This is a genomic window from Sphingomonas benefaciens, assembly GCF_052907485.1.
Map to the genome: position 1 here is coordinate 1,683,577 of NZ_JBREIC010000001.1, position 40,868 is coordinate 1,724,444.

The window sequence follows — 40,868 nt, forward strand, 5'->3', positions numbered from 1 at the left end:
CTGGCGGAGGGGACGGAAAGCTACCGGATCTTCATCCGCTCGCTGCTGTCGATCACCGACAATATCGTCGAAGGGCGCGTCGTCCATCCAGACGGCGTGCGCATCCTCGACGGCGAGGATCCCTATTTCGTCGTCGCCGCCGACAAGGGCACGGCAACGTTCAGCGACGTCGCCAATGCGCTGGCGCTGGAACGCGACTTCTGGTTGGGCGACGCCTTCGCCAGCGGCGGCAGCGTCGGTTACGACCACAAGGCGATGGGCATCACCGCCAAGGGCGCCTGGGTCTCCGTGCAGCGCCATTTCGCGGAACGCGGCGTCGACGTGCAGACCGACAGCATCCGCGTCGTCGGCTGCGGCGACATGTCGGGCGACGTGTTCGGCAACGGCATGCTGTTGTCCAAGGCGATCAAGCTGGTCGCCGCCTTCGACCACCGCCACATCTTCATCGATCCCGATCCCGATCCGGCGACGAGCTGGGACGAGCGCGCGCGCATGTTCGCGCTGCCACGGTCGAGCTGGGCGGATTACGACGCCACGCTGATCAGCAAGGGCGGCGGCGTCTGGGCGCGCAGCGAGAAGAGCATCAGGCTGTCCGACGCGGCGCGCGATGCGCTTGGCCTGACGCAGAGCGAGATGGACCCGGCCAGCCTGATCTCCGCGATCCTCAAGGCGCCGGCCGATCTGCTCTGGTTCGGCGGCATCGGCACCTATGTGAAGGCGGCGGCCGAGAATAACGCCGCGGTCGGCGATCCCGCCAACGACCGCCTGCGCGTCAATGCCGAGGATCTGCGCGTCATCGCGGTCGGCGAAGGCGCGAATCTGGGCGTCACCCAGGCGGCGCGCATCGCGTTCAGCCAGCGGGGCGGCCGGATCAACACCGACTTCATCGACAATTCGGCCGGCGTCGATTGTTCGGACAATGAGGTCAACATCAAGATCGCGCTCAACCGCGAGATGATCGAGGGCCGCCTCTCGTTCGAGGACCGCAACACGCTGCTCGCCAGCATGACCGACGACGTCGCGCATCTGGTGCTGGAGGACAATCGCCTGCAGACGCTGGCGCTGTCGATCGCGGAGGCGGACGGCGCCGCGGCGATCCCCTCCTATGTCCGCCTGATCGAGATCTTCGAGAATGCGGGCCGACTCGACCGTGCGGTCGAGGGTCTGGCGGGGAACGAGGATCTGTTGCGCCGCGGGCTGGAGGGCCAGGGACTGACCCGGCCGGAGCTCGCCGTGCTGCTCGCCACGGCGAAGCTGTCGCTGCAGGACGGCATCGAGCGCGCGCCGCTGGCACTCGCGCCCGAACTCGCGCCCGATCTGCACGCCGCCTTTCCGCCGGCGATGCGGCAGCGGTTCGCCAAGGCGATCGACGAGCATCGTCTGCGTGGCGAGATCGTCGCGACCAAGCTCGCCAATCGCATCGTCAACCGGCTGGGTGTCCTCTATCCCTTCGAGCTGGCCGAGGAGGAAGGCGCCAGCGTCGCCGACATCGCCGCGATGTTCGTCGTCGCGGAACGGCTGTTCGACCTCGACGGGCTGTGGGCGCAGATCGAGGCGGCGCCGATCGCCGAGAATGCGCGCATCGCCCTGTTCAACGAGGTGGCGGTGGCGACACGCTCGCATATCGCCGACCTGTTGCGTGCGGTGGCGCCGGGCACCCTGCCCGCCGCCGTGCTCGACCGGATCGGCAAGCGGGTCGGCCAGCTGGAGGCGCAGACATCGTCGCTGCTGCTCGAGGAAGCGAGCGCGCAGAGCGCGCGCATCGCCGCCGAGCTGGAGGCGGCAGGCGCGCCGGCGGAGCTGGCGCAGCGCGTCGTCCGCCTGTTCGAGCTCGACGGCGTCATCGGCCTCGCCGCGCTCGGCGAATGCCAGGGCATCGACGAGATCGAGCTGACCCGTGCCTTCACGCATCTGGGGCAGGCGCTCGGCCTCGACTGGGCGCAGGGTGTCGCGGCGCGGATCGTGTCGAGCGATCCGTGGGAGCGGTTGCTGCTCGCCGGTCTGGCGCGCGACTTCCAGCAGCTGCGGCTCGAGTTCCTGTCGCGCGCCGGCACCAGCCCGCGCGCGGCGGCGGACGACTGGCTGGCGCGCAATGCGGCGCGGGTCGGCCAGTTCAAGGCGGTGATCGACCGCGCCCGTCATGCGGCGCAGCCGAGCGCGGCGATGCTGGCGCAGATCGCGGGTCAGGCGCGGGTGCTGCTCGGTCGGTAGACGCGTCGCTCTCGCATGACGCGTACCATCGCTTCACCCCTCCCCTTCAGGGGAGGGGACGGGAGTGGGGCCTCGCCACGGGCGCTCCGCGAACGGATACGCCCCCCCGATCCCTCAGGGCTCCGTGGCCGTTAACCCCGCGCCAGGCCTCGCTTCGCCCGCTGCTTCGCGGCCAGTTCCGCCTTCCACCCCCGCGCACGCCACCACATGATCACACCGGTGACGGCGAGCAGCGCGGGCAGCAGGCCGCCGAGGAAGATGATCGTCTGCCACACCGGCCCCATGCCGGTGCCGTCGTGGATGCGGCGCATCAGCCGGGCGATGCCGCCCTGCCCGCGCGCCGGCGCGGCGACCGCGACGCCGCTGTCGTCGGCGACCTTGACGCTGCTGCCCGCCGCGCCGTCGCCGGCGAAGGCGACGGTCCAGTCGGCGGACGTTTCCGTCGGCCAGCTGATCGAGCGCAGCTCGCCGCGCGCCACCGACCCGGCCCGCGCGATCACCGCTTCCGGCGTCAGCGCGGGCGCCGCGATCGGCGCGGCGCGGGCGGCGGCACGCGGATCGGGACCGCGTTGCGCCGATTGCCCCGACAGCGCGCCGAAGAAGGCGGGGAAGCTGATCCAGGCGCCGGTCAGCGACAGCACGAACAGCGGCAATGCCACCCAGAAGCCGGCGAGATAATGAAGGTTGGTGTCGGTGTTGCGATGCCGCCGCCAGCGCAGGCCACGCAGCCAGGCGCCGACGGTCGGCCACCACAGCCACAGGCCGGTGAAGCTGGAGATCATCATCGCCACGCCGATCCAGCCGACGATGGTGCGGCCGACGCCGGGCAGCTGCAGGCTGCCGTGCAGCCCGTGCAGGAAGCGGACGAGGCCGGCGTTACGGTCGGCGACGACCAGCACCTTGCCGGTTGGCGGGTCGAGATAGACCATGGTCCGCGACGGCGGCCCGCCGCGCCCCTTGCCGGCCGCCTTGCCCGCGGCGGCGGGGGCCGCGGCGACGACCACCGGCCCGTGGCCGTCGGGCAGGGTCACCTGCGCGATCCGGTCGCCGGGCTTGAGCGCGGCACGCGCCGCCGCGACATAGGCGGAGGGCGCCAGCAGCCGGTCGCCGCTGACCGCATAGCGCGCCGGATTGGCGAGCCGGTCGAGCGGCTCGTCCCACACCAGCGCCGCGCCCGACAGGCACAGCGGTACGATCAGGATCGCCAGGATCAGCCCGATCCATTTGTGCACCTGGAACCAGGTCCGCCGCCACGCCAGCTTGTTCATCATCGTCTCCACGCCGAGCCGCCGCGCGTCGCATGGCCGCCATAACCGGTCAATCGCATCAGCTGTCCGCCCAGCGGCGCAGCAGATTGTGGTAGACGCCGGTCAGCCGCACCACCGCCGCATCACCCTGGCCCAGCGCCGCCGCGGTCGCCTGCACCCCCTGGTCGAGCTCGAACAGCAGCCGCCGGGCACCGTCGTCGCGCACCATCGATTCGATCCAGAAGAAGGATGCGGTGCGCACCCCGCGCGTCACCGGCGTGACGCGGTGCAGGCTGGATGCCGGATACAGCACCATATGGCCGGCCGGCAGCTTCACCGTCTGCGGCCCAAACTGGTCTTCGATGACCAATTCGCCGCCATCATATGTGGCCGGATCGTCGAGGAACAGCGTCGCCGACAGATCGGCCCGGAGGCGGAAGTCGGTGCCGCGCCGCATCCGGATCGCATTGTCGACGTGCAGCCCGAAATCCTCGCCGCCGGCATAACGATTGAACAGGGGTGGGAAGACCTTCCGCGGCAGCGCCGCCGCCACGAACAGCGGCGATCGACCGAGCGCGTCGAGCACCAGGCCGCCCGCCTGCCGCGCCGCGGCATCGTCCTCCGACAATTGGCGGTTGCGCTTGGCGAGCGCCGCCTGCGGCCCCGACGTCGCATTGCCGTCGACCCAATCCGCCGCGTCGATCAGCCCGCGCACCCGCGCCAACGCCGCCGCATCCAGCACTTCGGCAATCGCGATCAGCATCGGCTCTCCTCGTCTCCTGCCCGCCCGTGCCCGGGGATGGTTGGGCGGGCAGGAGTGGCATGTCCTCAGAAACTATAGAAGAGGCTGAGCACGGCCTGCCGCCGGTCGCCCGGCATCGCCCAGCCGCCCGTCACCACGCCATTTGCATTGAGATTGTTGCGGACGTTGGTGAGATACTTTTCGTCGGTCAGGTTCTGCACGTTGAGCTGCGCGGTCAGCCCACCGCCGAAGGTATAGGCCAGATAGGCGCGGTGGATCAGATAGTCGGGCGCACGCAGCGGCGTGCCGCTGACGAGGTTCGGCACATAGGTGGTGAAGCTGCCCTGATAAGTGAGTCCATAGCCGACCTCGAGCCCGAACGGCAGCTTGTAGGTGGTGAACAGGCTGCCCGAATGTTCGGGCGTCTGCACCAGTGGCGCGCCGGCTTGCGGATCGGGCACCGCGACGCTGTTGCCGCAGCCCGCCGCACCGGGCCGCGCCAGGCAGAAGTTCGACACGGACTGCAGCACCTTGCCGTCGAGATAGGTGTAATTGGCGAAGATCGTCCAATCGCGCGTGATATTGCCCGATGCGCCGAGCGCGATCCCGTCGACGCGGCTGCGCCCGTCCAGCACCTGCACCGTCGGCAGCGCCGGATCGTTGGACGGGATGCGGTAATTGGTCCGTTCGTTGCGGAACACCGCCGCGGTCAGTTCCAGCTTGCGTCGGAACAGGCCCGCCTTGACCCCGGCTTCGTAATTGCGCGCGGTTTCCGGCGCGACGTTGCACGTATTGGTCACCACCGTGCCTGATACGCTGACGCAGCCGGCGCGCACGCTCGCCGACGAGGGCGTCTTGGCGGTGCCATAGCCGGCATAGATGCTGACGTCGCGCACCGGGTGGAAGACCGCGCCAGCTCGCCAGGAGAACAGGCGCTCGCGGTTGATCTGCGGCGTCAGCTGCGCCGCCAGCGGCTGCGTCACGCCTGGCGCGGCATCGGGGATCGGCAGCGCGCGGAAATTGGCCTTTTGATATTCCCAGCGCAGCCCGCCGTTGAGTTCGAAGAACCGGCCGAGTTCCAACGTGTCGAACGCATAGACCGCGACGTTCTGCGTGGTCGATTTGGACTGCGCCGTCGTGACGTAATGCGTCGACCCGCGCCACACGCTGTCCGGATGGCTGATCGCAAGCAGCGGCAGCGCGGCCAGCGCCGAGCCATCGGCATTGCGCAGCAGCGAACCGGTGGTGATCCGATAATCCTCGACCATCGCGATGGCGCCGATGTCGGCGACGTTGCGCACGCCGCCGCGGACGCCATGCTCCAGCCGCAGGTCGACCTGATCGGCGAGCAGCTGATTCTCCTGATCGCGCACCAGACCGCGCGGCCCCGACGGCAGCCACTGGCCGGCGGGAATGGTGAAGGCCACACCGGCGACATTGGTCGTGCACGACAGGCCGGTCGGATCGCTGGCACTGGTCGCGACCGGCTGGCGGCCGGTGCCGGCGAGGCAGAAGGTGCCCTGCGGCGCGCTGGTGATGCTGTACTGGCCGACCCGCTGCCAGCGCGCGAGGTTGCGGACGGAGACATGGTCGTCGACGCTGTGGCGGAAGGTCGCGGTCAACCGGTCGACCGTCACCCGCTGGGTGTCGAGATTGCTGTAGCCGTAATAGTCGCTGCGGTCGGCGCCGGTGATGAGACCGCCGACCAGCGCGTTGTTGAAATAGGGCACGCCATAGAGCGGCGTGTTGCGATCCTCCTGATGGACATAGGCGAGGGTCAGGCTGGTCGGCCCGCCCATGCCGATCGTCACCGCCGGCGCGACGCCCCAGCGCTCGTACTTCTCGACGTCGCGGCCCGGCACGTCATTGTGGTGATAGACCGCGTTCAGCCGTGCGGCGACCGTGTCGCTGACCCGCACGTTCGAATCCACCGCGGCACGATAGTAATTGTCGGTGCCGACCGAGCCTTGCGCGATCGTCAGATCCTCGGGCCGTGGCTCTTTGGTGACGAGGTTGATCGTGCCGCCGACGCTGCCCGATCCATTGAACACCGAATTGGCGCCGTTGTAGACCTCGATCTGCTGCAGATTGAACGGATCGGTGCGGCTGTATTGCGCGGTATCGCGGATACCGTCGATGGTGATGTCGGTGTTGGCCGAATAGCCGCGCAGATTGATGCTGTCGCCATAGCCGCCACCGCCCTCGCCCGCGCCGAAGGTGATGCCCGGAATGGTCTGCAGCGCGTCGCGCAGCGTCTGCAGGTTCTGCTTGCGCAGGACCTGGTCCGAAATCACCGTGATCGTCTGCGGCGTGTCGAGGATCGAGGCCGTCGCCTTCGGGCTTTCGACCGTATTGGGCGCCTTCTCCGCTTTGTCGGTGACGACGATGTCGTCGCGCTGGATCTTGCGGCGCCCGTCCTGATCATCGGCGGCATGCACGCGATCGGCCGGCGCCGCCGCGGCGGGCGCCGTGGCGATGAAACCGACGCACGACAAGGCCAGGAAAGAAGCGGAAGAACGCGACATGAAACCCCCCAATCATTCTCTTGGGCGGGCTGCTATTGCGAATCTGTCGCACAGTCAACGCTAATGCGAGCTACTCTCAACTTTACCGGCTTCCGCGAACAGCCAGCAGCGCAGCGCGCTGCCCAGATTGGCCGGCATATCCTCGGCGATCCGCAACACGTCGATCTGCGCGACCAGCGCCGACAGCGGTAATCGGCGCGCCGCGGCGGCCCGCTCCAGGGCCTGCCAGAAGATCGGCTCCAGGCTGATCGACGTCTGATGCCCGGCGATGGTGATCGATCGCTTGACCGGGCCGTGGAAGCCGCCGGGAGGTGGTGCGAGAGACATGACGATGGCCATAGCCGGCCATGGCCGCGGCGACAAAGCATCCGCCGGGTCGCGAACCGCTGCCGGCCGCCTGACCCGCGACGGCACGAGCGACGCCGCGCCCGTTTCGGCACCAACACCGCGCCGTCGCGTTACACCCTCGCAACGAAACGGGGGACTTACGTGACGATCGAACGCCGGCACGTCGAAAACGGCGGCCTCATTCTGTTCCTGGTGCTGATCACCGCCGCGCTGGGCCTCGTGGTCTCCGGCTTCGTCGTCGCCCTGCTCTGGGCGGCGCTGGCGGCGCTGCTGTTCCAGCCGCTGTTCCGGCGATTGCTCGCGCGCTGGCCGGGTCGGCGCAACCTCGCGGCGGCGGTGACGCTGCTGATCCTGACCGTCGCCGTGGTCATTCCGGCGCTGATCATCGCCAGCCTCGTCGTCGATCAGGCGGCGGGCGTCTATGCGCAGATCCGCGGCGGCCAGATCAATTTCGCCGCCTATTTCGAACAGGTCCACAACGCTTTGCCCGACCGTATCCGGCAATGGCTCGACGGCGCCGGCTTCGGCAGCTTCGAACGCGCGCAGTCGCGCCTGTCGCAGGCGGTGGGCAGCAGCGCCAGCCAGCTCGCGCGCCGCGCCTTTTCGATCGGCGCCAATGCCGCCGCCTTCCTGCTCGCCTTCGGCGTTGGCCTGTACGTCACCTTCTTTCTGCTGCGCGACGGATCGCGGATCGGCCCGGCGATCGTCCGCGCCCTGCCCCTCGAACGGCCGATCGCCGAACGGCTGGCCGACAAGTTCGTCGCGGTGGTGCGGGCGACGATCAAGGGATCGGGCGTCGTCGCGCTGGTCCAGGGCGCGCTCGGCGCGATCACCTTCTGGATCGTCGGCGTTCCCGCCGCCCTGCTCTGGGGCGTGCTGATGGCGATCGCCGCGCTGCTGCCGGCGATCGGCCCGGCGATCATCTGGGCGCCCGTCGCCATCTATCTGCTCGCCACCGGCGCGATCTGGCAGGCGGTGGTGGTGGTGCTGTCGGGCGTGCTGGTCATCGGCCTTGCCGACAACATCCTGCGCCCGATCTTGGTCGGCCGCGATGCCGGCCTGCCCGACTGGCTGGTGCTGGTGACCACCTTGGGCGGCATCGACGTGCTCGGCTTGAGCGGCATCGTCCTCGGCCCGCTGGTGGCGGCGCTGTTCCTGACCGGCTGGGCGGTGCTGACGGAGCAGCGGCTGGGCGAACCGGCGGGCACGGAGGAGGCGCCGTCCGGCTGATCAGCGCTGCACCTTGAGATAAGCGATGACGTCGGCGCGATCGAGCGGATCGGCAAGTCCGGGAAAGCCCATCGACGTGCCCGGCGCGAACCGCTGCGGATCGGTGAGCCAGGCATCCATCCGCGCCGGGGTCCACCGGCCGCCGACCCGCTGCAACGCCGCGGTATAGCCGAAGCGCGCGCTGTTCTGCGCGATGCGCTGCCCCATCACGCCGTGCAGGTTCGGCCCGTTGCGATCCGGCGCGCCCGCGCGGACCGGATGGCAGGCGGCACAGCGCGCGAACAGAGCCTGCCCGGCAGATGCGCTGGCGACCGCGGCCAGCGCTGCCGGCGACGGCGACGGTCCCGCCGCACGCCGCCGCGCCTCTTTGTCGTCGCGTGAACAGGCCGCGGCAAGGATAAGGATCGGCAGGACGATCGGGGCGCGGTTGAAGGTCACGATCCCCGCCGCGCTCAATCCGTGTCGAACAAGGCCGCCAGTTGCTCGATGATCGTGCCGCCGAGCTGTTCGGCATCCATGATCGTCACCGCGCGGCTATAGTATCGGGTGACGTCGTGACCTATGCCGATCGCGATCAGCTCGACCGGCGACCGGCTCTCGATCCAGCCGATCACCTGGCGCAGATGGCGTTCCAGATAGCTGCCCGAATTGACCGACAGCGTCGAATCGTCGACCGGCGCACCGTCGCTGATCACCATCAGGATGCGCCGTTCCTCGGGCCGCGCGATCAGCCGCGCATGCGCCCAGAGCAAAGCCTCGCCGTCGATATTCTCCTTGAGCAGTCCCTCGCGCATCATCAGGCCGAGGTTGGCGCGAGCCCGCCGCCACGGCTCGTCCGCCTGCTTGTAGACGATGTGGCGCAAGTCGTTGAGCCGCCCTGGCTGCGGCGGCCGACCCGCCGCCAGCCAGGTCTCGCGCGCCTGCCCGCCCTTCCACGCGCGCGTGGTGAAGCCCAGGATCTCGGTCTTCACGCCGCAGCGCTCCAGCGTCCGGGCGAGGATGTCGGCACTGATGGCGGCGATGCCGATCGGCCGCCCGCGCATCGACCCCGAATTGTCGATCAGCAGCGTCACCACCGTGTCGCGGAATTCGGTGTCGCGCTCGATCTTGTAGCTCAGCGACTGGGTCGGATTGACGACAACGCGTGCCAGCCGCGCCGCGTCGAGCAGCCCTTCGTCCTGGTCGAAATCCCACGACCGCGACTGCTGCGCCATCAGTCGCCGCTGCAGGCGGTTGGCCAGCTTCGACACCGCCGATTGCAGATGCGCGAGCTGCTGGTCGAGATAGCCGCGCAGCCGCGCCAGTTCCTCGGCGTCGCACAGGTCGGTCGCGCCGACCACCTCGTCGAACTGCGTCGTCCACGGCTTATAGTCGAACTGCGGCGCGAAATCACTGGTCGGACGGTTGGGGCGCGTCGGCTGTGCGCCGTCGTCGCCGTCGTCGCCGGGCTGGCCGTCGAGTTCGGCGGGGCTGTCCTCGCCCGATTCCTCACCCTCGCCCTCCTCGCTGTCGGCATCCTGCTGCTCGCCGCGCGCCTCGACCTCGCCTTCGCCCTGGCCGGACTGTTCGTCCTCATTCTCGTCGCCCTGGTCGTCGGCCTGGTCCTCGGTACCCTCGTCGTCGTTGCCGCCCTCGTCGGCATCGTCCGGGGTGACCTCGCCCTCGACCAGCTCGAGTTCCTCGAGCATCTTCCTCGCCAGGCCCTGGAAGGCGCGCTGATCGTCGAGCGCCAGCGCCAGCGCGTTGAGATCGGTGCGCTCCTCGATCCATTCGCGCACCAGCGCCAGGCCGCCCGCCGCCGCCTCCGGCGTCTCGCGCCCGGTCAGTGCCTCGCGCACCAACAGACCGAGCGCGGTCGACAGCGGCACCTCGTCGCGGGTCCGCGCACGGGCGATCGGGTCGCTGCGCAGCCTGACGTCCAGCGCATGGCCCAGATTGTCGGCGATGCCGGCATAGCCGCGGCTGCCCAGCGCCTCGACGCGCGCATTCTCGACCGCATCGAACACCGACCGGGCCACCGCCTCGTCCGGCGCGCCCTTCAGGTGCAAGGCGCTGTCATGATGCTTCAGCCGCAGCGCGAAACCGTCCGCGAAGCCGCGCGCTTCCGCCACCTGCTCCGCCGGTAACGCGCGCGCCGGCATCGGCACTTTGATATGCTTACCCGACTGCGCCGGCGCGTCGGCGGTGAAGGCGAGATCGACCTCCGGCTCCTCCGCGATCGCGCGCGCGGTGCCGGTCAGGACCGCCTTGAACCGGTCGAGGGGGGTTTCGTTGGCCATCAGTCTTCCAACGCGCGTTGAGCCGCGTCGCGCAACGGCGGAATGTCGCTGCGCGCCGTATCGAAGATGATGTTGGGGTCTATCCGAGCGTATTCATGACGCAGCCGGTTGCCCAGACTCCGAACATCACTGAACGGCACCGGAAGATTCAGTGTCGCGACGGCTTCTGCGCCGATCTGCACGATCGCTTCCGCGATTCTCTCCAGGCACCGTTCAACGGCGTCCCGCGTCATCGCATCGGCCCGAAAGCTGGCGGCGTCGTGGGGTGCGATGTAGATCGCGATCCGATCACCGTTTTGCACGATGTGTCGCAACCTGATCCGGATCCGATCAGAAGACATGCACGCGATCCCGTTCGATCTGCGCCTGCAGGATCGGCTCGTCGTTCGCTTCGGTCATGAAGTCGACCGGCGCGCCAATCATTTCCGCAATCCGCCCTTCGATTCCGAAGAAGCCGAAAGGGCCGAGCCGTCGGACGGCATCGTAATCAATGGTCGCAACTAAATCGACGTCTGAATCCTGCCGCGCCTCGTCGCGCGCCGTAGAGCCAAACAGCGATAAATGCACGATCCCCAACGCGCGCAACTCCTGCTCGCGGGCGCGCAATCGCTGCAGAGCTTCGGCGCGCGTCATGGTTCAGGCCCGCCCCACCACGCTTTCCGGCAGGTCCTTGCCGAACACGCGCTGATAATATTCCGCCACCAGCGGCCGCTCGTTCTCGTCGCACTTGTTGAGGAAGCTCAACCGGAAGGCGAAACCGACGTCGCCGAAGATCAGCGTGTTCTGCGCCCAGGTGATCACCGTACGCGGGCTCATCACGGTCGAAATGTCGCCGTTGACGAACCCCTTGCGGGTCAGGTCGGCGACGCGGACCATATTCTCGACCTGCTTCTTGCCGTCGGGCTTGTCATATTCGCCGGACTTGGCGAGCACGATCTGCGCCTCGGTCGCGGCGGGCAGATAGTTGAGGGTGACGACGATGTTCCAGCGGTCCATCTGTCCCTGGTTGATCTGTTGCGTGCCGTGATACAGCCCGCTGGTGTCGCCCAGCCCGACCGTGTTGGCGGTCGCAAACAGGCGGAACCAGGGGTTGGGCCGGATCACCCGGTTCTGGTCGAGCAACGTCAGCTTGCCCTCGGTCTCCAGCACGCGCTGAATGACGAACATCACGTCGGGACGCCCGGCGTCATATTCGTCGAACACCAAAGCGGTCGGCGTCTGCAGCGCCCAAGGCAGCAGCCCTTCGCGGAATTCGGTGATCTGCTGACCGTCCTTCAGCACGATCGCGTCGCGGCCGATGAGGTCGATGCGGCTGATATGCGCGTCCAGGTTGATGCGGATGCACGGCCAGTTCAGCCGCGCCGCCACCTGTTCGATATGGCTCGACTTGCCGGTGCCGTGATAGCCCTGCACCATCACCCGCCGGTTGTGGGCGAAGCCCGCCAGCACCGCCATCGTTGTGTCGGGATCGAAGACATAGGCGGGGTCGAGGTCCGGCACCCGCTCGTCCGCCTCGGAGAAGGCAGGGACCTGCATGTCGTTGTCGATGCCGAACACGTCGCGCACCGACACCATCCTGTCGGGCGCGTCGAGGATGGTGGTGTCGCGGCTGTCGGGCTGAGTATTGGGGATATCGGTCATCGTCTTTCGGGCACACCGTCCGGGCAGGGCCATCCCCAACGCACGATGCGCGGGGAAAGGCGCACGCTCTTCCAGTGGAAAGCTATCGCCGCTCCGTCAACCCGGGAAGCGCCGCATCGGCGACCGACGCCTCGCCCACTTTGCGCGGCAGCGCGAACAGCGCCGCGAAGCGGAGGGCGGCGGCGCGGTTGCCCGTGACGCGCAACGTCCCCTCCGCCTCCGCCGCCGCCATCGGCCGCTTGGCGTAGATCCAGATCGCCAGGGTCGTCGGATCGGTGTCGATCAGCACGTCGACGTCGACGGGATCGGCCCGCGCGATCGTCAACGCCCCCTCCGCCAGCGTCGCACGAAACCGGTCTTCGCCAAGGCGGAAGCCGAGCGTCATCGCCATGTCCGCCGCCTTGACCCGGTCGATCATGGTGCGCAGCGACAGCATCGCCGACGCGGGCGAGAACGGCAGCGTCGGATCATGGAGCGGCGAGCGCGTCGCCCACCGTCCCATCGCCTGCATCACCGCCTCGGTCTCATAGCCCCATTCGGTCAATTCATAGACCTGCACCGAGGCGGGCGGCGGCAGCTTGCGGCGCGCCACCAGCCCCGCCGATTCCAGCCCGGCCAGCCGCTGCGTCAGCACATTGGCGCTGATCCCGGTCAGCTCCGCGCGCAACTCGCCGAAGCGCCGCGGCCCGAACATCAGTTCGCGCAGCACCAGCAGCGACCAGCGCTCGCCAAGCAGTTCCAGCGCCAACGCGGTACCGCAGGCATCGTCGTACCACCGCCGGCGCTCGTCGCCACTTGTTACTTTTTCTGACTTCATCGTTGCTTTAGATAACTACGGCGCGCATGCTTCGCCAGTAGCGAATCGAAAACCAGGAGAGATGCCCGTGGCCAAGATGATCTTCGTCAATCTGCCCGTCGCCGACGTGACCCGCGCCACCGCCTTCTACGAATCCCTCGGCTTCACCAAGAACGAGCAATTTTCCAATGCCCAGGCCGCGTCGATGCAATGGACCGACACGATCGCGGTGATGCTGCTCGACAAGGCCCTGTTCGGCACCTTTACGCAGAAGAAGATCGCCGATGCCTTCAGCGAGACGACCGCGATCTTCGCGCTGGGTTTCGACGACCGCGCAGAGGTCGACGGAATCGTCGAGGCCGCGCTCGCCTCGGGCGGCCGCGAGCTGCACGAGCCTGAGGACCACGGCTTCATGTACAGCCGCGCCTTCGAGGATCTCGACGGCCACGGCTGGGGCCCCTTCTGGATGGACGTCGATGCGCATGCCCAGGCGATGGCGGACGGCGGAGCGCACCAGGGCGGCGACCACTGAACCCGCGTGGCCCCCGGTCAGCCGGGAGAGGGCCGGTGGTGCACCCGAACGGCGATGGCGGCGCGGAATTGACGTGCGGCTGGTGCACCGACCGCTGGGGCTATGCGTGGCAGATCATGCCGCGCGTGCTGATGCAGGTGCTGTCGGCGGGCGACGCAGCGGGTGAGCCGCCTTTGCCGCGCTGATGACCAGGCGCAACATCGACATCGCGCGGATCGAGGCCGCGCTGCGGGGAGAGGAATGATGAGCGAAGCACCCTTCGAACTGTCGATCACGCGGCTGATCGATGCCCCCGTCGCCGCGGTGTGGCGGGCCTGGAACGGGGACACCGGGGCATGGTTCTGTCCCAAGCCGTGGCGCGCCGAATTCGTGGTGCAGGAGTTGCACGCGGGCGGCCGCTCGGTGATCGTGATGCACGGCCCCGCCGGCGAGGAGAACCGGCTGGAGGGCCTTTATCTGGAGGTGGTGCCGGAACGACGGATCGTCTCCACCGACGCCTTCACCGCCGGCTGGATGCCGTCGGGGCCGTTCATGGTCCGCATCGACGAATTCGCCGAGGAAGGCGGTGGAACGCGCTACACCGCCACCGCTCGGCACTGGACCGCCGCCGCGCGCGACAGCCACGCCGCGATGGGGTTCGAAGCCGGCTGGAATGCGTCCGCGGATCAGCTGGAGGCGATTGCTCTCGATCTTGCCCGGCGCCCCCCGCCCGATTGACCGGGCGGCGACTGGTTAGGCGAATGCCGGTGCCTGGCGAAGCTGCTGATAGGCCGCGATCACCTTCTGCAGCATCGCCTCGTGGCTGCGGTCGCCGCCGTTGCGGTCCGGGTGGTAGCGCCGCACCAGTTCCGAGTAGCGCTGGCGCAGTGCGCCGCGATCCGCATCCGCCGCGAGGCCGAGCACCTTCAGGCTGGCACGGTCCTGCCCGCTCAGCGGCTTGCCGTCGTTGCGCTCGGGTGCCGGCTCGCGCCGGAAGCGCGCGGCGATCGCGTCGAGCGGGTCGTTGAAGTCCGCCCAGCGCGGCCCCTGGTCGCCGCTGCCGGCGCGCGCGAAGGCCCGGGTCTCGCGTTCCCAGCCGGCGAGCGGCCGCTGCGCATGATGGATCTCGTCGGCGGTCATGCCGTCGAAATAATTGTAGCGGTTGTTGAACGCGCGAACGTGCTCGAGGCACATCCAACGATAGGCCCCCGGCCCCTCGCCGTCGCCCGATCCCGCCGCCGGCGGCGCGCGGAATTCGCCCGGCTGGTCGCAGCCGAGTTCCGCGCACAGGCGTCCGTTCGATTCCATCCGGCCGTGAAACCGCGTGTGCGGCCGGTCCTTACTGTCACTTCCGCGCGCCACGGATGCTCCCTCTTCAGCGCAAACGGGGTATATAGGGACGATGAACGACCTCGCCACCGCTCCACATCCCCTTCCCCTGACCAACGTCATCACGGCCCGCCTGACGGAGGCGCTCGCCCCGACGGCGCTACAGGTCGTCAACGACAGCCACCATCACGCCGGCCACATGGGCGACAACGGCACCGGCGAAACGCACTTCACCGTGGTCGTCGAAAGCGAACGCTTCGCCGGCCTGTCGCGGGTCGCGCGGCAACGGCTGGTGAACCAGGCGCTCGCCGATCTGTTGTCGACGCGGATCCATGCGCTCGCCATCCGGGCGCGCGCACCCGGGGACGCCTGAATGACCTACCACCTCTGGTATTGGCCCGACATCCAGGGACGGGGCGAGTTCGTCCGCCTCGCGCTGGAAGGCGGCGGCATCGCCTATCGCGACTGCGCCCGGCTGCGCGGTGCGGAGGCGCTGATGCACGATTTGGAGGCGCGGGGCGGCAGCGGCTACGGCCCGTTCGCCCCGCCCTATCTCGACACCGGCGATGCGGTCATCGCGCAGGTCGCCAATATCCTGCTGTTCCTCGGCGAACGCCACGACCTCGCCCCCGCGTCCGACCGGCTCTGGCTGCACCAGCTGCAGCTGACGGTCGCCGATTGCGTCGCGGAGGTGCACAACGTCCACCATCCGGTCGGCACCGGCGACTATTACGAGGACCAGAAGCCGGAGGCCGCCCGCGCCGCCGGCCAGTTCCGCGACGAGCGCATGCCCAAGTTCCTCGACCATTTCGAGGATGCGGCACGCCAGGCGGGCGGTCCGTTCGTGCTCGGCGATCGCTGGACCTATGCCGACACCTCGCTGTTCCAGCTGATCGAGGGGCTGCGCTACATGTTCCCGCAGCGCATGCACACGCTGGCCGACGAATATCCCGGCCTGATCGGACTGCGCGACGCGGTCGCCGCGCTGCCGCGGATCGCCGGCTATCTTGCCAGCGAACGGCGGATCGCGTTCAACACCGACGGCATCTTCCGCCACTATCCCGAACTCGATGCCGCCTGACGCCGCCCCCGCAACGCCGCCGCGCGTACCGCGCCCGGCCGCGCGCATCCTGTTGACCGACGCCGCGGGCCGCGTGCTGCTGATGCGCTTCACCCCCGGCGACCGGCCGCCGCTGTGGTGCACGCCGGGCGGCGCGGTCGATCCCGGCGAAAGCTATTCGCAAGCCGCGCGCCGCGAATTGTGGGAAGAGGTCGGCCTCGACCTCGATTGCGGGCCGGAGGTCGCGCGCCGGGTCGTCGACTTCCTGACCTTCGAAGGGGTGGAGGTCACCGCCGACGAACGCTATTTCCGCGTGTGCGTCGATGCCTGCGAGGTCAAGGCGGGCGCGCTCACCCCATTGGAGCAACGCGTGCTCACCGGCTGGCGCTGGTTCGCGCCTGCGGAACTGGCCGACTGGCCCGAAGCCATCTTCCCCGAGGACCTCGCCGAGCTCCTCGTCGCCACGGAGCCTGCCCATGCATGAGTCCAGCATCCTCGACGATCTCGTCGAGCGGGTGATCACGCCCGTCACCCACGACCTCGGCGGCTTCAAGGTGCACCGCACCCTGCCCAGCAAGGAGCGGACGATGGTCGGCCCGTTCCTGTTCTTCGACCAGATGGGGCCAGCACATCTGCCGACCGGCGGCGGCATCGACGTGCGGCCGCATCCGCACATCAACCTCGCCACCGTCACCTATCTGTTCGAGGGCGCGATCGACCATCGCGATTCGCTCGGCACCTGCGCGCGGATCGAGCCCGGCGCGGTCAATCTGATGACCGCCGGCCACGGCATCGTCCATTCGGAACGTTCGCCCGGCGACGAGCGCGCGCACGGCCCCGCCCTGTCGGGTATCCAGACGTGGCTGGCGCTGCCCGAAGCCCGAGAGGAGATGGACCCGGCGTTCGAACACGTCGGCAAGGCGCAGCTGCCGACGGTCGAGGCGCATGGCGCCCGTGCCCGCGTCATCATGGGCGAGCTGTGGGGCGCCGCGGCGCCGACCACCACCTATGCCGGCACGATCTACGCCGACATCGCGCTCGACGCCGGCGCCAGCGTGCCGGTCGACGCCGCAGCGGAGGAACGCGCGGTCTATCTGGCGATGGGAGAGGCGAGCCTGGAGGGGGTGACGCTCGAACCGCAGCGGCTCTACATCCTGAAGCCCGGCATCGCCGCGACGCTGCGCTCGAACGGCGGCGGGCGCGTCATGCTGTGCGGCGGCGACGCCTTCGCCACCCCACGCCACGTCTGGTGGAACTTCGTCTCGTCGAGCCGCGACCGGATCAACGAGGCCAAGCGGGCATGGAAGGCCGGCGAGTTTCCGCGCGTACCGGGCGACGAGAAGGAATGGATCCCGATCCCCGAGGTGCCGAAGACGGTGAGCTATCCGTAACCCGCGCCCCCGAACCCCGCCCAGGCGGGGATTCGGACATGCGGCGCCTCGCAGGCATCGACGGTACACTTACCCGCAACCACATGCCGTCATCCCCGCGCAGGCGGGGATCCAGAGACGCTGGCTGTCCGGCTCTTGCGAGACAGTGCGTGTCTGGATCTCCGCCTGCGCGGAGATGACGGAGAATAAGCTTACCCGACTTCTCCCCGCTGCTTGCGGGAGGGCTACTTGTCCCCTCCCGCTTGCGAGAGGGGCCGGGGGCGGGCATGATCCCCATGCTGCGGCCGGGGCAAACGCCCTCCCTGACCCCTCCGCAAGCGGGAGGGGAATCGATGACGTTACGCCGCCTCACCCTGTCGACCGGCGTCGAACTCGACGTCCAGATCGCGGGCGACCCCGCCGCCCCGCCCGTCATCCTGCTCCACGGCTTTCCCGAATCGCACCGCACGTGGCGCGGCATCGTGCCCGATCTGGCGCGCGACCATCATGTCGTCGCGCCCGACCAGCGCGGCTATGCCCGCTCGTCCAAGCCCGAAGGGGTCGCGGCCTATGCCGCCGATCAGATCGTCGCCGACCTGATGGCGCTGGCGGACGCGCTCGGCATCGGCCGCTTCACGCTCGTCGGCCACGACTGGGGTGGCGCGGTCGCATGGATGGCGGCGCTGACCCGGCCCGACCGCGTCGCGCGGCTGGTCATCGTCAACGCGCCGCATCCCTATCTCTTCCAGCGCGCGCTGTTCGACGACCCCGCTCAGCGTCAGGCGAGCCAGTACATCACCCGCTTCCGCGACACGGGGCTGGACCAGGGACTGGTCGGGGCCGGGCTGGAGCGGTTCTTCGGATCGACCTTCGTCCACCATGTCGCGCACGCCGTCGCCGGTGAGGACAAGGCGGCCTATCTCGACGAATGGTCGCAACCGGGGGCGATGACCGCGATGCTCAACTGGTATCGCGCCTCGGGCGTGATCGTGCCGGCGCCGGGCGAGGATGCGCCCCGCCCCGCGTTCCTCGACCGGCCCTTCCCGCCGGTGACGCAGGACACGCTGGTGATCTGGGGCACGCGCGACACGGCGCTGTTGCCGCTGCTGGTCGACGACCTGCCGCCGTTCGTGCCGCAACTGACCGTCGAGAAGATCGACGCCGGGCATTTCGTCACCTGGGAAAAGCCCGAGGCTGTCGTTGCCGCGATGCGCCGTTGGGGAATCTGAGCCTATTTACCGTTCACGTCGGGCAGCGGTGCGGGTGACGGCTCGGGAGCTGACGGCAGCTTCCAGAGGACGCCTGGCACATCATAGGTGCCGTTCACCGGTCGGCCCTTGCGATCCGTCGCCGGCGCGAACAGGGCGCGGCGTCTGGCGAGGACGCAGGTCGCATTGTCGAGCCGTGGAAAACCACTGCTGCGCTGGACGACGCAATCGGTCACAGAACCTTGCTTGTCGATGCTCAGGCGGACGAACACGCGGCCCTCCTCGCCCGCGCGAACCGAGGCCGGCGGATAGGTGTCCGGCGGGAACCATCGAGCCGGACTGCCCAACGGCGCAGGCGGCGCGCTACGGTCGCGCGCCGATGCCATCTGCGTGCCACCGCTCGCCAGGATCATCGCGCCGATTGCAGTAGCGAACCTCATGCCCGTCTAGCCCTTCGAAAGCCGGCGTTCCGGCAAGCTAGGTTGGCAGCCTTACACGGTCCTTACGCACGCCGCGTCGATCGGGCTTCGCATTGCTGGCGCGCCTTGCCGATCGTATCCCTCCTCTCAGGGCAGCGGTAATCGGCGGCCGGCTCACCGGCCCGTTCGATGTCGTCACCCGCGGAATGCATGACGGGCTTCACGTCACCGGCATCACCCAGGCGCCGTGCGCATGGCTCTCCGCGACCGCGCGCCACCCATCGCCCGGCCAGTCCCTCACCCGCACCAGCATCTGCGCGGTGCGGCGGTCGGGCTCCATCTGCACCCAGGCGAGCGGCCGGGTCGCGTCGGCGCGGGTCGCCGCCGCGGTCATCGCCGCCTCGATCCGCGTCGCGCTCGTCGCCGGCAGATATTGCCACACCACCGAGTGCAGCAGCACGCGCGTCACCCCCGCCGCCTGCGGCTCGGCGAGCCGCGCCTCGACCCAATCGGCGGCATCCGCCCGGTCGAGCGCGACGCCGCGGTCGCGCAGCATCGCGATGGCGGCTTGCAGCCGCGCCTGCCGCTCGGCCGCCTCCGCCCAGACATAGGCCGACAGGCGTGCCGCCACCGCCGGATCGGTCGCGTCGAGCGGCTGGATGTCGCAGCCGCGCACCGACTCGATGATCACCGGCACCGGATCGGGCGCCGGGCCACGCCAATCCGGGCGGATCGTCAGCGGCGCGTCCGCCGGACCGACCATCGTCCCGCCGAGGTCGAAGCGATAGCGGTCGATCAGCAGATTCAGCCCCGCGCTCGATCCGATCTCGATCAGCTCCAGCCGCGGCCCATGCCGCGCCGCCACCGCGAGCAGACCGGTCATCAGCGCCGCCGACCGGCCCGGCTCGTTGGTCTGCGGCGGCCCATCGAGCCAGGGCAGCAGCGCCGCGTCATGGTCGACCAGCGTCCGCGCCACGATCGCGGCAATCGCCGCCTCGTCGGTCACCGTGCCGGCGAAGACGCGGGCCAGGTCGTCGTCCCGCCCCGCCTGCACCAGCGCGTGCAACCCGCCGACCAGCCGCAGCGGCAGCGCGTCACGCGTCGGCTCGCCGGTCCAACCGAGCACCCGCCGCCCGGTCTCGCTCTCGCCGCTCAGCCGATCCGCGATCACCCCGCACAAATGGGCATAGATCGGCGCATCCATGTGGGCGCAATAGCCGCGCTGGATGCGGAACGACTCGCGATTGGCCGCCTCGGTCATGGCCGTGCTCCTTCCTGGCGCTGTCCTACACGATCGCACTGCGTTAGGCTCGCGCCATGCACCGCCTATCCACCCTCCCGTTCTGCCGGCGTGATGGGCGGGGATGCGCGCGGCACGCGACATGGCCCGTTCAGGCGTCAATTCTGTCAAGACACGTCCGCGCGCCGCTCTGTTGCTCCCGCCACCCCGCGCTCGTAAGGCGCGTCGCGTGACCCAACCGATCATCATCGCCGTGCCCAAGGGCCGCATCCTGGCAGAGGCCGTGCCGCTGCTCGCGGCGGCGGGCATCGTCCCCGAACCCGCCTTTTCCGACGAGGACAGCCGGGCCTTGCGCTTTGCCACCGATCGGCCGGGCATCGAGCTGATCCGCGTCCGCGCCTTCGACGTCGCGACCTTCGTCGCGCATGGCGCCGCCCAGCTCGGCATCGTCGGTTCGGACGTGATCGCCGAATTCGGCTATTCGGAACTCTACGCCCCCGTCGACCTCGGCATCGGCCATTGCCGCATCTCGGTCGCCGAACCGGCCGACTTGGCGGTCAGCGACGACCCGCGCGGCTGGAGCCATGTCCGTGTCGCGACCAAATATCCGCACATCACCGCCGCCCATTTCGCGCGTCGCGGCGTGCAGGCGGAGTGCGTCAAGCTCAACGGTGCGATGGAGCTCGCCCCGACGCTCGGCCTCGCGCCGCGCATCGTCGATCTCGTCTCCTCGGGCCGCACGCTCAAGGAGAACGGGCTGGTCGAGGTGGAGGTGATCGCCGAGGTGACCAGCCGCCTCGTCGTCAACCGCGCCGCGATGAAGACGCGCAGCGAGGTCGTGCCGCTGGTCGAGGCGTTCCGCCGCGCGGTCGGCGCGACGACGGGGATCGCCGCATGATCCGCCTCGACGCGCGCGATGCCGGCTTTGCCCAGGCCTTCGCCGATCTCGTCGACGCCCGTCGCGAATCGTCCACCGACGTCGCGCGCGACGTCGCCGCCATCCTGCGCACCGTGCGGGACGAGGGCGAAGCGGCGGTCGCCGCGTTCACCAGGAAGTTCGATCGTCACGATCTGGCCGAGACCGGCTGGCGGATCGAGCCCGCCACCTGCGCCACCGCCTATGACGCGCTGGAGCCGGAGTTGCGCGCCGCACTCGATCTCGCGGCGCAGCGCATCCGCACCTATCACGAGAAGCAGCGGCCGGTGGACAGTGACTGGCGTGACGAGGCCGGGGTGCGGCTCGGCGCGCGCTGGCGGGCCGTCGATGCCGCCGGCCTCTACGTCCCCGGCGGTCGCGCGGCCTATCCCTCGTCGCTGCTGATGAACGCCATCCCCGCCAAGGTCGCGGGCGTCGAACGGCTGGTGATGGTGACGCCGACCCCGGATGGGCAGATCAATCCGCTCGTCCTCGCCGCCGCGCATCTGGCCGGGGTCGACGAGGTCTGGCGAATCGGCGGCGCGCAGGCGATCGGCGCCCTCGCTTATGGCGCGGGGCGGATCGCCCCGGTCGACGTGGTCACCGGCCCCGGCAACGCCTGGGTCGCCGAGGCGAAGCGGCAGGTCTATGGCGTGGTCGGCATCGACATGGTGGCGGGGCCGAGCGAGATCGTGGTCGTCGCCGACGGCCGCAACGACCCGCGCATCACCGCCGCGGACCTGCTGAGCCAGGCCGAGCACGACACCGTCACGCAATCGATCCTGTTCACCGACAACGCCGCCTTCGCCGAGGCGGTCGCGGCGCAGGTCGAATCGGAACTCGGCCAACTCGCCACCCAGGCGGTCGCGCGTGCTGCATGGGACGCCAACGGCGCCATCATCGTCGTCGAGCGGCTGGAGGATGCCTGCGCGCTGGTCGATCGGCTCGCTCCCGAGCATCTGCAGCTTTCGGTCGACGATCCCCAGGCGCTGTTCGACCGCGTCCGCCACGCGGGCAGCGTCTTTCTCGGCAAACACACGCCGGAAGCGATCGGCGATTATGTCGCCGGGCCCAACCACGTCCTGCCGACCGGGCGACGCGCGCGCTTCTCCTCGGGCCTGTCGGTGCTCGACTTCATGAAGCGGACCAGCTTCCTCGGCCTCGATCAAAGCGCGCTCGCCGAGCTTGGCCCGGCAACCGTCGCGCTTGCCCATGCGGAGGGGCTGCCGGCCCACGCCCGCTCGGTGGCACTGCGATTGCGTCTCAACGACCAATAACAAAATCAACGGCGTACCGGGCAGACTTAAGCATTTATTAGGGGGGCTAGTCGAAAACGGACCGATCAAGCATCCGAGTCCGGCAGAAGCGTGGGCTGACTTGGGAGAGTCCGAATGCCCGAAGAACGTCGTCGCAAGATCAATGGCCGTGCCCATCAGCGCTTTCCGACCTCCTTCGAAGCCTGGATCGGGCGGCACGGGCTGTATCTTCCCGCCCAGGTGGCGGACGTTTCCGTACGCGGCGCCAGAATTATATTGTTGCACCAGGCCATCACGCTGGCGATCGGCGAGCAGGTGACGCTGCGGGCCCATGGCTGCGAATTGGACGCGACGGTGGTGCGCCGCAGCCCCGATGGCTACGGCCTCCACTTCCTGTCCGACATCGCCCCGCTGCAGCTGGTCCGCGAAAACTATGCGCCACTGTCGCGACTGAAGCACCGTCGACCGACCGCGGGCACGCCGTCGGGACCCGGGGAAACGTCTCTCTCCGCCTGCAAGGGGTGACGGCGCGGCGCCACGCGCCTACATGCGCCCGATGTCCCGTACCCAAGATCGCACCAAGGCGCGCGCCGCCGCCCGTCTCGCCGCCGTCCAGGCGCTCTACCAGCATGAGATGGAGGGGACGGCGATCCCCGCGCTGCTTCATGAATTCCACCAGCACCGGATCGGCGCGACGATCGAGGATGTCGAATATGCCGACGCGGATGTCGATTTCTTCGACGATCTGGTCACCGGCGCCCATGCCCGCGCCGGCGAGATCGACCTCGCGATCGAGAAGAAGCTGGCCAGCGGCTGGACGCTCGCCCGCCTCGACAAGCCGATGAAGGCGCTGCTGCGCGCCGGCACCTACGAACTGATGGCGCGCAAGGACGTACCGGTCGGCGCGACGATCAGCGAATATGTCGACGTCGCCCACGCCTTCTACGAACGGCGCGAGACCGGCTTCGTCAACGGCCTCCTCGACGGCATCGCCAAGGACGTGCGGGCGGACGCGCGCAGCTGACCGAGGCGGACTTCCTCGCGGCGCTACGCACCCTGCCGATCCATCCGGCGGCGCGGGGGCTGCGCGACGATGCCGCCCGGCTAATACTGGCGCCGCTGGTGGTATCGACCGATACGCTGGTCGAGGGCGTCCACTTTCTGCCCGACGATCCACCGCGGGACGTCGCCTGGAAGCTCGTCGCCACCAATCTGTCCGACATCGCCGGCAAGGGCGCCCGGCCGGAAGGCATCTTGCTCAACTACCCGCTGTCCGACGACGGCTGGGATCGCGCCTTTCTGGAAGGCCTGGGCGAGGTGCTGTCCGCCTGTGGCACTGGCTTGCTGGGTGGCGATACGGTGACCTTGCCGTCCAGAGCGCCGCGGATCCTGACCGTCACCGCCTTCGGTGGCGATACGCCGGCGCCACCGCGCGGCGGTGCCGGCGAGAATGACGCCTTATGGGTGACGGGGACGATCGGCGACGCCGGGGCCGGCCTCGCCATCGCGCAAGGCACCCCTGGCCCCTCGGCGCTCCTCGCGCGCTATCGCCGCCCGGTACCGCGCCTCGCCGAGGGGCGCGTGCTGTCGCGCGTGGCGCATGCGATGATGGACGTGTCCGATGGACTGTTGATCGACGCCGCGCGCATGGCCGAGGCGAGCGGCCTGGCGGTCGAGATCGACCTCGCCGCAGTGCCGCTGTCGGCCGAGTATCGCCGCCATTCGGGTGACGATCGCACGGCGCGTCTGCAGGCGGCGACCGCCGGGGACGATTACGAACTGCTGTTCGCGATGCCGGCCAACGTCCGGCCCGCGGTCGCCGCGACCCGCCTGGGTCGCTTTCGCCGCGGTACGGGCCTGGACCTGCACGAAGACGGTGTGGCGGTCCCGCTTCCCGCCCGTCTCGGCTATCTCCACCGGCTTGACTGAGGTGCTTGCGCTCGCTTCCACCGCGCCATAGCCTCCCTTCACCGCGCGAGACCGGGGGCACATCGGCCGCGCGCCCACAGGAGAAGGACTTGCGCGAATGACCACGGTCACCCTCGCCATCCTCTGCGGCCTCGTCGCCGTGGTCTATGGCTTCGTCACCAGCCAACAGGTGCTGCGCGCCTCTCCGGGCGACGCCCGGATGCAGGACATCGCCGCCGCCATCCAGGAAGGCGCCAAGGCCTATCTGGGTCGCCAATATACCACCATCGCGATCGTCGGCGTCGTTGTCGCGGTGATCCTGTTCGCCACCCTGGGAAGCCTGTCGACGATCGGCTTCCTGATCGGCGCGGTGCTGTCCGGCGTCGCCGGCTTCGTCGGCATGACCATCTCGGTGCGCGCCAACGTCCGCACCGCGGAGGCGGCGCGGACCAGCCTGCAGGGCGGCCTGACCATGGCCTTCCGCTCCGGCGCGGTGACCGGCATGCTGGTTGCGGGGCTCGGCCTGCTCGCGATCGCGACCTTCTTCTGGTATCTCACCGGGCCCGGCGGCCACGCGCCCGGCGACCGGATCATTGTCGAGGCGCTCACCGCGCTGGCCTTCGGCGCCTCGTTGATCTCGATCTTCGCGCGGCTCGGCGGCGGCATCTTCACCAAGGCCGCCGACGTCGGCGCCGACCTGGTCGGCAAGGTCGAGGCGGGGATTCCGGAGGACGACCCCCGCAACCCCGCGGTCATCGCCGACAACGTCGGCGACAATGTCGGCGACTGCGCCGGCATGGCCGCCGACCTGTTCGAAACCTATGTCGTGACGCTCGGCGTGACGATGGTGTCGATCGCCCTGCTCGTCAAAGCCGATGCCGCCGAACTGATGCGGCTGATGAGCCTGCCCCTGCTCGTCGGCGGGGTGTGCATCGTCACCTCGATCATCGGCACCTATATGGTGCGGCTAGGCCGCGGCACGATCATGGGCGCGCTGTACAAGGGATTCTGGACCAGCGCATTGCTGTCGATCCCGGCGATCTATCTCGCCACCCGCTACGTGCTCGGCGACCTGCACCGTACACTGGGCGGCGCGGGCTTCCTCGATGCGGTCACCGACGATCTGACCAGCGGCTATGACGCCCCGGCGGGCGCCACGGCGGCGCAGGTCGGCGCCAGCTTCACCGGCATGGACCTGTTCTGGTGCATGGTGATCGGCCTTGCCGTCACCGGCCTGATCGTCTGGATCACCGAATATTATACAGGCACCGCCTATCGCCCGGTCAAGTCGATCGCCAAGGCGAGTGTCACCGGCCACGGCACCAACGTCATCCAGGGGCTGGCGATCAGCCTGGAAGCGACCGCACTGCCGACCCTGGTCATCGTCGTCGCCGTCATCGCCACCTACCAGCTCGCCGGCGTCATCGGCATCGCCTTCGCCGCGACCGCGATGCTCGCGCTCGCCGGCATGGTGGTGGCCCTCGATGCTTATGGCCCGGTCACCGACAATGCCGGCGGCATCGCCGAAATGGCCGGCCTGCCCGACGAGGTGCGGCACAAGACCGACGCACTCGACGCGGTCGGCAATACCACCAAGGCGGTGACCAAGGGCTATGCGATCGGCTCCGCCGGCCTTGCCGCTCTGGTCCTGTTCGGCGCCTACACCACCGACCTGTCAACCTATTTCCCGGACGTCAGCGTCGATTTCAGCCTGTCCAACCCCTATGTCATCGTCGGCCTACTGCTCGGTGCGCTGCTGCCCTATCTGTTCGGCGCCTTCGGCATGACCGCGGTCGGCCGCGCCGCCGGTGCGGTGGTGGAAGAGGTCCGCGGCCAGTTCCGCGACAATCCGGGGATCATGGAAGGCACCAGCCGGCCCAATTACGGCCGCACCGTCGACCTCGTCACCCGTGCCGCGATCCGCGAGATGATCGTCCCCAGCCTGCTGCCCGTGCTGTCGCCGATCGCGGTCTACTTCATCGTCCGCGCCGTTGCCGGCCAAGCCAACGGCTTCGCGGCGCTGGGCGCGATGCTGCTCGGCGTGATCGTCTCCGGCCTGTTCGTCGCGCTGTCGATGACCAGCGGCGGCGGCGCCTGGGACAATGCCAAGAAATATATCGAGGACGGCAATTTCGGTGGCAAGGGATCGGAGGCCCACAAGGCCGCGGTCACCGGCGACACCGTCGGCGACCCCTACAAGGATACCGCCGGACCGGCGGTCAATCCGATGATCAAGATCACCAATATCGTCGCCCTGCTGCTGCTCGCGGCGCTGGCGGGAGGTTGAGGCCAAGGGTTCGCAACGGTCTGCAGGCGGGACCTTGCGAACCCACCTTCGCCGCGGCAGAGTTGCCCGGGGTCGCATCCGACCTAACCGGGGGGTTATCGTGACGAACACATCTTTGCACCTTCGTCGTGCTTCGGCATTGCTGGTGCTCGCCGTCGTTGCGCCGGTTTCGGCGCAAACCAATGTGTCAGGTGAGCAGGCCGCGAGACTGTTCGGGAGTCGGGAGCGCATCATCGACGCCAGCCTGTCTCCCGATGGCAGCAAAGTCGCGATCGTGGCGCCGGGCCCGCAACAATCGGCGGTCGTGCAGATCATCGACGTCAAGACGGGCGAAGCAAAGCCGATCAATTACGCCAATGGCGCGCCGATGACGCTGACCGGCTGCGGCTGGGCCAGCGTTACCCGCCTCGTCTGTACGCTCTACGGCGTGTCCAACGTCCAGGGCGGCTGGGAAAGCTATTCACGGTTGATCGGCATGGATGCCGACGGCAGCAATCTGCTGCCGCTCGGCGTCACGCAGCGCGTGCAGGATTACGTCAGCTATGCGGACGGCCACGTCATCGACTGGCGCGACGGCAAGACCGATCAGGTGTTGATCGCGCGCAACTACGTGCCACTCAAAGCGAACGTGATCACCATCGGCAGCAAGGCACAGGGGCTTGGCGTCGATCTGCTCGACACCCGCACCGGCAACGTCAGCCACGTCGAAAGCGCCGACCCCATCGTCACCCGCTATTTCGCCGATGGTCAGGGTCATATCCGGATCAAGGCGCAGCTGGACTCGCTACGCCAGGGCTATACCTTCGACGGTCGGGTCAATTACTATTATCGCGTCAACGACAGTCGCGAATGGAAGCCCTTTTCCACCTTCTCGCAAATGGAGGACAAGGGGATGACGCCGCTCGCCGTCGATGGTGCGGCGAACGTCGCCTATGCCCTGGACCGCGCCAATGGCAGGCAGGTACTGTACCGGGTCGCGCTCGACGGCACGCTGGCCAAGACGGTGGCACTTGCCGATGACGCGGTCGACATCGACGGCGTCACCACCGTCGGCCGCCATGGCCGCGTCATCGGCGCCGTGATGAGCAAGGAACGTCGCGAAGCGCGCTATTTTGATCACGACTATGAAACACTGGTGACCAAACTGGGTCGCGCCCTGTCCAGCACCCCGATCATCAGCATCATCGATTCCAGCGCCGACGAGAAGACCCACCTGATCTACGCGGCCAGCGACACCAACGCCGGCGAATATTACGTCTATGATTCGGCCGGCAAGAAGCTGGTCCCGATCGGCGCCGTGCGACCCGATCTGTCTGGTCTTGCTTTGGGCAAGATGCAGGCGATCACCTACAAGGCTTCGGACGGCACCACCATTCCTGCCTATCTGACGCTGCCCGCCGGCAACACGGACAAGGGCTTGCCCGCGATCGTCATGCCGCATGGCGGCCCGGCATCGCGCGACGAATGGGGCTTCGACTGGCTCGTCCAGTTCTTTGCCAACCGCGGTTATGCAGTGATCCAGCCGAATTACCGCGGTTCGACCGGCTATGGGCAGGAATGGTTCCAGCAAAACGGTTTCAAATCGTGGAAGGTGGCGATCGGCGACGTCGCGGACGCCGGTCGCTGGCTGGTGAAGGAGGGGATCGCCGACCCCAAAAAGCTGGCGATCGTCGGCTGGTCCTATGGCGGCTATGCCGCGTTGCAGAGCCAGGTGCTCGCGCCCGACCTGTTCAAGGCCGCGGTGGCGATCGCCCCCGTCACCGACCTTGGCGCGTTACGCGCCGAACGGGGTGGTTTCGACAAGGTCGGCCGCGACTTCATCGGTGAGGGGCCGCAGCTCGACGAGGGCTCGCCGGCCCGCCACGCCGACGCCTTCCGCGCGCCCGTCCTGATGTTCCACGGCAGCAAGGACATCAACGTCAGCGTCAACGAATCCAAACTGATGGACCGGCAATTGCACAAGGCGGGCAAACGCAGCGAACTAATCGTCTATCCGGCGATCGACCATCAATTGCGCGACTCCGCGGTGCGGGTCGACATGCTGACGCGAACCGACGCCTTCCTAACCCAGGCGCTCAAATGACGGTGCTTCGGCAAATCTTCGCCGTCGCCTAACCCAATCTAGGGCGGGCATGGGGTCGCGGCGGGCAGGGCACATGATGCCCTGTCCGCCCGATCGTTACGGAACATTGCTGGCGCGGGCGGGTAGAGCCGGACGTTATCGAGAAGGTGCCGCATGACCCATTCCCGCCATCCCGCCCGGTGGCCCCACCTCCTCGCCGTCGTCATCGGCACCGTCGGCGCGCTCAACCTGATCGGCGGCGGCTGGCTGGCGGCGCTCGGCGGCAGCTGGTTCTATGCGGCCGCGGGACTGGCGATGCTCGCCACGGCGACGCTGCTGTGGCGGCGACAGGCGGCGGCGCTGCACGTCTTTGCGGCCCTGGTGATCGGCACGGTGATCTGGGCCTGGGCGGAGATCGGTGCGGACTGGTGGCCGCTGGTGCCGCGCGGCGACCTGATCTTCATCTTCGGCGCACTGCTCGCATTGCCGTGGACGGTGAAGCGACTCGTCCCCCGAACCCGATGGATCGGCGCTGCCGGGCCGCTCGCCGCGGCGCTCGCCGTCGCGGCGGTGTTCGGCGTGGTGTCGCTGACCCGCGACGTCCATAATCTCGATGGCACGCTGCCGGGACCGCGCAACGCGCTCGCCGCCAATCTGCACGGTGTCCCCGACGACGACTGGCAGGCCTATGCGCGCAGCTGGGCCGGCGACAAATTCTCGCCGCTCGCGCAGATCACGCCCGCCAATGTCGGGCGGCTGCAGGTCGCATGGCAGCTGCAGACCGGCGACCGCAAGCGCGAGGGCGATCCCGGCGAGACGACCTATGAGGTGACGCCGATCAAGATCGGCGACACCGTCTATCTCTGTACGCCGCACAATTGGGTGATCGCGGTGGATGCAGAAACGGGCCGGGAACGCTGGCGCTTCGATCCGAAGATCGCGGTCTCGGGCAAGAACATGCAGCATCTGACTTGTCGCGGCGTGTCCTATTGGGACGGCACCCGCGGCGGCGCGGCGGCGGTCACTTTGGGTGACTGCCCGCAGCGGATCTTCCTCGCCACCAACGACAGCCGGCTGATCGCGCTCAACCCGCGCACCGGCGCGCCCTGTGCGAGCTTCGGTCGCAACGGCACGATCAGCCTGCTGCCCGGCCAGCCGCATTACAATCAGGGCTGGTATCAGGTCACCTCCGCGCCGCTGGTCGCACGCGGGCTGGTGATCACCGGCGGCGCCGTGTTCGACAATATCGCCACCCGCGTGCCGTCGGGAGTGATCCGTGGCTATGACGCGCGGACCGGCCGGCTGGTGTGGAACTTCGATCCGGGCAATCCCAACGACACCGCCCCGCTCGGCGCCGGCAAGCGCTACACGCCGTCCTCGCCGAACAGCTGGAGCACGCCGGCGGCGGACGAGGCGCTCGGCCTCGTCTATCTGCCGATGGGCATGGGCGCGGTCGACCAATGGGGCGGCAACCGCCCGGCGACGACCGAGCGGTTCGCCACCTCGGTACTGGCGCTCGACATCGCCACCGGCCGGCCGCGCTGGGTCTATCAGACCGTCCACCACGATCTGTGGGACATGGACGTGCCCGCGCAGCCCGCGCTGGTCGATCTCGACCTGCCGGGCCGTGGACGGGTGCCGGCGCTGATCCAGTCGACCAAGACGGGCAATCTGTTCGTTCTCGACCGCCGCACCGGCACGCCCGTCTATCCCGCGCCGGAACGGCCGGTGCCGGCCGGTGCCGCGCCGGGCGACCATACGTCGCCGACCCAGCCCTTCTCCAGCATCTCGCTGATGCCGGCGCCCGCGCATGAGAAGGACATGTGGGGGGCGACGATGATCGACCAACTGTGGTGCCGCATCCGCTTCCGCCGCCTGGATTACAAGGGCGCGTTCACGCCGCCGTCGACGCGTGGCTCGCTCGTCTTCCCGGGCAATTTCGGCGTGATGGACTGGGGCGGTATCGCGATCGACCCGGTCCGCCAGGTGCTGTTCGCCCATCCCAATTACGTCGCCTTCGTCGATCGGCTGGTGCCGCGTCGCGACGACACCGGCGGTCCGAACGAACGCGGCCCGGCGGGCGGATCGGACCGCCACGGCTCGGACGAGAAGGGCTACAATCCCAACACCGGCGCGCCCTTTGCCGTCGACATGAACCCCTTCCTGTCGTTCGCCGGCCTGCCCTGCCAGCAGCCGCCCTGGGGCTATGTCGCGGGCATTGACCTGACCACCGGCAAGAAGGTGTGGGAACACAAGAACGGCACGATCCGCGACGAGACGATCCTGCCGCTGCCGTTCAAGCTTGGCGTACCGTCGCTCGGCGGCCCGATCACCACCGCCGGCGGCGTCGCCTTCATGGCCGCCGCAATCGACAATTACGTGCGCGCCTACGACACGCGCACCGGCAAGGTGCTGTGGCGGGCGCGGTTGCCCGCCGGCGGCCAGGCGACGCCGATGTCCTACCGGTCGCCAGCGAGCGGCCGCCAATTCGTCGTCGTCGTCGCCGGAGGCCACGGCTCGCTCGGCACCAAGCTCGGCGACAGCGTCATCGCCTACGCCCTGCCGAAGACGTAAGGCGGCCCGCCACCGCGCTCAGCGCGCGGTGAACAGCGTCGCCGCCGCCTCGTAGCGGGCCTGTTCCGGGAAGGGCGCGCTGCGGGTGTCGACGTCGATCACCTGGCGGCGGATCGCGGCCGGGTCGGCCGCGGCACGCGGCCAGCGCGGCAGGCCGGCGCCATTGGGGTCACCGGTCTTGACGAAATTGGCCCAATAGCCGCTCATCGTCCGCGACACCTGCCGATCGGCGTCGGTCCAGACGTAGAGCGGGTTGGCGTCAAGATTGCCCAGGGCATATTCGATTTCCGCACTGTGCACCGCGCCCCAGGGCAGCGGCCGGCCCGACGTATCGCTGACCATGCGCGGCCGCACATGGGCAAAGAGGTACCAATAGGTCGGCGCCCCTGCCCGGCGGCTGAGATCGAACCAGCGCCAGGTCTGCGCGGCGAGGAAGTCGTCGCTGGCCACCGCCGTCGCCGCCGCGATCACGTCCGCGTCGCTGGCGGCCGGATAGAGGGCGAAGGCAGCGTCGGCCCTGGCGCCAAACATCCGGGCAAGGCCCGCGCGATAATTGGCGACGGTGGGCGGCAGATCGCCGAGCACCGCCGATGCCGCCCCCTCCTGCGTATTGGTGCCGACCAACAGCGGCACATGCGCGGCGCGCCCGTCGGCGAAGCTCGTCGCCGGCGCTTCGGTGAGGAAATAGCCGTCGATGACCGGACGGAACGCCACCCCCGGCTGGCGGCTCTGTGCGGCAAGCAGCGTCTCGGCGGGCAGCGCGCGCAGCGCCGCCGCGGTGGTCGCGCCCTGTGCCGCGGCGAAGGCGGTGCCGTCGCGCTCCGCCGCCGCCAGCGGCGCAGGCGTCAGCGTCTGCATCACCGCGCCGCTTTCGCCGATCGCCCCGGCGATCGCGTCGCGCGACAGTGGCGAGGTCATCAATGCGCTGACCGCCAAGGATCCGGCCGATTCGCCGCCGATCGTGATCCGCTTCGGATCGCCGCCGAAGGCCGCGATATTGCGCCGAACCCAGGCGAGCGCCGCGGCCTGATCGAGCATGCCGTAATTGCCCGAGCTATGCTCGCGCGATTCGGCGGTCAGCGCCGGATGGGCGAGGAAGCCGAACACGCCCAGCCGATAGTTGATCGTCACCACGACGATGCCCCGCCGTGCCATCACCGCGCCGTCGTAGCGCTTCTCCGACCCGTCACCCGCCGCAAAGCCGCCGCCATGCAGGTAGAAGAGCACCGGCAGGCCGCGCGCCTTGCCGGCGCCGGCCGGCATCCAGACGTTGAGGTACAGGCAATCCTCGCTCGGAGCGGGCGAGCGGAACATCATGTCGGAGAACAGCGGCTGCTGCATGCAGCGCGGCCCGAACGTGTCCGCCGCCCGGATGCCCGACCAATGCGCCGCCGGCCGCGGCGCCTGCCAGCGCAGTGCGCCGACCGGCGCCGCCGCATAGGGAATGCCGCGGAAGATGCGGACCTGCGGATCGGCGGCCTCGACCACGCCCTGCAGCGCCCCGCCCTCCACCGATACGGTCGGTCGCTGCTGCGCCGATGCCGCGGTCGCCAGGACCAAAGCCAAAGCCCCGGCCGCTATCCGTGCCATCCGCCGCATCCTTGCTCTCCTCCGTGTCTTGCGTCATCCCTATTGACCTGCCGAAAGTGCTGTCAATGCAGCCTGATACCGGCGCTTCTGCTAGGACCGATCCTGGCCTAAGGAGACGGAGATGGCAGATTCGGACGAACAGCGCCGCGGCTCCGGCCGCCCGACCGGGGTGCAGACGCTCGAGCGTGGCCTCGACCTGCTGGAGCGGGTCGTCGACCGGCGACGGCGGCTCGGCGAGCTGGCCGCCGAATCCGGCCTCACCAAATCGACCGCCTGGCGCCTGACCAATGCCCTGATCGAGCGCGGCTATCTGGCCATGTCGCCGACCGGCGAGATGCGCGGCGGCCCCAAGCTGTTGCAGCTGCGCGCGCGGATGGACGATGCCGGCGAGATGCTCGCCGCGGCGACGCCGGTACTGGAAGCGCTGGCGGAGCAGACCGGCATCTCCGCCTTCCTCGGCCGGCGGGATCACGATCATTCGGTTCATCTTTATCGTAGCGACGGTGGCGAGCGGGTCGCCGTGACGACTCCCGTCGGCACCCGCCGGCCGCTCGGCGAAACCAGCCTGGGCAAGGCGCTGATGCTCGACGATGGCGAGGCCGCCTGGGGCAAGGCCTTCGCCGCCGCACCCGCCGCGACGCAGGCCGAGGCGATGGCCGCGATGCACAAGGCCGCCGCGGCCGGCGTGGTGCTCAACCAGGGGCCGCCGCCCGACCGCGTCCATGCGATCGCCGCGCCCGTCCGCGATGCGAGCGGCACCATCGTCGCCGCGATCAGCATCGCGGGCGCCGCGCAATATCTCGACACCGGTCGCATGGCGAAGCTGGCGCCGGTGGTGCGCACCGCCGGAGAGACGATCAGCCGGCAACTGGGCTATCGCAAGGGCTGACGGACCCCTCCATGGCGGCCGGGGTCACGGCCGTGCAACATTCGGCGCGCAGGTCCGCGCCATGACCACGATCCTCCCCGCCACCGCATCACTGTCACGTCGCACCCTGCTCGCCGCCGGCGGCGCCTTGCTCGCCGCGCCGGCCGTGCTGCGCGCGCAACAGCTGTTCGCTGCCTATCCGTTCCAGCTCGGCATCGCCGCGGGAGACCCCGCCCCCGACGGCTTCGTGATCTGGACCCGGCTCGCCCCGGCGCCGCTCGACGATCATGCCGGCATGCCGATGCAGCCCGTCGAGGTCGCCTGGGAGGTCGCCTCCGACGAGCAATTTGCGAACCGGGTGGCACACGGCACCACGCTCGCCCTGCCCGACCTCGGCCATTCGGTGCATGTCGAGGTCACCGGCCTGTCGCCCGACCGTCCCTATTGGTATCGCTTCACCGTCGGCCGCGAACGCTCGATCGCCGGTCGGGCGCGCACCCTGCCCGCCGCCGGCACGCCGCTCGACCGGCTGCGGTTCGCGGTCGCCGGCTGCCAGAATTACGAACACGGCCTCTACACCGCCTATCGCCATCTCGCCGGCGAGGATCCCGCCTTCGTCTTCCATTATGGCGACTACATCTACGAAGGGCGCGGCTCGCCGACGGCGATCGGCTATGACGGCAAGCCGGCGCCCTTCGTCCGCGCCCATGCCGGGCAGCAGTTGTTCGACCTTGCCGACTATCGGCGCCGCTATGCCCAGTACAAGCTCGATCCCGATCTGCAGGCGGCGCATGCGGCTGCCGCCTGGTTCACCACCTTCGACGACCATGAGGTGGAGAATAATTGGGTCGGCCTGATCGATCAGGAAGGCGACGCGCCGGAGGTGTTCGCCCTGCGCCGCGCCGCCGCTTTCCAGGCCTATTACGAGAACATGCCGATGCGCCGCAGCGCCTTCCCCGCTAGCGGCGGCATGCAGCTCTATCGCCGCGCGCTGATCGGCGACTTGCTCGACCTGCATCTGCTCGACACGCGGCAGTTCCGTACCGACCAGCCGTGCGGCGACGGTTTCCGCACGATCTGCACGGGCGTCGCCGATCCAAAGGCGCAAGTGATGGGCCTGAAGCAGGAAGCCTGGCTTGGCGCCGCGATCAAGCAGCGGGCGGCGCGCTGGCAGGTGCTGGCACAACAGGTGATGATGATGCCGCTTGATCGCCGCACCGCCGACGAGCCGGCGGCGATCCGCAACATGGACAGCTGGGGCGGCTATGATCATCCACGCGAGCGCATTCTCGCGATGCTTGACGGCGTGCCGGGCGCGATTGTGCTGACCGGCGACGAACATCAGAACTACGCCGGTCAGCTGCGCCGCGACGGCGGCACCGGGCGCAGCGTCGCGACCGAATTCGTCAGCACCTCGATCAGCTCGGGTGGCGACGGCGCCGACAAGCGCCACGGCGAGGAGCGCATCCGCGCGCGCAACCCCTATCTCGCCTGGACCAACGATCGCCGCGGCTACCTACTCTGCGATGTCAGTCGCGATGCGTGGCGGGCCAGCTTCCGTACCGTCCCCTATGTTACCCGCGCCGACGCCCCGCTGCAGACCGCCGGTGTCGCCACCGTCGCGCACGGCGATCCGACCCCGGTATTCGAGCGCGGCTGACGCCGCGCCACGTCGGAACCGTCGCGGCGGATGCGATGTGGGATCAGCGGTGATCGGCGGCCATCTCCGCCGCGCCCTCCGGGGTCCGTCGCGCCTGCACGAAGGCGATCCCGGCGCCGTCCAGCCGCACCGCGGTCAACACCCCCGTCGCGTAGACGCCCGTGTCGATGCCGATACGGTTGTCCGTCACCTCCGGCCGATCCGATCGCCAGCTGTGACCGTGGACGACGATCTTTTCGAACCGACGATCCCGCCGCAGGAAGTCGTCGCCGATCCACAGACAATCCTCGTCGCTCTGCCGCGCCAGCGCGACCCCGGGCCTCAGCCCGGCATGGACGAAGACGTAATCGCCGCGGACCAGGCGCACGGGCAGCGCGCGCAACAGCGCGAGATGCGCCGCCGGCATCGCGTCCAGCAACCGATCGCGGAGCTGGTAGCAATCCTCGTCCGGCCCAGCCTCGACCCCATAGGAGGCGAGCGTTCCGATCCCGTCATGCTCCAGCCACAGCAGGGCCTGGTCGGGCCGCTCGAGGAATTGCAGCAACATCGCCTCGTGGTTGCCGCGCAGGAAGGCCACGTCGAACGGCGCCCGCCGTCTCAGCCACACCAGGGCATCGAGCACCTTGGCCGAATCGGGCCCGCGATCGACATAATCGCCACAGAGGATCACCGATGCCGGCGTCGCCCCATCCGCCTGGGCGACATCGGCGACGATGGCCTGCAACAGGGCGACCAGCTGTTCGTAGCAGCCGTGCACATCGCCGATCGCGTAGATCACCCGCCCGCCGGTCGACTTCGCGCGTCTTGAAGGGGGATGATCGCGCGCCCAGACGATATCGGCGCGCGGCGCGTTCACGGCGGTGTCCGTCATGGCCGTGCATCCTGACGCAGGTCATCCAGCTGATCGGCCAGCTGATTGTAGCGGCGGATCGCGCCGTCCGGATCGTCCTCGGCCCGGTCGCGCGCGTCGCGCCAGCGTCGGGTGACGGCGGTCAGGTCGCGATTGCTGACGCCGTCCGCCTTGGCCCGTTCGAAGGCGCGGTACAGGCGGTTATGCGCCGCGAGCACGTCCTGATAGATGCAGCGATTCTCCAGGCTGCCCGGGGGGCAGTCCGGCGCGGTCACGCCGCCGTCGCGCCGGCGCTGGATCGCCGGACCGCGGACCGCCGCGGACCGCGTTGCGGGGATGATCGTGCGCGTCGGCGGGCGCATCGCCGGCGCATCGCTCGGCGGCGAGTCAGCATCGCGCGCGACCGCGGCCGGCGCATCGACATCGGCGTTGCGCGCATCGGGCGCCGGGGCGGCGGCGACGCTATCCGGCTCGACCATGGCGGGCGCGCCGCTCGGCCGGCTTGCCATGGCGGGAGCCCGCACACGATAGGCATCGGGCGTCGCCGAGCGGGTCGCCGCCACCGGCGGCTGCCATCCCTCGCGGATCGCGGTCAGGCCCAATGCGGTGCCAGCGACCAGCACCAGCGCCGGCGCACCGAGCATCCACCAGCGCGAACGCCGCCGCTGGCGACCGGCGACCACGGCCGGGCGCGCCGCTGCAGCCGTCGTCCGCCGCTCCACGAGCGGTCCAAAGATGCGGTCCATGTCCGCCACCACGGCTTCGGTCCGATCGCTACGCGACATCGCCCATCATCCTCTCCCGCAGCCCATCGCTTCGCTACACTGTATTGCCACTGAACCCGCCCGCAACGTCTTATCGCGAAGCCGGCGGCGGCGCACATGCGCCCGTCGCCGCCGTCCCGGCCGGGCAGCGGCGCAACTGGAAGCGGACCTTGCGCGACGCGAAGTCGAGCGACACGCGCCGAAAGCTGCTCATCAGGTCTGTACCAAGGAGCATCGCGGGCGTGTCGCCGAGGCCGAACAAGGCGAACGGCGGCAGATCCGCAAACCCCACCACGACGTTGCGGAGCACGATGCTGCCGACCCGCATTTCCGCCACTAGCGCCAGCGGCACCGTCATCCGCGTCCCCGTCACGCTGATCAAGGTCGTCGACGTCAGCGGCATCGGGGGGCGGTGACGCCGGACCAGCGCGTCGTGCAGCGCCAGATTGCCGATCGTCAGTTGCGAACCGGTGTCCAGCACCGCGCGAATGCCGACGCCGCTCGCCCGGGCCTGGGTCAGGATCAATTGGCCGGCGCGGCGGCGCGCGGTGACGACGATGTCGTCGGGCCGGCTCGGCAACGCGCGGCGGCTGTCCTCGACCGTGACGGCGTTGGACTCGAAGTCGAGCATCAGCCGCTGGCCGTGCAAGGCGTCGATACCGATCAGTCCCTCGGCGCCCAGCATCGGCTCGGGCAGCGTCGGTGCGGCGATATCCTCGACCAGGCCGCTGCCGATCCCCAGCCGCTTGATCAGTACGGTGTCGCGTCGGCTTGCCCCCGCCACGTCGTGCATCATCACCGGCGTCGCCGCCGGCAGGGCGAGCCCCTGCGCGATCCGTGTGCCGATCACCGATCGATCGGCGCCGCTGTCCACGACGAAGCGATAGGGACCATGTCCGTCGACCGTCACCCCCACCGCCAGGCGCGTGTCGATCTGCTTGCCGGCGATGCTGTCGCCGGTGATCTCCAATGTGTCGTCGATCTCCGCCTCACCCGGCGCGATGCGCAGCGGCACGGCCGCCGGCGGCGCCTGTTGCGGCAACGGCGCCGCGGCCTGCGCCCAGGCACCGGCGATCCAGACGAGGCAGCAAGCGACCATGGCCGATCCTACCATCGCGGCGGCAGCGTTGCCACGGCCATGGCATGCCCGGGTCACGGCAGGTTGGGCAACGCCGACGGGTTACGGACACGATCGGCTGGCCGATTGGCGGAGACGGAGTCCGTAGAGCGAGAGCCGCGGGTGTGTTCGTCCATGTTTTTCGGCGACCATTACCGTTGCGGTATCAGCCACTTAGCGCAACTAACAATGGGAGGATGGTTCGAGACTGTTCGCAGATGCTCGCTGACAGCCAACTCGAGAGTGGGCATAGAAGTGGGCAAGGGTGGGCCATGAGGGATTTGGAGGCGACATGGCGCGTGCGTTGAACCGACTTACCGTTCGCGAGATTGCGGCACTGAAGCAACCCGGTCGGCACTCGGACGGTGGCGGACTCTATCTTCGCATCTCGCCTTCTGGCGGTAGGTCTTGGGTGTTCATGCACGTCATTGCTGGCAGGCGGACTGAGCTAGGCCTAGGGTCCGCATCTGCCCTGCCCCTGGCAACCGCCCGTAAGCTTGCTGGTGATATGCGAGAAGCCGTTGCGTTGGGGCGAGACCCCCGCGACGTGCTTGCGCCCGATGGCGACACATCGCCCCTTGAGGAGACCAGGGTCGTCACATTCGGCGCATTCGCCGAAGAATATATCAGTACCATCGAAGATGGCTGGAAGAATGAGGTACATCGGAAACAGTGGCGGAGCAGCCTGCGCGATCATTCAGGCGCCCTTTTCGCGCTGCCGATCGAGATGGTCGACACAGACAACGTGGTGGAAGTGCTCCGCCCCATATGGCTGACAAAGGCGGAGACCGCGAAGCGCCTCCGCGGTCGGATTGAGCGCATCCTTGATGCGGCCAAGGTCAAAGGCTTACGCCCTCCAAACTCGATTAATCCCGCCATGTGGCGTGGGCATTTGGCGCTGCTGCTGCCCAGTCAGTCCAAGGTTGAGCGTGGTCACCATGCCGCGCTCCCCTATCGTGAAGCACCTGCGTTCTTCACGCAATTGCGAGCGCGAACAGCGAATGCGGCACGCTGCCTTGAATTTACCATTCTCACAGCCACGCGAAGCGGCGAGGCATTGGGAGCGACTTGGGCGGAAATAGACGTCGATGCCGAAACATGGACGATCCCTGCGGCGCGCATGAAGGCGGGTCAGGAGCATGTTGTACCACTGTCAAAAGCCGCGATAGAAGTTCTGATAGGCGTCATGCCAGACGACCTTAAGCTGACCGACCACGTGTTCTCGGTGAAGGGTGCTTCACAATCCAAAATGCCATGGCAATGCTGCTGCGCAGGATGGGTTACGGGCATGTGACAACCCATGGATTCCGCTCAACCTTCCGCGACTGGGCGGGGGACGAGACCACATTTGCACGAGAGATTATCGAGCAGGCCTTAGCGCATACCATTCAAAACAAGGCCGAACGAGCGTACCGACGAAGCACGGCGATCGAGCGGCGCCGCGCGCTGATGGTTGCTTGGGCGACATTTTTAGAAGGTGGTGTTACCGGTTGACCCGGGACGACACCTAGTTGATCCCTTGGCCTTGACGCGAAGGGGGTCATACAATGGCGCAAAATGCTAGGGGCGAAGTCACATATATATCCGCTAACGACGCCGTTTCGTACATCGCTGGTCATGTTGGCAGTCGATACCAAGCTCGTACTCTGATCGCTGACGCACTGCACAGCGGCGACATTATCACCACAGCTGACAAAGTGTGGTACGTCCGCGACATCGATCCAACGGATGATTGGAACGACCTCATCAAAGGCGCGGAGCTACTTTATGAAAACGTCGAGCTTCCTGCTGATTATTGGATGGCCAGCCCGCAATGGCCAGAGGAAACGCGACATTGGCGTTGGAAAGAAGGGAATTTCCTGATCAATGCGAGCGAAGCTGACGTTGATCCTTTCTTCGGTGCGGCACTCGAGAATGTGCAATTCGATAATCGAGAAGTCATGGCCCTCGTCGGAAAAACTGATCGATCTGGCGCCGGCGGGCGGAAACCAAATGTCAAAAAATGGGGGATCTTTTGGGCCAACTTTCTCTACGATTGCACGAACGACTTTTTCGACTGGACTCAATTCGAAAATAAGAATCAATTGAAAAAGGCAATGCTCGGATCAAGCCCCGACCTCTTTTCTGACAGCGCCGTAAATGACGCCGTTGATGCCGCTTGGGAGGGGCTGGTGCTCCGCTACGCGCGTGAGCGCCTCGAAATGATCCATGCGCGAGTTAGTGAGGAGTAGCGAATTATTGTCCGCATGAGGCCGCTCTAATTTGCCCTCGTCCGCTGCTGATCACGGTGATCAGCCGGAAGAGGAACGAATGATGAGTCACCGTTACACTCTATCGATCAATGAGACGCGCCAAGCTCTCGGACTTGGCCGCACCACGATCTACAAGCTGCTTGCCGCAGGCAAGCTCGACCGGAAGAAGGCCGGCACTCGCACGCTGATCACTGTTAGCAGCATTGAGCGGCTGCTTGCGCCCGAGCCGTCGGAAGGAGCTCGCTGATGTCGAGGCTCTCACTTGGCGACCTGCCAATGCCACCTCGACGCCACCGCATCGATCTGATCCCTGACAGCACCTTTGAGACAGAAGAGGCAGCTCAGAGGGAGGACCTTACGCGCAGCCGGTTTCTCCGCAACTATCCGGGACGGTCGTCTTCCGAACAGGCGGCGTGCAACCGACTGGCGCTCGACATCCTTGGCAACGATGCCGATGATCATTCCACCTTGGCGTCGGCGCTGGCGTGACCCCCGTTTCTTCATCCACGTGTACCTAGAGACCGGCCCCTCGAAGGGACGGACGGAATGAAGCGGAAGCAGTTTTCGGAAGAGCAGATAATCGGCATCCTGAAGGAGGCCGAGGCGGG

General features: G+C 68.4%; 42 protein-coding genes and 1 pseudogene (1 of these 43 running past the window's edge). 25 read left to right on the top strand and 18 right to left on the bottom strand.

The window, feature by feature from the left end:
• Nucleotides 1-2,211, top strand: partial view of an NAD-glutamate dehydrogenase gene (locus ACU5AX_RS08225; RefSeq protein ID WP_446690394.1) — the end only. Its footprint begins 2,382 nt before the window's first position; only the last 2,211 of its 4,593 coding nucleotides appear in the window; the start codon falls outside the window, past its left edge; its stop codon occupies nucleotides 2,209-2,211.
• Nucleotides 2,212-2,342: 131 nt separating this feature from the next.
• On the opposite strand, the gene ACU5AX_RS08230 is transcribed toward ACU5AX_RS08225, so the two are convergent.
• From ACU5AX_RS08230 to ACU5AX_RS08245, 4 genes are all read right to left on the bottom strand, one after another.
• Entirely contained in the window at nucleotides 2,343-3,482 is a 1,140-nt protein-coding gene (locus tag ACU5AX_RS08230) for a PepSY-associated TM helix domain-containing protein (protein WP_446690493.1), read from the bottom strand.
• A 55-nt stretch (nucleotides 3,483-3,537) separates the two neighbouring features.
• The gene (locus tag ACU5AX_RS08235) at nucleotides 3,538-4,221 is read right to left on the bottom strand and encodes a Fe2+-dependent dioxygenase (RefSeq protein WP_446690395.1); all 684 of its coding nucleotides are present in this window, start codon (nucleotides 4,219-4,221) and stop codon (nucleotides 3,538-3,540) included.
• 65 nt (nucleotides 4,222-4,286) lie between these two features.
• The gene (locus tag ACU5AX_RS08240) at nucleotides 4,287-6,725 is read right to left on the bottom strand and encodes a TonB-dependent receptor (protein WP_446690396.1); all 2,439 of its coding nucleotides are present in this window, start codon (nucleotides 6,723-6,725) and stop codon (nucleotides 4,287-4,289) included.
• A gap of 60 nt (nucleotides 6,726-6,785) precedes the next feature.
• Nucleotides 6,786-7,052 carry a ribbon-helix-helix domain-containing protein gene (locus ACU5AX_RS08245; protein WP_446690397.1) on the bottom strand — a complete coding sequence of 89 codons (267 nt, stop codon included), beginning with the start codon at nucleotides 7,050-7,052 and terminating at the stop codon, nucleotides 6,786-6,788.
• A gap of 162 nt (nucleotides 7,053-7,214) precedes the next feature.
• Between ACU5AX_RS08245 and ACU5AX_RS08250 the strand changes: the two genes are divergently transcribed.
• Nucleotides 7,215-8,303 carry an AI-2E family transporter gene (locus ACU5AX_RS08250; protein ID WP_446690398.1) on the top strand — a complete coding sequence of 363 codons (1,089 nt, stop codon included), beginning with the start codon at nucleotides 7,215-7,217 and terminating at the stop codon, nucleotides 8,301-8,303.
• Here the strand turns inward: ACU5AX_RS08250 and ACU5AX_RS08255 are convergent, their stop codons facing one another.
• From ACU5AX_RS08255 to ACU5AX_RS08280, 6 genes are all read right to left on the bottom strand, one after another.
• Nucleotides 8,304-8,741, bottom strand: coding sequence for a c-type cytochrome (locus ACU5AX_RS08255; protein ID WP_446690399.1), 438 nt, complete (start codon nucleotides 8,739-8,741; stop codon nucleotides 8,304-8,306). It abuts the gene before it with no gap.
• A gap of 14 nt (nucleotides 8,742-8,755) precedes the next feature.
• Nucleotides 8,756-10,582, bottom strand: coding sequence for a cobaltochelatase subunit CobT (gene cobT, locus ACU5AX_RS08260; protein ID WP_446690400.1), 1,827 nt, complete (start codon nucleotides 10,580-10,582; stop codon nucleotides 8,756-8,758).
• Complete coding sequence (locus ACU5AX_RS08265) at nucleotides 10,582-10,923, bottom strand: HepT-like ribonuclease domain-containing protein (protein ID WP_446690401.1); 342 nt, start codon at nucleotides 10,921-10,923, stop codon at nucleotides 10,582-10,584. The genes cobT and ACU5AX_RS08265 overlap by 1 nt, the downstream gene beginning before the upstream one ends.
• The gene (locus tag ACU5AX_RS08270) at nucleotides 10,913-11,215 is read right to left on the bottom strand and encodes a nucleotidyltransferase family protein (RefSeq protein WP_198354318.1); all 303 of its coding nucleotides are present in this window, start codon (nucleotides 11,213-11,215) and stop codon (nucleotides 10,913-10,915) included. The genes ACU5AX_RS08265 and ACU5AX_RS08270 overlap by 11 nt, the downstream gene beginning before the upstream one ends.
• Nucleotides 11,216-11,218: 3 nt before the next feature.
• Nucleotides 11,219-12,223: a cobaltochelatase subunit CobS gene (gene cobS, locus ACU5AX_RS08275; RefSeq protein ID WP_198354317.1), complete on the bottom strand. Its 1,005-nt coding sequence runs from the start codon at nucleotides 12,221-12,223 to the stop codon at nucleotides 11,219-11,221.
• Between the two features lie 82 nt (nucleotides 12,224-12,305).
• On the bottom strand, nucleotides 12,306-13,040 hold the full coding sequence (locus tag ACU5AX_RS08280; protein ID WP_446690402.1) for a winged helix-turn-helix transcriptional regulator: 735 nt from the start codon (nucleotides 13,038-13,040) through the stop codon (nucleotides 12,306-12,308).
• A 76-nt stretch (nucleotides 13,041-13,116) separates the two neighbouring features.
• On the opposite strand from ACU5AX_RS08280, the gene ACU5AX_RS08285 reads away from it, so the two are divergent.
• Genes ACU5AX_RS08285 through ACU5AX_RS08295 form a run of 3 tightly spaced genes read left to right on the top strand, consistent with a single transcriptional unit; the run spans nucleotide 13,117 to nucleotide 14,268 of the window.
• Nucleotides 13,117-13,551 (top strand): VOC family protein, encoded by a 435-nt coding sequence (locus ACU5AX_RS08285; RefSeq protein WP_446690494.1) that lies wholly within the window; start codon nucleotides 13,117-13,119, stop codon nucleotides 13,549-13,551.
• A gap of 35 nt (nucleotides 13,552-13,586) precedes the next feature.
• Nucleotides 13,587-13,736, top strand: coding sequence for a VOC family protein (locus ACU5AX_RS08290; RefSeq protein WP_446690403.1), 150 nt, complete (start codon nucleotides 13,587-13,589; stop codon nucleotides 13,734-13,736).
• A 58-nt stretch (nucleotides 13,737-13,794) separates the two neighbouring features.
• On the top strand, nucleotides 13,795-14,268 hold the full coding sequence (locus tag ACU5AX_RS08295) for an SRPBCC family protein (RefSeq protein ID WP_446690404.1): 474 nt from the start codon (nucleotides 13,795-13,797) through the stop codon (nucleotides 14,266-14,268).
• Between the two features lie 15 nt (nucleotides 14,269-14,283).
• On the opposite strand, the gene ACU5AX_RS08300 is transcribed toward ACU5AX_RS08295, so the two are convergent.
• Nucleotides 14,284-14,838: a J domain-containing protein gene (locus tag ACU5AX_RS08300; RefSeq protein WP_446690495.1), complete on the bottom strand. Its 555-nt coding sequence runs from the start codon at nucleotides 14,836-14,838 to the stop codon at nucleotides 14,284-14,286.
• 94 nt (nucleotides 14,839-14,932) lie between these two features.
• Between ACU5AX_RS08300 and ACU5AX_RS08305 the strand changes: the two genes are divergently transcribed.
• From ACU5AX_RS08305 to ACU5AX_RS08325, 5 genes are all read left to right on the top strand, one after another.
• Entirely contained in the window at nucleotides 14,933-15,232 is a 300-nt protein-coding gene (locus ACU5AX_RS08305; protein WP_446690405.1) for a BolA family protein, read from the top strand.
• Nucleotides 15,233-15,940 carry a glutathione S-transferase gene (locus ACU5AX_RS08310; protein ID WP_446690406.1) on the top strand — a complete coding sequence of 236 codons (708 nt, stop codon included), beginning with the start codon at nucleotides 15,233-15,235 and terminating at the stop codon, nucleotides 15,938-15,940.
• Nucleotides 15,930-16,403 (top strand): NUDIX hydrolase, encoded by a 474-nt coding sequence (locus ACU5AX_RS08315; RefSeq protein WP_446690407.1) that lies wholly within the window; start codon nucleotides 15,930-15,932, stop codon nucleotides 16,401-16,403. Before ACU5AX_RS08310 ends, ACU5AX_RS08315 begins: the two co-directional genes overlap by 11 nt.
• A complete protein-coding gene (locus ACU5AX_RS08320; RefSeq protein ID WP_446690408.1) occupies nucleotides 16,396-17,310 on the top strand; it encodes a pirin family protein in 915 nt (304 codons plus the stop codon). Before ACU5AX_RS08315 ends, ACU5AX_RS08320 begins: the two co-directional genes overlap by 8 nt.
• A 332-nt stretch (nucleotides 17,311-17,642) precedes the next feature.
• Nucleotides 17,643-18,518, top strand: a complete 876-nt coding sequence (locus ACU5AX_RS08325) for an alpha/beta fold hydrolase (protein ID WP_446690409.1) — start codon at nucleotides 17,643-17,645, stop codon at nucleotides 18,516-18,518.
• 2 nt (nucleotides 18,519-18,520) lie between these two features.
• Here the strand turns inward: ACU5AX_RS08325 and ACU5AX_RS08330 are convergent, their stop codons facing one another.
• On the bottom strand, nucleotides 18,521-18,937 hold the full coding sequence (locus tag ACU5AX_RS08330) for an energy transducer TonB (protein WP_446690410.1): 417 nt from the start codon (nucleotides 18,935-18,937) through the stop codon (nucleotides 18,521-18,523).
• A 199-nt stretch (nucleotides 18,938-19,136) separates the two neighbouring features.
• Nucleotides 19,137-20,177, bottom strand: a complete 1,041-nt coding sequence (locus ACU5AX_RS08335) for a DUF2332 domain-containing protein (RefSeq protein WP_446690411.1) — start codon at nucleotides 20,175-20,177, stop codon at nucleotides 19,137-19,139.
• A 208-nt stretch (nucleotides 20,178-20,385) separates the two neighbouring features.
• Between ACU5AX_RS08335 and hisG the strand changes: the two genes are divergently transcribed.
• The 8 genes from hisG (at nucleotide 20,386) to ACU5AX_RS08375 (ending at nucleotide 31,159) form a co-directional block, all read left to right on the top strand.
• Nucleotides 20,386-21,054, top strand: a complete 669-nt coding sequence (hisG, locus tag ACU5AX_RS08340) for an ATP phosphoribosyltransferase (RefSeq protein ID WP_446690412.1) — start codon at nucleotides 20,386-20,388, stop codon at nucleotides 21,052-21,054.
• Nucleotides 21,051-22,349, top strand: a complete 1,299-nt coding sequence (gene hisD, locus ACU5AX_RS08345) for a histidinol dehydrogenase (RefSeq protein ID WP_446690413.1) — start codon at nucleotides 21,051-21,053, stop codon at nucleotides 22,347-22,349. Before hisG ends, hisD begins: the two co-directional genes overlap by 4 nt.
• 114 nt (nucleotides 22,350-22,463) lie before the next feature.
• On the top strand, nucleotides 22,464-22,853 hold the full coding sequence (locus tag ACU5AX_RS08350) for a PilZ domain-containing protein (RefSeq protein ID WP_446690414.1): 390 nt from the start codon (nucleotides 22,464-22,466) through the stop codon (nucleotides 22,851-22,853).
• 31 nt (nucleotides 22,854-22,884) lie between these two features.
• Complete coding sequence (gene nusB, locus ACU5AX_RS08355) at nucleotides 22,885-23,352, top strand: transcription antitermination factor NusB (RefSeq protein WP_198354303.1); 468 nt, start codon at nucleotides 22,885-22,887, stop codon at nucleotides 23,350-23,352.
• Entirely contained in the window at nucleotides 23,349-24,257 is a 909-nt protein-coding gene (gene thiL, locus ACU5AX_RS08360) for a thiamine-phosphate kinase (RefSeq protein WP_446690496.1), read from the top strand. The genes nusB and thiL overlap by 4 nt, the downstream gene beginning before the upstream one ends.
• 97 nt (nucleotides 24,258-24,354) lie before the next feature.
• On the top strand, nucleotides 24,355-26,523 hold the full coding sequence (locus tag ACU5AX_RS08365; RefSeq protein WP_446690415.1) for a sodium-translocating pyrophosphatase: 2,169 nt from the start codon (nucleotides 24,355-24,357) through the stop codon (nucleotides 26,521-26,523).
• 100 nt (nucleotides 26,524-26,623) lie between these two features.
• On the top strand, nucleotides 26,624-28,606 hold the full coding sequence (locus ACU5AX_RS08370; RefSeq protein WP_446690416.1) for an alpha/beta hydrolase family protein: 1,983 nt from the start codon (nucleotides 26,624-26,626) through the stop codon (nucleotides 28,604-28,606).
• 153 nt (nucleotides 28,607-28,759) lie between these two features.
• Nucleotides 28,760-31,159: a membrane-bound PQQ-dependent dehydrogenase, glucose/quinate/shikimate family gene (locus tag ACU5AX_RS08375; protein WP_446690417.1), complete on the top strand. Its 2,400-nt coding sequence runs from the start codon at nucleotides 28,760-28,762 to the stop codon at nucleotides 31,157-31,159.
• Nucleotides 31,160-31,177: 18 nt separating this feature from the next.
• Here the strand turns inward: ACU5AX_RS08375 and ACU5AX_RS08380 are convergent, their stop codons facing one another.
• Nucleotides 31,178-32,749: a carboxylesterase/lipase family protein gene (locus ACU5AX_RS08380; protein ID WP_446690418.1), complete on the bottom strand. Its 1,572-nt coding sequence runs from the start codon at nucleotides 32,747-32,749 to the stop codon at nucleotides 31,178-31,180.
• Between the two features lie 121 nt (nucleotides 32,750-32,870).
• Here ACU5AX_RS08380 and ACU5AX_RS08385 point away from each other — a divergent pair, with 121 nt between their 5' ends.
• Both ACU5AX_RS08385 and ACU5AX_RS08390 read left to right on the top strand, forming a co-directional pair.
• A complete protein-coding gene (locus ACU5AX_RS08385) occupies nucleotides 32,871-33,638 on the top strand; it encodes an IclR family transcriptional regulator (RefSeq protein WP_446690419.1) in 768 nt (255 codons plus the stop codon).
• Between the two features lie 61 nt (nucleotides 33,639-33,699).
• Entirely contained in the window at nucleotides 33,700-35,277 is a 1,578-nt protein-coding gene (locus ACU5AX_RS08390) for an alkaline phosphatase D family protein (protein WP_446690420.1), read from the top strand.
• A gap of 43 nt (nucleotides 35,278-35,320) precedes the next feature.
• Here ACU5AX_RS08390 and ACU5AX_RS08395 read toward each other — a convergent pair whose 3' ends face one another.
• From ACU5AX_RS08395 to ACU5AX_RS08405, 3 genes are all read right to left on the bottom strand, one after another.
• Nucleotides 35,321-36,148, bottom strand: a complete 828-nt coding sequence (locus ACU5AX_RS08395; RefSeq protein ID WP_446690421.1) for a metallophosphoesterase family protein — start codon at nucleotides 36,146-36,148, stop codon at nucleotides 35,321-35,323.
• Entirely contained in the window at nucleotides 36,145-36,912 is a 768-nt protein-coding gene (locus ACU5AX_RS08400) for a hypothetical protein (protein ID WP_446690422.1), read from the bottom strand. The genes ACU5AX_RS08395 and ACU5AX_RS08400 overlap by 4 nt, the downstream gene beginning before the upstream one ends.
• A gap of 70 nt (nucleotides 36,913-36,982) precedes the next feature.
• On the bottom strand, nucleotides 36,983-37,990 hold the full coding sequence (locus ACU5AX_RS08405; protein WP_446690423.1) for an aspartyl protease family protein: 1,008 nt from the start codon (nucleotides 37,988-37,990) through the stop codon (nucleotides 36,983-36,985).
• Between the two features lie 310 nt (nucleotides 37,991-38,300).
• Here ACU5AX_RS08405 and ACU5AX_RS08410 point away from each other — a divergent pair.
• From ACU5AX_RS08410 to ACU5AX_RS08430, 5 genes and pseudogenes are all read left to right on the top strand, one after another.
• Nucleotides 38,301-38,543 (top strand): annotated as a pseudogene (locus ACU5AX_RS08410) (Arm DNA-binding domain-containing protein); the annotation flags it as partial.
• A 12-nt stretch (nucleotides 38,544-38,555) separates the two neighbouring features.
• Nucleotides 38,556-39,302 carry a tyrosine-type recombinase/integrase gene (locus tag ACU5AX_RS08415; RefSeq protein ID WP_446690497.1) on the top strand — a complete coding sequence of 249 codons (747 nt, stop codon included), beginning with the start codon at nucleotides 38,556-38,558 and terminating at the stop codon, nucleotides 39,300-39,302.
• On the top strand, nucleotides 39,263-39,502 hold the full coding sequence (locus ACU5AX_RS08420) for a hypothetical protein (protein WP_446690424.1): 240 nt from the start codon (nucleotides 39,263-39,265) through the stop codon (nucleotides 39,500-39,502). The genes ACU5AX_RS08415 and ACU5AX_RS08420 overlap by 40 nt, the downstream gene beginning before the upstream one ends.
• Before the next feature lie 53 nt (nucleotides 39,503-39,555).
• Entirely contained in the window at nucleotides 39,556-40,239 is a 684-nt protein-coding gene (locus ACU5AX_RS08425) for a hypothetical protein (protein WP_446690425.1), read from the top strand.
• A 79-nt stretch (nucleotides 40,240-40,318) separates the two neighbouring features.
• Nucleotides 40,319-40,507, top strand: coding sequence for a helix-turn-helix domain-containing protein (locus ACU5AX_RS08430; protein WP_446690426.1), 189 nt, complete (start codon nucleotides 40,319-40,321; stop codon nucleotides 40,505-40,507).
• Between the two features lie 11 nt (nucleotides 40,508-40,518).
• Here the strand turns inward: ACU5AX_RS08430 and ACU5AX_RS08435 are convergent.
• A partial coding sequence (locus ACU5AX_RS08435) for a hypothetical protein (protein WP_446690427.1) occupies nucleotides 40,519-40,868 on the bottom strand: 350 nt, incomplete at its 5' end.

Coding starts and splice junctions, on each gene's coding strand:
- ACU5AX_RS08295 (WP_446690404.1), top strand. CDS start 13,795: ATGAGCGAAGCACCCTTCGAACTGTCGATCACGCGGCTGATCGATGCC.
- ACU5AX_RS08315 (WP_446690407.1), top strand. CDS start 15,930: ATGCCGCCTGACGCCGCCCCCGCAACGCCGCCGCGCGTACCGCGCCCG.
- ACU5AX_RS08335 (WP_446690411.1), bottom strand. CDS start 20,177: ATGACCGAGGCGGCCAATCGCGAGTCGTTCCGCATCCAGCGCGGCTAT.
- hisD (WP_446690413.1), top strand. CDS start 21,051: ATGATCCGCCTCGACGCGCGCGATGCCGGCTTTGCCCAGGCCTTCGCC.
- ACU5AX_RS08245 (WP_446690397.1), bottom strand. CDS start 7,052: ATGTCTCTCGCACCACCTCCCGGCGGCTTCCACGGCCCGGTCAAGCGA.
- ACU5AX_RS08300 (WP_446690495.1), bottom strand. CDS start 14,838: ATGGAATCGAACGGACGCCTGTGCGCGGAACTCGGCTGCGACCAGCCG.
- ACU5AX_RS08270 (WP_198354318.1), bottom strand. CDS start 11,215: ATGACGCGCGCCGAAGCTCTGCAGCGATTGCGCGCCCGCGAGCAGGAG.
- ACU5AX_RS08365 (WP_446690415.1), top strand. CDS start 24,355: ATGACCACGGTCACCCTCGCCATCCTCTGCGGCCTCGTCGCCGTGGTC.
- ACU5AX_RS08265 (WP_446690401.1), bottom strand. CDS start 10,923: ATGTCTTCTGATCGGATCCGGATCAGGTTGCGACACATCGTGCAAAAC.
- ACU5AX_RS08240 (WP_446690396.1), bottom strand. CDS start 6,725: ATGTCGCGTTCTTCCGCTTCTTTCCTGGCCTTGTCGTGCGTCGGTTTC.
- ACU5AX_RS08310 (WP_446690406.1), top strand. CDS start 15,233: ATGACCTACCACCTCTGGTATTGGCCCGACATCCAGGGACGGGGCGAG.
- cobT (WP_446690400.1), bottom strand. CDS start 10,582: ATGGCCAACGAAACCCCCCTCGACCGGTTCAAGGCGGTCCTGACCGGC.
- cobS (WP_198354317.1), bottom strand. CDS start 12,223: ATGACCGATATCCCCAATACTCAGCCCGACAGCCGCGACACCACCATC.
- ACU5AX_RS08405 (WP_446690423.1), bottom strand. CDS start 37,990: ATGGTCGCTTGCTGCCTCGTCTGGATCGCCGGTGCCTGGGCGCAGGCC.
- ACU5AX_RS08425 (WP_446690425.1), top strand. CDS start 39,556: ATGGCGCAAAATGCTAGGGGCGAAGTCACATATATATCCGCTAACGAC.
- ACU5AX_RS08385 (WP_446690419.1), top strand. CDS start 32,871: ATGGCAGATTCGGACGAACAGCGCCGCGGCTCCGGCCGCCCGACCGGG.
- ACU5AX_RS08390 (WP_446690420.1), top strand. CDS start 33,700: ATGACCACGATCCTCCCCGCCACCGCATCACTGTCACGTCGCACCCTG.
- ACU5AX_RS08330 (WP_446690410.1), bottom strand. CDS start 18,937: ATGAGGTTCGCTACTGCAATCGGCGCGATGATCCTGGCGAGCGGTGGC.
- nusB (WP_198354303.1), top strand. CDS start 22,885: ATGTCCCGTACCCAAGATCGCACCAAGGCGCGCGCCGCCGCCCGTCTC.
- ACU5AX_RS08400 (WP_446690422.1), bottom strand. CDS start 36,912: ATGTCGCGTAGCGATCGGACCGAAGCCGTGGTGGCGGACATGGACCGC.
- ACU5AX_RS08320 (WP_446690408.1), top strand. CDS start 16,396: ATGCATGAGTCCAGCATCCTCGACGATCTCGTCGAGCGGGTGATCACG.
- ACU5AX_RS08305 (WP_446690405.1), top strand. CDS start 14,933: ATGAACGACCTCGCCACCGCTCCACATCCCCTTCCCCTGACCAACGTC.
- ACU5AX_RS08395 (WP_446690421.1), bottom strand. CDS start 36,148: ATGACGGACACCGCCGTGAACGCGCCGCGCGCCGATATCGTCTGGGCG.
- ACU5AX_RS08280 (WP_446690402.1), bottom strand. CDS start 13,040: ATGAAGTCAGAAAAAGTAACAAGTGGCGACGAGCGCCGGCGGTGGTAC.
- ACU5AX_RS08325 (WP_446690409.1), top strand. CDS start 17,643: ATGACGTTACGCCGCCTCACCCTGTCGACCGGCGTCGAACTCGACGTC.
- ACU5AX_RS08285 (WP_446690494.1), top strand. CDS start 13,117: ATGATCTTCGTCAATCTGCCCGTCGCCGACGTGACCCGCGCCACCGCC.
- ACU5AX_RS08230 (WP_446690493.1), bottom strand. CDS start 3,482: ATGATGAACAAGCTGGCGTGGCGGCGGACCTGGTTCCAGGTGCACAAA.
- ACU5AX_RS08375 (WP_446690417.1), top strand. CDS start 28,760: ATGACCCATTCCCGCCATCCCGCCCGGTGGCCCCACCTCCTCGCCGTC.
- ACU5AX_RS08350 (WP_446690414.1), top strand. CDS start 22,464: ATGCCCGAAGAACGTCGTCGCAAGATCAATGGCCGTGCCCATCAGCGC.
- ACU5AX_RS08380 (WP_446690418.1), bottom strand. CDS start 32,749: ATGGCACGGATAGCGGCCGGGGCTTTGGCTTTGGTCCTGGCGACCGCG.
- ACU5AX_RS08235 (WP_446690395.1), bottom strand. CDS start 4,221: ATGCTGATCGCGATTGCCGAAGTGCTGGATGCGGCGGCGTTGGCGCGG.
- ACU5AX_RS08430 (WP_446690426.1), top strand. CDS start 40,319: ATGATGAGTCACCGTTACACTCTATCGATCAATGAGACGCGCCAAGCT.
- ACU5AX_RS08420 (WP_446690424.1), top strand. CDS start 39,263: ATGGCAATGCTGCTGCGCAGGATGGGTTACGGGCATGTGACAACCCAT.